Here is a 56,224-nt window from a genome sequence, read left to right as displayed (position 1 = left end):
CGCCTCCTTGGCCTCGGTGACGTTGTCGAAGACGACGATGAAGTCGTCGCCGCCGGCGGCGTACACCGATGCCGTCACCCAGATCCGCAGCGAGCGCAGGTACGTCTCGAAGCGCTCCGCCTGTCCGGTGGCGACGACCCGCGCGTAGGTGTCGAAGACCGCGGCGTCGAGCGTCAGGAGCTCCGGCACGACCTCGCTCGCCGTCCTGCCGACGACGTCGCTGATGCCGGTCAACCGCGTGCACGCCTCGTTGACCTCGAGGTGGAGGAAGTCGCGCGGCACGCCGTCCACCCGGACCAGGCGGCACAACGCGCAGCCATCGAGCATGTTCGCGAACAGCGCGCGGTAGCGGCTGTCGCTGATCCGCACCTGCTCCTCGGCGCGGCGCAGCTCGCTGAGGTCGAGGGCGTAGGCGACGCGGGAGGCGACGGCGCCGGCGTCGTCGCGAATCGCGGTGACGTCCATCAGCACCGGGAAGCGCGTGCCGTCCTTGCGCTGGTGGACCGTCTCGTACGTGAGGTGGCCGAGGCGGTCGATGCGCTGCAGCCGCGCCGGCAGGGCGGCGCGCTCCTCGGGGGGATGGAGCGCCGCCACCGGCAGGCCGACGAGCTCGTCCGGCCGGTAGCCGCGGCGGCGGGCGAAGGCGGTGTTGACGGCGACCACCGTGTTGGTGGCGGCGTCGGCCCAGGCGGCGTCGATCTGGGCGGCGTCGAAGACGGTCCGCCAGCGGGCGGCCTGCTCTTCCAGGTGCCGGCGCTCGGTGACGTCGATCGCGATGCCGTGCCACAGCACGCTGCCGTCGTCCTCGCGCGCCGGCATGGTGTGCGCCTCGACCCAGCGCTCGCCGCGGCGCGGGTTGAGCACCCGGAAGACCTCCTGCCAGGGCGTCATGCCACGCGCCGAGTCGGCGATGCTGGCGTGGACCCTGGCGACGTCGTCGGGGTGGATGCGCGCGAAGACCGGCGCCGCGTCGTCGCGCACCACGGCGGGGTCGAGATCCCAGATGTCGCGCATCGCGGCGCTGGCGTAGGGCAGGCTGCTGCTGCCGTCGGGATGCAGGCGGAAGGAGCAGATCATGCCCGGCGAGGTCGCCGCCACCTTCTCGAGCTGCGTCTGCAGCGCTACGCGCTGCCGCAGCAGCTCCTCGCGTTCGCGGTGCTGGGTGACGTCGCGCCCGATGCCGAGGACGCCGAGCACGGCTCCGCCGGCATCGCGCACCGGCGTCTTGATGGTCTCCAGCAGCACGCGCCGGCCGTCGGCCGCGAGGGTGACCCATTCGTCGTTGGTGTTGGCGCTCCCCTTGGCGAGCGCCTCCCGATCCTTCTCGCGGAAGAAGCGCGCCAGCTCGGGGTCGGCCAACAGCTCGAGATCGGTGTGGCCGACGATCGCCGCCTGCGGCCGGCCGACCATGCGTTCGAAGGCGGCGTTGCAGGCGAGGAAGACGCCCTCGGGGTCCTTCATCCACACCATGTCCGGCAGGCTGCGGATCAGCGTCGCCAGGAGCTCGCGCTCGTGCTCGAGATCGGCCTGGGCGCGGCGGCGTTCGGTGATGTCGAGGGCGATGCCGACGGTGCGGATCGCCCGCCCGGCGGCGTCGCGCACGACGCGGCTGTGCGCCAACACCCAGCGCACCGAGCCGTCGGACCACACGATGCGCAGCTCGGTCGGAGCCGGCACGTCGTCGTCGAGGGCGGTGTCGATGCGGCGCAGAACCATGGCCCGGTCGTCGCGATGGACCACCGACAGGAAGGCGTCGAGGCTCGGGCGCGTGCGCTCGCGGCTCAGGCCCAGCATCTGCCAGACGCTGTCCGACCAGTGCATCGTGCCGCTGGTCAGGTCCCACTCCCACGTGCCCATCGGCGCGGCGCCCATGGCGAGCCGCATGTGCTCCTCGCTCTGGCGCAGCGCGGCATCGACCCGCTTCTGCTCGCCGATGTCGCTCTGGATGGTGATCCACACCTCGCCGTGGTCGGGATGGTCGAAGGTGGAGATGCTCACCCGTGTCCACAGCTCGCTGCCATCGCGCCGCCGATTGCGGGCTTCGCCGCTCCATTCGCCGCGTTCGCGCAGGGCGCGGGCGATGACGTCGTCGGCGGCGTCGCTCGCCGCGTCCGCCAGCTCGAGGACGCTGGCCGGCTGGCCGAGCAACTCGCCGGGGCCGTAGCCGAACATCTCCTCCAGTTTCGGGTTGGTATGGACGATGGTGCGGTCGCTGGCGCGGACGAGGGCCACGCCCTCGGCGAGGTTGGCGATGATCGCCGCCTGCAGGCGCAGGGTGTCCTCCATCCGCCGCCGGGCGGTGACGTCGCGGCCGTTGATCAACACGCCGCGGATGAGCGGGTCGTCGAGCAGGTTCTGCACCGCCGTCTCGATCACCCGCCACGAGCCGTCCTTGTGCCGGACGCGGAACTCCGCCACGCCGTACGACTGCCGCTCGCGCAGGCCGGCCTTGAGCCGCGTGGCCAGCGCCGGCAGATCGTCCGGGTGCACGAGCTCGAAGGCGCTCGTGCCGAGGAGCTCCTCGGGGGTGAAGCCGCAGACGTCGACGTGCGACGGGCTCACGTACTGGTAGATGCCGTTGGCATCGAGCACGGCGACCTGGTCCGAGGCATTCTCGATCAGAGCGCGGTAGCGCTCCTGCGCCGCCCGCAGCGCGGCCTCGGCGCGACGGCGGGCGCGCCGCTGCTCGGCGTCGCGCAACTCGCGGTCGATCGCCGGCGCCAGGCGCGCCAGGCGCTGCTTGCTGACGAAATCGCACGCCCCGGCGCGCATCGCGGTGACGGCGAACTCCTCGCCGACCTCGCCCGAGACGATGATCACCGGCGTGTCGACGGCCGCGTCGCGGATGAGCGCCAGGGCCTCGGGAGCGCCGAAGCCCGGCATCTTCCAGTCGCAGGTGATGACGTCCCAGGATCGCTCGAGGGCTCGCGACAGCGCGGCGGCGGTGTCGACGCGTTCCCACGCCGTCTCATAGCCGCCGCGGCGCAGCTCGCGCAGCAACAGGAGCGCGTCGGCCTCGCTGTCCTCGATCAGCAGGACGCGGAGAGGAGACGCGGAAGCGCGCTCGGTCGCGCCGCCGGCCCCCGTGGTCAGCATGGCCCGGTCGCTCAATGGCCCGGGCTCCCCGGCGCGCTGCCCGCGTGCCGCTCCGCTGCCTTCATCGCTGCCTCGACGCCCTCCGCCGGCAGAGGGCTCAGCTTCATCCCACACGTCGTCTCGCCAGGCAGCAAGCAACAGACCACGGACCACCATTCCTTCCCGCCTGACCAGAGAGGGCATTTTCCCGCTGGCGAGAATGGAATTGATGGCGCCCGCCGCGATTGCGGCGTCTCTTCGCCGGTCGTCGCCGGGGGTGGCGATGGACCTGGCCCTGCATACGGTGACGTCGGCGGCGGCGGCAAACCCTTTGGCGATCGGTGCCACGGAGCCCCTGCGCCGTCGGAACCGGCACCGCCGAAGGGCCGATGGAGATCCGACCTGGCGCGACGGCGCCGCGCCGCGCGGGCGGCCACCCGATTCCTCGCACGGCGCTCGCCGCTGCCCGCAGCGGGCGCCGCGGCGTCCGCCAGGGAAGAGAAATTCAACGCCTTCTTGCGTGGTGGCGCCTCTGCTACAAACGAATCAGATCCTCATGACGACGCCGCTCAACATCCTGATCGTCGATGACAGCGACGCGGACGCCTTCCTGGCGGCGCGGGCGCTGCGCCGGGCCGGCTACGACGCCGCCTGGTGCCGGGTCGACACGCCCGAGGCGCTGGCGGCGGCGCTGCGGCGGCAGCAGTGGCACCTGATGCTGTGCGATACGGTGGCGCCGCGGCTGCCCATCAGCCGGTCGCTGGCGGTCGTCCACGATACCGTGCCCAGCCTGCCGGTGGTCGTGCTGTCGGGGCGGCGCCTCGACGATCTGGGCGACCTCCTGGCACAGGACGAGGTGCGGGGCGTGCTCGGCAAGGATCGCTTCGACGAGCTGCCGGCGCTGATCAGCGGCCTGCTCAACTGAGCGCCGGCTGGCGCGTGTCGGACTCGCTCGCCGCGGCGCTCCGCGCCGCCTCTCGCATGCGCTCGAAGGCGGCGCGCAGATCGTCGGGACGCAGCGGTTTGCTGATGTAGTCGTCCATGCCGGCGGCGAGGCAGCGGTCGCGGTCGCTGGCCATGGCGTTGGCCGTCATGGCGATGATGCGCGGCTGGCGCCCACGGCGCTCGCTCCGGATGCGGCGGGTCGCCTCGTAGCCGTCCACGCCGGGCATCTGCACGTCCATCAGCACGACGTCGTAGGGCTGCGCGGTGGCGGCGGCGACGGCGCGCTCGCCGTCGCCGGCGACGTCGGCCTGGTAGCCGAGCCGCTGCAGCATCCGCAGCACGACCTTCTGGTTCACCGGATTGTCCTCGGCGACCAGGATGCGCAGGCCCGCGGGCGCGGCGGGGCGCACGCCGGCGACGTCGGCGGGCGGCTCCGACTGCGCCGCGGCGGCGCCGACCAGCCAGTCGGCGGTGAACGTCGCCCCGTGGCCCTCCTCGCTCGCCACGGCGATGGTGCCGCCCATCAGCTCGGCGAGTCGGCGACTGATGGCCAGGCCGAGCCCGGTGCCGCCGTAGCGGCGCGCGGTCGAGGCGTCGACCTGGCTGAACGGCTGGAAGAGGTCGGGAAGGCGATGGGCGGGAATTCCGATCCCCGTATCGCGGACCACCAGACGCAGGCGCTGCGCCCCGTCGGTCGCGGGGGTCGCGTCCAGCGTCACCACGACCGTGCCCGCGGCGGTGAACTTGATCGCGTTGCCGACCAGGTTGGTGGCGATCTGCCGCACCCGGGTCGGGTCGCCGAGGCAGAGCGCGGGCACGGCGGCGGCGCTGTGGTACTCGAGGCGCAGGCCCTTGCCTGCCGCCTGCGGTCGCAGCAGTTCGACGACGTCCGCGACCGCGCGCCGCGGCGCGAACGGTATGTGCTCCACCGTCAGGCCGCCGGCGTCGAGCTTCGAGAAGTCGAGGATCTCGTTGATGATCGCCAGGAGCTGGTCGCCGCTCTGGCGGATCACGTCGACGCACTCGCGCTGCTCGGCGGAGAGGGGGGTGTCGAGCAGCAGCGCGGTCATGCCGACGACGCCGTTCATCGGCGTGCGGATCTCGTGGCTGACGGTGGCGAGGAATTCGGACTTGGCGCGCGCCAGGGCCTCGGCGGCGTCGCGGGCGCGCGTGAGTTCGGCCATCACCCGGCCGCGGTCGGTGATGTCGCGCAGGGTCAACAGCCGCCCGACGGGGCGCCCGCGACGGTCGGTCAGTTCCTGCAGCATCGGTTCGTAGAGCCGCCCGCCCGCGAGGGAGAGCGGCGCCGACGCGGCCTCGCCGCGGAGCAGCCCGAGGAGCTCGGGACAGGCGCCCACCAGGCGCGTCGCCGCGATGCCGATGCAGTCGCCCACCGACCGGCCCAGCGCCGCGGCGAAGGCCGGATTGCAGTCGACCAGGCGCTGCTGGCGGTCGAGCACGGCGACGCCGTCGCGCAGGCTCTCCATCACCCGATCGCGGGCGACCGGCACGAGATCGAGGAGCTGGGCGTGGCGCAACGCCCAGGCCGCGCCGAGACCGGTGACCGTGAAGCCGAGCGGCGTGAGGTCGACGCCCGGGCTGAAGCCCAGCATGTAGACGACGTTGACCGCCCATGGCGCCGCCGCGCCGGCGAGCAGCGCCGCCACCTGGCGGCGGTAGATGCGCGGCGAGGCGCGAAAGGCGTGGACGATGACCAGGGCGCCGGCGGCGAGACAGAGATACGCGTAGGCGACGTTGGTCCAGGCCGCCGGTCCGTAGACGACCCGCAGCACGGCGTAGCCGCCCACCTCGACCGTCTCGGCGCGCGCATAGAGCATCTGGTGGCGCGGGCCGTCGGTCAGCACCAGCGCATACAGCACGGCGGGAACGGCGCAGAGGGCGGCGAGCGCGGCGCGCCCCATGTCGCGGCCGGTGAAGCGCAGCGCGAAGACCAGCCAGGCGAGCGGCGCGGCGAGGATGCCGAGGTACTCGACCTTCACCAGCGCGAGCTGCGCGGCGCGGGTGGTGGTCAGCAGCTCGATGCCGTACACCGCCGACCACCAGGCCAGGGTCAGCATCAGCAGGGCGCAGGTGCGCGAACCGGCCGCCGAGCGGCGCCACAGCGCCCTGGCGACGCCGACGGCGAGCGCGGCGCTGGCCAGCAGCACGGCGCTGAACGGGTGCGCCTGCCACGTCATCGTGGCGTCCCGGCCGCCTCGATCGCGCGCGCTGTCACGACCGGATTCTAGCCGAGCGCCGCGCGCCGGGCAGGGGGGCGGTCACGCCGCGCCGTCGGCGCCCGTGGCGAGCGGCGCGGCCGCCACGCCGAGCATCGCCGCCGCGCGCTGCAGCGCGGTCGCCAGCGCGTCCCACTGCACCGGCTTGCTCAGGTAGTCGTCCATGCCGGCGGCGAGACAGGTCTGGCGGTCGCCCTCCATGGCGTTGGCGGTCATCGCCACCAGGCGCACCGGCCGTTCCGGCCAGCGGTCGCGGATGGCGCGCGCTGCCGTCAGGCCGTCCATCACCGGCATCTGCACATCGAGCAGGACGACATCGTAGGCCTGCCGCTCGAGCGCCTGCAGCACCTCGCGGCCGTTGATCGCCAGGTCGGCGCGATAGCCCAGCCGGCCGAGGACGCGCAGCGCCACCTTCTGGTTGATCGGATTGTCCTCGGCCAGGAGGATGCGCAGCGGCGCCCGCGCCGCGAGGTCGCGATCGAAGTGGACGTCGCGGTGGGCCGGCGGCGGCGCCGCGGCATGCTGCCCGAGGACCCCGAGAATGGCGTCGAAGAGCTGCGACGGCTTCACCGGTTTGGTCAACGTGGCGGCGAACTCGCCGCCGTCGATCCGGCTGCCCAGCGAGCTGAGCAGCACCAGCGGCAGGGGCCGGCCGCGGGCGCGGATCGCGCGCGCCAGCGCCAGGCCGTCCATGTCCGGCATCTGCAGGTCGACTAGCGCCAGCGCGAACGGCTCTCCCGCGTCGATCTCGCGCAGCGCCTCGGCGGCGGAGGCGGCGAGGCGCGGACGCATGCCCCAGGACTCGGTCTGCAGGGCGAGGATGCGGCGGTTGGTCGGGCTGTCGTCGACGATCAGGATCGGCCGCTCGGCGAGCATGGTCGGCGCGGCGCCGAGGTGGCGCTGGGGCGAGCCCGCGGTGGCGCGCCCGACGACGGTGAAGGAGAAGACCGAGCCCTGGCCGGGCGTGCTGGTCACCCAGATGCGGCCGCCCATCAGCTCGGTGAGGCGCCGGCTGATGGCGAGCCCGAGCCCGGTGCCGCCGTACTGTCGCGTCGTCGTCGGGTCGACCTGGCTGAACGACTGGAACAGGCGGTCCATGCGTTCGGCCGGAATGCCGATGCCGGTGTCGGCGATGCGGAACTCCACCTCGATCGCGCCCGCGGTGGCGGCGGGGCGGGCGCCGACGGTGATGGTCACCTCGCCGCGCTCGGTGAACTTGACGCCGTTGCCGAGCAGGTTGACCAGCACCTGGCGCAATCGGGAGCTGTCGCCGATCAATCCCGCCGGCACCGACGGGTCCACGTGATACGCGAGATCGATGCCCTTGGCCGCGGCGCGCGGCGCCACGACGTCGAGCGCTCCCTCGAGGCACTCGCGCAGGTCGAAGGCGTGGACGTCGAGGTCGAGCTGCCCCGATTCGATCTTCGAGAAGTCGAGGATGTCGTTGATGACCGTGAGGAGCGCGTCGGCGCTGGCGCGAATCGTGGTGGCGAACTCGCGCTGCTCGGGAGTGAGCGGGGTGTCGAGGAGCAGGCTGGTCATGCCGACCACGCCGTTCATCGGGGTGCGAATCTCGTGGCTCATGTTGGCCAGGAACAGCGACTTGGCGCGCGTCGCCGCCTCGGCCGCCTCCTTGGCGGCGTGCAGCTCCGCCTCGGCCTGCTTGCGCGCCGTGATGTCGCGCACGATGGCGCTGAACATCCGCCCGCGTTCGAGCGGCACGTCGTTGACCGCCAGCTCGACGGCGATCGCGGTGCCGTCGCGCCGCCGCGCCTCCAGCTCGCGGACGACGCCGATGATGTGGGCGGTGCCTTCGTCGCGGTAGCGGCGCAGGTAGGCATCGTGCCGGGCGTCGTGCGGCGCGGCCGCGAGCATCGCCACGTTGCGGCCCACGGCCTCCTCCGGCGCGTAGCCGAAGATGCGGACCGCGGCGGCGTTCCAGGACTGGATGATGCCGTGGTCGTCGGCGGTGATGATCGCGTCGGTGGCGGTGTCGACGACGCTGCGCAGCCGCGCCTCGCTGTCGCGCAGCGCGCGCTCGACCGCGAGGCGCGCCGAGATGTCGCGCAGGTAGGCGCAGAAGCCGGGCCGGCCGCCGTCGTCGAAGGCGGTGATCGCGAGCTCGACCGGCACGGTGCGGCCGTCGGCGCGCAGCGCGCTGACCGTGAGGCGCTGGTTGAGCACCCGCCCCTCACCGGTGGCGAGCACGCGCCCGAGGCCGGCGCGGTGGGCGGCGCGCTGGTCGGTCGGGATCAGCACCTCCGCCAGCTCGCGGCCGATCACCGCCTGGCGCGACCAGCCGAAGGTCCGGCAGGCGGCGGGGTTGAACTCGGTGATGTTGCCGGCGGCATCGATGGTGACGATCGCGTCCAGCGCCGACGAGAGGATCGCGGCCTTGCGGGCCTCGCTGGCGCGCACCTCGCGCAGCGCGCGCTCGCGATCGAGCGCGGCGCGGCGCAGCCGGCGGGCGATGGTGGCGCCGTAGCCCAGCACCCCGGCGAGGAAGCACAGCGTCATCGCCGCCAGGCCGTACTCGAACAGGGTGAGGCGGTGGCCGAGGCCGGCGGCGCGGGCGAAGCCGAGCACCTGGATCTCGCGCACGGTGTAGCCCATGCCGGCGACCTGATCGGCGAGCTTGGCGTGCTCGCGGTCCATGCGCGCCATGTGCGCGCCGGCGCCGTCGAGCTGGCCGGTGCGGAAGAAGGCGAGAATGCGCGAGGCCTGGTCCGCCATGGCGCCCGCCGCCATCGCGATCGCGTCGAGGTGCGAGCGCAGGCGGCGCAGACGCAGGCGGAGCGCCTGGTCGCCCGGCGGGGCGACGGCCTGCTCGGCGGCGAGCTCCGCCTGGCTGGCGGCCAGCGCGCTGCCGAAGGCGCGCAGCGCGCGGTCGAGCTCCTGCTGCTCGCGCGCCGGATCGTTGGTCTCGAACACGTCGTTGGCGGGCGAATTGAGGCGCGCCGCCAGCCGTCCGAGCTCGGCGTAGTCGGCCTGGCGGCTGGCCCAGCGTTCGTTGTCGCGCGCGGTCACGTTCTGGATCGCGGTCAGCCGGCCGTGCACCAGGAGGCCGGCGATCATGAAGAGGAGAAAGCCGCCGACCAGGGCGAAATAGCCGATCATCAACCGGCGGGTGCCGTCCGCGGTCGGCGCGGCGGCGTCTCCCGCCGCGGCGGCGACCGCGGCGGACGTGGTGGCGGCGGGCGTCGTCATCCCGCACCGCGCGGCGCGGTGGAACAGCGCCGCCGCTCAGCCGCCATTGACATGGTCGATGCGCTTCGTCAGCCGCAGCACGTTGCGGCCGGCGTCGCTGCGATAGCCGACCTCGTCCATCACCTCGCGGATGATCAGCAGGCCGCGGCCGCCATCGGCGAGCGGATCCGCGCTCAGGCGCGCCGCGGCGGCGGCACAGGCGTCGTCCCACGCCATGGCGATGCCGCAGTCGGCGATCTCGATCGTCAGGCGGCCGCTCGACACGCCGACCCGCACCTCGACGCGTTCGTCGGGCCGGCCGGCGTAGGCGTGTTCGATGGCGTTGTTGACGCCCTCGACCACCGCCAGCTCGACCTGGGCGGCGCGCCATTCGTCCAGCCCCGCCTCGACGGCGATGCCATGCAGCGCCGCGCCGACCAGGAACACGTCGTCCAGCGAGCTGGCGATGGCGAGGGTGACGGCGCCGGAGCGCATCGGCTCAGTGCAACAGCGCCGCGATGGCGTCCGCCTCGCCGCCGTACATGCGGAACACCTTGTCCATGCGGGTGAGGCGGAAGAGGTTGTGCACCGCCGGCTTGGCGCCGACGATCACCAGGTCGCCGCGATCGCCGAGGTGCTTGAGCGCCGAGACGATGGCGCCCAGGCCGCTCGAGTCGATGAAGTCGACGCTCGAGAGATCGAGCGCGATCAACCCATGCCCGGAGTCGACGGCGGCGAGCAGTTGTTGTTTGAACTCGCCCGCGATGCGGGCGTCGACGCGCGACTCGCTGGTCCGGGCGACCAGGACCTTGCCATCGGCGCATTCCACGAGATCCATGTCGGAATCCTCCTCGAGCGGCATCAGGCGGCCTGGCGGCCGCGATATTCGAGCGTCAACAGGGTGATGTCGTCATCGTGCGGCACGCCCAGCGCCGTCGGCGCGTCGCCGCCGGCAGGGGCGCCGCGCGGGTGTCCGTGGGCGCGCAGCGCCGCCAGCACGTGCTCGCAGACGCGGTCCGGCGCGGCGCCGCGGCAGGCCGCCAGGACGGCGCGGAGCCGCTCGTCGCCGAACAGCGCGCCGTCGGCGGCGGCGTGCTCGGTGATGCCGTCGCTGTAGAGCACCAGGCGATCGCCGGCGGCCAGGCGGGTCTCGCCGTCATCGAACGACAGGCCGGCGCCGAGGCCGATGATCGGCCCACCGGCGTCGAGGACCTCGATGGCGCCGGCGCGGCGCTGCAGCAGCGGGCAGGGATGCCCGGCGACGGCGTAGCGCAGGCGGCCGTCGCGCAGGTCGAGCAGCGCGTAGGCGACGGTGCAGAACTTGTCGAAGCGCTCGATCGGGTATTCGCGGTCGAGTCGGCGCAGCACTTCCCCGGGGGCGGCCGGCACGCCGGCGTCGCCATCGTAGAGTCGGCCGGCCTGCGGCGAGAGGAACTGCGACAGCGAGACGGTGACCATGGCGGACGGCACGCCGTGGCCGCTGACGTCGATGACGTAGGCGGCGAGATGATGGGGACCGAGGGGGACGAGGTTGAACAGGTCGCCGCCGATGCGCTGACAGGGGATGAAGCGCCAGGCGACGGCGATCGCCGGCAGCGGCGGCGGCGCCACCGGCACCAGCGACTGCTGGATGACGGCGGCGGCTCGCAGGTCGGCGTCGATCAGCGCCTGCTGGGCGCGCAGACCGCGATTGGCGCGGCGCAGATCATCGGTCAGGCGCTGGATCTTGAGCTGGTTGCGCACCCGCGCCAGCACCTCGCCGGCGTCGAAGGGCTTGGTGATGTAGTCCACGGCGCCCATTTCGAGGCCGCGGATCTTGTCCGCGGTCTCGGCGAGGGCGGAGAGGAAGATCACCGGCACGTGCTCGGTGCGCGGGTCGGTCTTGAGGTCGGCGCACACCTCGTAGCCGTCCTTCCCGGGCATCATGATGTCGAGCAGGATGAGGTCGGGGGGCTCGGCCCGGGCCAGCGCCACCGCCTCCGCGCCGTCCCGCGCGGTGCGCAGCGTGCACGCCTCCTTGCGCAGGATGCCGGCGAGGATGCGCCGGTTGATCTCGTTGTCGTCGACGATCAACAGGCGAGCGCTGGCCTCGCCGTCGGCCCGCGCGTCGCCCCCGGCCACGATCGCTTCCCCTGCTGCGGCGTCGTTCATCGCTTCGCACGCCCCGCTGGTCGTTTGCGGCATCGCCTCCGTCAGCATTCGGGCAGGCAACTGAGCAGCTTACATGCCAGCCCCCGTGCGCCCCGTGTCCATCTGCCGGGGGTGGCGGCCGTCGTCGAAAACCGGGCGGTCCGCCGTCAACCCTCCCGATCGTGACGGCCTGGCCGAAGAGGCGCGCGGCCGGCGCCGTGACGGACGCTGCCCGCAGCGTCGCCGATGTGGCGCCGCCGGCCGGATCGGCGCGCGGTGCCGTGCGCGAGCGCATGGCGGAGCGCGCCGGCCTTCGGTTTGCTCACCCTCGAGCGCACGGAGGTCCGACCGATGACGTATCTCATGGGCCCGCTCGTTCCCGCCGCCGCGCTGCTGCTCGCTGCCGGCCTGGCGCATGCCGCCGAGGTGGCGCCGCCGCGGGCGAACCCCGTGGTGGTCCGCCCGGCGGCGGAGGGGCGCGCCGTCCAGCCGCTGACCGTGCCGCGCAGCAACCTGGATCCACTCCGCGGTCCGGTGGCGAACCAGCCCGGGGCCTATCCATCCGAGGCGCTGGAGATGCAGCCGCAGCACACGTGGAAGGGGTACTCGGCGAACTGATCCGCGGCCGGGCGCCGGAGATGCGTCGTTCGGCGGCTGATCGCTACCGAGTTGACGTCCCGTAGCGCCTGGCGGGGCGCTGCCGACCCGCACGCGTCGCGACGGCACCTGCGTTGCTGTCGTCCCTGCGACCCGGCAACGACCCGCCGGGCAGGAGGTCGGAAGATGATGAGCAGGCGTGTGCGGAGCAGCGGACTGGCCGCGCTGTTGGTGGCGTTCGTGACTTGCGGCGCGGCGACGGCAGGAGGCGATGGCGCGTTCGTGATCTGCAAGAAGCAGCGCTACGCGCTCTGCGCCACGGCGCGCTGCCTGGTCTACAACCAGGTCGCGTACTGCGCCTGCGACGTGAAGTTCGGCGACAGCATCAGCCTGCCCTTCACCCTGGCCGAGGGCGACGCCTGCGCGGTCGACAAGAAGGGCTTCGGCAACGGCTACATGCTGAGCACCTACAGCCTGCCGTCGTCGGTGAGAGCCGGGGGCACCCAGGCGCTCTACACCTGCCCGGGCGACACCGCCGACGGCGCCTACGCGCAGTGCGACGGTGGCTTCTGCTTCACCAGCACCAGCGGCCGCCGCTTCCCGGGCTTCGCGCGCAAGCTGAAGGCGAACCAGGTGATGTGCTCGTGCCCGATCTCGGTCGCGGCTCCCGGCGCCGGCCCCGGCTTCCAGATCGTCGGGCCGTATCCCTGCCAACAGGAATTCTTCGCCAACTGCTACAGCGACGTCGCCAACACCGACACCGGCAGCTCGATCTACGTCGGCGCGCCCACCGGCACGCCGCGTCTCCTGACGAGGGCGCTCTACGGCAGCGTGCCGCCGCTCAATCACTGCGAGATGGCGCCGTGAGCGGGGGGTGGGCGGGTAGAATCGGATGCGGGGCCGCGAGGCGTGTCGAAATCGCCGGCGCTGGCGCGACGAGGTGGTGACCCACGGGTCCAATCCACCTCGCGGAGAGTGCCGTCCATGTCGAATTCCGTCCGACTCCACCGGGTGCTGCGGGCGACGCCCGAGCGCGTCTACCGGGCCTTCCTCGACCCCGCCGCCATGTGCAAGTGGCTACCGCCGAACGGTTTCACCGCCACCGTGCATCACCACGAGGCGCGTGTCGGCGGCTCCTACAGGATGTCGTTCACCAACTTCAGCACCGGCTCGAGCCATTCCTTCGGCGGCGAGTACGTCGAGTTGGTGCCGCACGAACGCCTGCGCTACCGCGACCGCTTCGACGATCCGAACCTGCCGGGCGAGATGCAGATCACCGTCGCCCTGCGGGCGGTGTCCTGCGGCACCGAGCTGACGGTCGTGCAGGAGGGCATTCCGGACGTCATCCCGCCCGAATCCTGCTACCTCGGGTGGCAGGATTCGCTGCTGCTCCTGGCGCAGCTCGTCGAGCCGGAGATCCCCGACGGCGCGTGAGACGCCGGCGGCGCGCCGCCGCGCCGCGAGAGGAGGGATCAGTCGCCGCCGGCGGCGATCGCCTTCGCCCAGCGATAGTCCGGTTTGCCGCTGGCGGAGCGGACGATCTGGTCGACGGGGACGATCGCCTTCGGCAGCTTGTAGCGCGCCAGGTGCTTCGCCGCCTCGGCCAGCAGCTCGGCATCGGCGGCGCGCGCGCCGGGGCGGAACTGGACGATCGCCGTCACCTGCTCGCCCCAGCGTTCGCTGGGGGCGCCGGCGACCACCACGTCGTACACCGCCGGGTGGTGCTTGAGCGCCTTCTCCACCTCTTCGGCGAAGATCTTCTCGCCGCCGCTGTTGATGCACACCGAATCGCGGCCGAAGACCATGATCGTGCCGTCGGCGGCGACCTGGGCACGATCGCCCGGCACGGCGTAGCGGGTGCCGGCGACGGTGGGGTAGGTCTTGGTCGTCTTGGCCGCGTCGTTGAAGTAGCCGAGCGGCAGCCAGCCGGTGCGCGCCAGCCAGCCGACCGCCTGCTCGCCGGCCGCCAGGCGGCGGGTCAGGGCCTCGTCCAGCACGCAGGTGTCCGGATCCATCCGGAACGACGGCGCCACCGCGTCGCCCTTGGTGGTCAGGGTCGCGCCCTGGGCGCCGGTCTCCGACGAGCCGAAGCCGTCGAAGATCATCAGATTCTGCAGGCGGTCGAGGAAGGCCTGCTTGAACGGCGGCGAGAGGATGGCGCCGCCCGAGCCGAGGATGGTCAGCGAGGAGAGGTCGTACGAGCCCTTGTCGAGCTGGTCGAGCAGCGGCCGCGCGAAGGCGTCGCCGACGATCGACAGGGTGCCGACCTTCTCGCGCTCGATGGTGCGCCAGATGTCGTCGGCGTCGAGGGCCCGGGTGTTGCGCGGCAGGACGATCGTGCCGCCCTGGTGCAGGATCATGAACGACGACCACTGCGCCGCGCCGTGCATGAACGGCGGCGCCGGCAGCGAGCGGATGTAGGAGCCCATCGGCGCCCGCTCGACCATCTCGGCGACCGACTGCACGGTGCCCATGCCGCCGGGGAGCTGTCCGCCCATGGCGGCGAAGAAGATGTCGTGCTGGCGCCACAGCACGCCCTTCGGCATGCCGGTCGTGCCGCCGGTGTAGAGGATGTAGAGATCGTCCTCGTGCGGCGTCACCGGCGGCGGCGCGTCGCTCGCCGTGGCGAGGGCGGCCTCGTAGTCGCGCGCGCCGGGGAGCAGCGGCTCGCCGCTGCCGTCGTCGACCTGCAGCAGCAGCGCCATCGGCGGCAGGTCGGCCAGCACCGCCGCCAGGCGCGGGGCGAAGCTCGCATGATAGATGATCGCAGTCGTCCGCGCGTCCGCCAGGAGATACCGCAGCTCCTCCTCGACGTAGCGATAGTTGACGTTGAAGGGCGCGCAGCGCGCTTTGTAGCAGCCGACCATCGACTCCAGGTACTCGTGGCCGTTGTAGAGATACTGGGCGACGTGGTCCTGCCCGGATTCCCACGGCGCCAGCCCGGCGCGCTCGCGATGGCAGCCGAGCCCCGCCTGGTGCAGCAGGTTGGCGAGCCGGCGCGAGCGCTCGCGGAAGTCGCGCCAGGTCAGGCGGCGGGTCGCGGAGATGATCGCCTCGCGATCGGGGATCGCGTCGGCGATCGCTTCGTTGATCGCGGCGAGGGAGAACATCAACGATCACCACGCGGGCGCGCGGGGGCGCACGGCGACGTCATTGCCACGCGCCGACGACGTCGTCGACGCTGGTCACGGTGGCGAGGAGGCGGAGGGTATTGGCGAAGACGGCATCGACGTAGTCGTCGGGCGTGCCGGTGACGGCCTGCCTGGGGATCACCACCTGGTAGCCGGCGTTCACCGCTTCGATGGTCAGGCCGGTGATGCCGATGTTGACCGACACGCCGGTGGCGACGACGGTCGTCACCCCGAGGTTGCGCAGGAGCTGATCGAGCTCGCCGGCGTGGAACGGGGTGACGCCGTGGAAGCGGTTGACGATCCAGTCGCCGTCGCGCGGCGCCAGCGCCGCGACGACCGCCTGGCGCGGCGAACCCACGAGCAGCGGCTCGCCCTTGCGGCCCAGGGCCAACAGGAGGCAGTTGGCCGCGCCGCCGGCCGAGTCCGGCCGCCGCGCCACGGTGAGATAGAAGATCGGCACCGTCGCCGCGCGCGCGGCGGCGAGCACGCGGGCGATCTGGCCGATCGTCCCGTGCCGCCGCACCGCGTCGCCGAGCGCGCCGAGGGCCGCGTCGCCGCCGACGATGCCCTCCTGGCATTCCATGACCAGCACCGCGCTGCGCGCGGGCGTCAGGAGCTCGTTGAGGTCGATGGGCATGGGGAGCGGTTGTTCGGTTGTGACGTTGTTGGGTTGTTGGTCAGAGGGTGGGGCTCGATTCGCGCGCTCTGACCAACAACCAGCAACCTGCCTAGTTCACCAGCGGATACAACTCCCGCGCATTCTCCGACAGGATCCGCTTCTTCGTCGCGTCGCTGACGTCGGTGCGTTCGGCGATCAGCTTGACGGTATCGGGGAAGGCGCAGTCCCAGTGGTAGTAGTCGGAGGCGTAGACGATCTTGCGGTCGCCCATCAGCTCGACGACCTGCTTGAGCATGTGCTCGTCGGGCTCGCACGAGATGTAGCAGTGGCCGTCCATGAAGTACTCGCTCGGCTTGCGGTCGATGGCGGGCGCCTGCTCCGACATCAGCTCGTAGTGCTCGTCGAGGCGCTCGAGCCAGAACGGCAGCCAGCCGCAGCCCGATTCCATGAAGCCGACGTGCAGGGTGGGGAAGCGGTGGATGACGCCGCCGATGATCATCGACATCAGCGCCAGCATGTTGCCCATCGGGTGCGTCATGGCGTGCACCTCGAGGCGGGTGTGGTAGCGGTCGACGCCGATCGGGAACTGGTCGGGCGCCTGGCCGCCGCCGTGGATGCACACGGTGGCGTTGAGCTCCTGCGCCGTCTGCCAGACGACGTCGAAGCTCGGGTGGCTGAGGTTCTTGTCGCGGATGTGCTGCGGGCAGACCATGCCGACCAGCCCGAGCTCGGTGACGGCGCGGCGCAGCTCGGCGGCCGCCGCCTCGGGGTCGATCATCGGCACCTTGGCGAGCGCCTTCAGCCGCGTCGGGTCGTGCTTGGCGAACTCGTGCTTGGCGTCGTTCATCGTCCGGCAGAGGGCGATGGCGAAGTCGCGATCGAGCATCGCCCATTCCTCGCCGGCGCCGCCGGGGAAGTTGACGGTGACGTCGATGCCCTCGAGGTCCATGTCCTTCAGCCGCTCGACCGGATCGGTCATGCCGGGTCGCATGTCGAACTTGTCGCCCTTGCGCGCCGTGCCGCCGCCGGGCAGCACCAGCTTGGCGTAGTGCTTGGCGATGCGGTCGCGATACTCGGCCAACCGCGGCTGCCACTCCGCCGGCACGTTCTTGCGCCAGTCCTCGAGCTCGCCGCCGTGTCCGTCGGCGTCAATCACCTGGTAACCGAAGCGACCCATCGTCAGTACCTCCAATAGAGATCAGTCCACGGATGAACGCAGATGAACACGGATGAACACAGATGCATCCGTGTTCATCTGTGGCCATCCGTGTTCATCTGCGGGCTCAAGCCATTGAGAATACGCCGCGCGCGAGCTGGCCGGCGCGCAGGTCGTCGAGCGCGTGGTCGAAGTCGTCCAGCGCATAGTGGCGGGTGATGAGCTCGTCGATCTTCAGGCGACCGCTCAGGTAGAGGTCGGCGAGCATCGGGAAATCGCGTTGCGGGCGCGCCGCGCCGTAGCGGCAGCCGAGGATCGACTTGTTCTGGTAGAGCGCGTGGACGACGAAGTCGTACGACGTGCCGACCTTCGGCACGCCGACGATCACCATCGAGCCGCCGGGACCGATGGCCTCCAGCGCCTGCTTGATGACCGCGACGTTGCCGACGCACTCGAAGCTGTAGTCGGCGCCGCCGCCGGTGAGCTCCTTCACCGCCGCGACCGGATCGCTCTGCGAGGCGTCGACGACGTGGGTGGCGCCGAAGCGCTTCGCCCACTCGAGCTTCTGCGGCATGACGTCGACGGCGATGATCTTGGCGGCGCCGCTCAGCACCCCACCCTGGACGCAGTTGAGGCCGATGCCGCCGACGCCGAAGACCGCCATCGTCGAGCCGGTCTCGACCCGGGCGCGGTTCACCACGGCGCCGAAGCCGGTCATGACGCCGCAGCCGATCAGCGCCGCGCGGTCGAACGGCACCCGCGGGTCGATGAGGATCGCCCCCTGTTCCCGCACCACGGTGTACTCGGCGAATACCGAGGCGTTGGCGAACTGGAACGCCGGCTGGCCACCGACGGTGAACGGCTTGGCGTCCTTCGGGCTCGGGGCGTTCTTGCACTCGGTGGGGTGTCCGGCGTCGCACTTGGCGCAGCGGCCGCAATGCGAGAGCGTCGATACGATCACCGTGTCGCCCTCCTTCACCGAGCGCACGCCGACGCCCACGGCCTCGATCACGCCGGCGCCTTCGTGCCCGAGCACCACCGGCACCGGGTAGGGAATGGTGCCGTCGATGACGCTGAGGTCCGAGTGGCAGAGCCCGGCCGCCATGATCTTGATGCGCACCTCGCCCGGGCCGGGATCGCGCACGTCGACCTGCTCGATCGCGATCGGCTTGCTGCTCGAATAGAAAACCGCCGCCTTCATGCCAATCCTTTCACCGCAGAGACGCTGAGACGCGGAGAAAACCATCAATCGAGGGTGCACTCAATCGCCGAGCTCTCCGCGTCTCAGCGCCTCTGCGGTGAGGATTCCTCATGCTTTCGGATTGCCGACGCGCAGCACGCGTCCCGGTCTCGAATCGGTGAGCTCGCCGCGCTCCACGATGACGTGGCCGTTGACCAGAACGCGCTCGATGCCCTCGGGCTTCACCTGCCAGCGCGCCTCGCCGCCGGGGAGGTCGGCGACCAGGCGCTTGGTGCCGAGACGCAGGCGGGCGGGGTCGAAGAGCACCAGGTCGGCGGCGTAGCCGCGCGCGATCAGGCCGCGGTTCTTGATGCCGCAGATCATCGCCGGCAGATGGGTGATGCGACGCACGCCCTCTTCGAGGGTGGTGATGCCGCGCCCCAGCAGCCACGACTGGATGTAGTAGGTCGACCACTCGGCGCCGTCGTCGCGGTCGGCATGGGCGCCGCCGTCGCCGGTGCCGATGATCATGTGCGGGTTGCGCTGCGCCTCGGCATTCGCCGCCGCCCAGGCGTCGTTCTCGCTGTTCCAGAGGAACTGCGTCTCGAGGTCATCGGCGATCGCGAGGTCGGCCATGACGTCGGCGGGGTGCGTGCCGCGCTCCGCCGCCAGTTGCGGCAGGCTCTTGCCGACGGCGGCGGGGTCGGCGCGGCTGACATCGACGTACACGTTGGCCAGCGGCGGCGGCGGCAGGGTGGAGCCCTTGCTGCCGTCGGTGTTGGGGTGGTCGAACGCGTCGCGCAGGGCGGGACGTCGCTGCGGATCGCGCAGGCGGGCCAGGCGCTCGGCCGGCGGCAGCGCCGAGAGATCGCGCCACTCGAACACGCCGTCGTACAGGCTGGTGCCGCGCTGCCAGTTGAAGGGCCGCATGAACGGCTGCGTGCGCAGCACCGAGAAGATCGCCGCGCCCTGGCGGCGCGCCTGGTCGAGGAAGGCGACGGAGTCGGCCCACTGCGCGGGATTGCCGACCCGCTTGGTGATGCCCTGGACGACGATCGGCAGGCCGCTGCGCCGCGCCAGCTCGATCAGGCGGGCGCGGTCGGTCTCGTCGAGGCCGCGCGCCGCGCTGCCGGGCAGGAAGCAGATGCTGCCGGCGCCGCCCTCGCCGGTGGCTTCGACCAGCGCCCGCACCTCCTCGTAGGCGGCGCGGCGCGACGGCACCGGTTGGTCGAACTGGTCGACGTGGGTGGGCGAGAGGGAGGTCGAGAAGCCGGCGGCGCCGGCGTGCATCGCCTCGCGCACCAGCGCCTGCATGCGCGCCAGCTCGTCGGCGCTGGCGGCGCGCTCGCAGGCGGCCTCGCCCATGACGTAGCGGCGCAGCGCCGAGTGGCCGACGTAGCACGCCATGTTGATCCCGAGGCGCGTGTCGAGGGCGTCGAGGAAGGAGGGGAAGCTCTCCCAGTCCCAGGGCAGCCCCTGCTCGAGCACGCTCGGCGTCATGCCCTCGACCTTGGCGAAGAGCGCCGTCAGGTAGGGATGGTCCGCCGGACGGCAGGGCGCGATCGAATAGCCGCAGTTGCCGGCGACCACCGAGGTGACGCCGTGGAAACACGACGACGTGGCGAACGGCTCGAACGAGAGCTGCGGGTCGTAGTGCGTGTGCGCGTCGACGATGCCGGGGATCACCGTCAGTCCATCGGCGTCGATCACCTGCCTGGCGCCGTCGAGGTGCCCGACGTCGGTGATGATCCCGTCCCTGATGCCGACGTCGGCGATGCGCATCGGCAACCCCGAGCCGTCGACCACCTGTCCGCCCTTGATGATGGTGTCGAAACTCATGGAAATCCCTTCACCGCCGCGACGCAGAGACGCGGACGCTTCGCCTCAACAGGCCGCCTCCGCGTCGCTGCGTCTCGGCGGCGAGATGCTTCTTCACGATACCCATCCGATGTACTTCAGCTCGCTGTACGCGTGCAGCGCGTAGGTGCCGCCATCGCGGCCGATGCCGCTGAGCTTGTAGCCGCCGAAGGGGGCGTCGCCGTTCACCGGGGCGCCGTTGATCTGCACCGTGCCGGTGCGCAGGGCCCGGGCGACGCGCAGGCCGCGGGCGAGGTCGCCGCTCCACACGTAGCCGTAGAGGCCGAAGTCGGAGTCGTTGGCGATGGCGATCGCCTCCGCCTCGTCGCGGAAGGGAATGGCGGCGAGCACCGGGCCGAAGATCTCCTCGCGGGCGATGGTCATGTGGTTGGTGACGCCGGTGAACAGGGTCGGCTCGTAGTAGTAGCCGGTGGCGAGGTGCGGCGGCCGGCGGCCGCCGCAGGCGAGGGTGGCCCCCTCCTCGAGGCCCTTGGCGACGTACTGCTCGACGCGCTCCCGCTGGCCGGCGGAGACCAGGGGGCCGACGACGACGCCGGCTGCGGTCGGCGGGCCGATCGTCAGCCGCGGCGCGGCGGCGGCGAGTTGGGCGGTGAGCTCGTCGTAGATCGATTCCTCGATCAGCAGTCGGGTGCCGGCGATGCAGATCTGGCCGGTGTGGAAGGTCCACACGCTCATGGCGCTGGCGAGCGCCTTCTGCCGGTCGGCGTCGGCGAAGATGATGTTCGGCGACTTGCCGCCGAGCTCGAGCAGGGTGCGCTGCATCCGCTTCGCGGCCGCCGCTTGGATCTGGCAGCCGACGGCGGTGCTGCCGGTGAAGGAGATCATGTCGACGTCGGGCGATTCGCAGAGGGTGGCGCCGATCTCGGGCGCCGAACCGCAGACGAAGTTGACGACGCCCGGGGGCAGCACCGAGTCGATCATGCGGCAGAGCTCGGCGACGGCGAGCGGGTCGACCGGCGCCGGCTTGACGACGACGGTGTTGCCGCAGGCGAGCGCCGGCCCGACCTTGCCGGCGCAGTTGGTCATCGGGAAGTTGTAGGGGGTGATGCAGGCGACGACGCCGATCGGCTCGCGCACCGCCATGCCGTTGCCGACGCCCGGCCCCTGGCGGGTCGGGATCGGCAGCAGCGGCTCCTCCGGCGGCAGGCTGGCCAGCGCCGCGTACTTCGCCAGGCGCGCGCCGACGGCGCCGACCTGCTGCGCCTCGGCGACCGGGCGCAGGGCGCCGGTCTCCGCCATCGTCAGGTCGACGAGCGACGCCTTCTCGCGCTCGAACAGCTCCGCCGCCCGGCGCAACAGGGCGCCGCGCTCGGCGCCGCTCAGGCGCGGCCACGGCCCGCGCTCGAACGCCTCGCGCGCCGCCCGCGCCGCCCGCCGCACCTGCTCGATCGACGCCTGCGGCGCGGCGCCGGCGATCTCCTCGGTCGCGGGATTGACGATGGGGTACGTTCCCGCTTCGGCGGGTTCCCAGGTGCCGCCGATCAGAACCTTGTCGATGGTGTGCATCAGTTCGGAGCCAGGCTGTTGGGCCGTCGGGCAGCCACGCGGCTAGGTCATCACGGAGTTGGGCTGTTGCCTGTCGGGGGTCGGGACTCGGGCTCGCACCGGAGCGCCGGCTGCCAACGGCCAACGGCTCGACAGCGTGACCGCCTCTCCGCTCAGGCCGCCTGGCGCGCCGCCGCCTCCCGCATCCGCGTCGTGCTGTGCACCGGATCCTTGTCGAAGTGCGGCAGCACCTGCGTGCCGAAGGCCTCGATCGAGCGCAGGACGTGCTTCTGGTCGAGCGTCATGGTGAGCGGCGAGTAGATGAGCTGGTCGACGCCGATGGCCTCGTACATCTTGATCACCGGGATGATCTCCTCCGGCGAGCCGATCTGGCGGCCGCCGACGGCGAGGCCGGCCTTCAGCTCCGGCACCGTGGGTGCCGGCAGCGGCGGCACCGGGCCTTCCTTCGGGAACTGCGGCGGGCGCGGGATCGAGTCGAGCCAACTGAAGAAGAGCTGCGAGAAGTACTCGGTGCGGGCGCCGCAGTAGAGGCGGCGCGCCTCGTCGCCGTCGGGCAGGCAGAACATGTTGGTGGTGACGGCGATGTTGTCGTTGATGAAGCCGCCGATCGGCTTGGTGCAACGCTTGATGCCGTCCTTGTAGGCCTTGACCAGGGGCGCGATCTGTTCCGGCGTGCCGAAGGTGAAGCAGAGGGCGCCGAGGCCGAGCTCGCCGGCTTCGGCGAAGGTCGGCGGGCTCGAGCAGGCGAGCCAGAACGGGGGGTTCGGCTTCGAGTAGGGCTTCGGCAGCACGTCGCGCTTCGGCATGCGGAAGTACCGGCCCTCGAACTCGTAGGGCTCGTCGCGCCACATGCGCGGGATCTCCTCCAGCGACTCGCGCCACATCGGCTTGGTCTCGGCGGCGCTGGGGATGTCGAAGCCGGCCCACTCGGCCGACGACGAGCCGCGCCCGGTGCCGAACTCGACCCGGCCCTCGGAGAGATGGTCGAGCGTCGCGATGCGCTCGGCGACGCGCGCCGGGTGGTTCACCTTGGCGGTGATGTTGGTGATCGCGGTGCCGACGTGGATCTGCCTGGTGCGCGCCGCCACCCAGGTGAGGAACACCTCGGGCGCCGGCTGGTGCGAGTAGTTCTTGAGGAAGTGGTGCTCGGGCGACCAGTCGTACTTGAAGCCGACCGCATCGACGGCCTCGGCGACCTCGACCTCGCGCCGGAAGCGCGACTGCTCGGTGTCGTCGTGCGGGGTGTGCATCTGCGAGAAAATGCCGAACTCCATGGCGGTGCCCTCCCGAATGGTGGCGACCGCGGTGGAACGGCCGCGCAGTGCTGATTGCGAGAGATCGAACTAGCATTCGAACTTTTGAATTGTCAATTGAATTCTCTGTTGCTAGGGTTCGCGCGTGGCGGGCGGGAGACTGCAGGACAAGGCGCGGCAGGCGCGCAACGACGTCTACCGCCAGCACATCCTCGAGGCGGCCGAGCGGGTGTTCGCCGAGCACGGCTTCGAGAACGCGAAGTTGCAGGACATCTCGAAGCTGGCCGAGGTGTCGATGGGAACCATCTACGCCATCTTCGCCAGCAAGGACGATCTCTTCCGCGCCATCCTCGACACCCGCGGCGCCGACCTGCTCGAGGTGGCGCGCGCCAGCACGCAGGCGGACGGCGATCCGGGCGGCGCGCTGGCGCGCCTGAGCGAGGCGTACATCGACTACTTCCTCGCCCATCCGCACTTCCTGCGCATGCACCTGCGGCTCGGCACCTCGTGGGTGCTCGGCCCCTCGATGAGCGGCGAGGCGCAGGTCCAGTTGTGGCGCGAGATCCACGCCCTGCAGGCCGAGTTGATGCGCCGCGGCGTCGCGGCGGGCGTCTTCGTCGACGAGGACCCGGCCTTCCTCGCCAAGGTGTTCAGCGCCCTCGATCAGGTGCTGCTGGCCGACTGGGTGGCGGGCGGGATGAAGTCGTCGCGCGATCAGGTGGTCGCGCGCATGCGGGCGTTGGTGGAGCGCTCCATCCTGAGACACGGATGAACACAGATGGCCACGGGTGAACACGGATCCCCGCCCCGGCCCCGCTGAGGGGCGATGGGGGAAGATCCGTGTTCACCCGTGGCCATCTGTGACCATCCGTGGCCTCACTTCACCGCCAGCGGATTGAGCGGCGAGCCGATGCCGCCGCTGATGCGCAGCGGCGGGGCGGTGAAGAGGAACTCCCAGACGCCGTCGGCGGCGCAATCCTCCGCCAGGCCGTCGAGGGCGAACATCTCGCCCAGCGTCAGGCCCATGTCGCGCAGGGCGAGCAGGTGCAGGGGCAGGGGGGTCTTGGGATCCTCGAAGGGGATGACCTCGACCGAGTTGGTGTCGGACGCCACCGCCGCGACCTCGCGGGCGTGCAGCCAGGCGGCGCAGGCCATGCCGAGGCCGGGCATCATGCGCATGTAGCCGACGCGGTCGCCGTCGGCGGTGAAGACGCTCAGGTGTCCGGTGCGCACCAGCAGGACGTCGCCGCGCTCGACGCGCACCTGCTGCGCCTGCTCGGCCGCCTCGAGGTCGGCGGGCGTGATCGCCGTGCCCGGCGCGAGCCGCGGCACGCCCTTCAGGCGGGCGATGTCGAGCAGCACGCCGCGCGACACCACGCCGGGACCGACCTTGTCGATGCCGCACCGCGCGGCGCCGGCCGACGAGGTCGTCGCCACCGCGTGGCCGTTGTAGAGCTGGCCGTCGTAGTGCACGTGCGCCAGACTGTCCCACTGCGTCGCGCACTGCAGCGGCAGGACCATCACGTCGTCGGCGTAGCGGAAGCCGTCGGGGTAGTCGCCGGGCAGCTTCTGGTCGACCGCCGTCATCAGGTGCAGCGGATTCACCCGCCCGCCCTGGCCGATCTGCGGTCCCTCGGCGCCGAAGCTGAGCCCGAGGCTGAACACCTGGCCGCGCCGCACCAGGCCGGCGGCGCGCTTCACGACCTCGGGCGTGATGAAGTTGAGCGTGCCGCGCTCGTCGTCGGCACCCCAACGCCCCCAGTTGGACAGTTGCTTGGCGAGCGCGCGCACGGCGTCCATGGATTCCTCGCTGCGAGCGGCGTCACTTGCCGTAGCGCGCCAGGGCCTGCGAGTCGAAGATGTTGGGGTCGATCGGCATGCGGCGATAGAACGGCGCCTTGGGGTTGGCGCGCATGCCGCCGAGGGTGGCGCGGTTCATCTTGAAATTCTCGGCGCAGGCCCACACCTGGGTGGCGGCGGGCATCATCTCGCCGTCGGCGGCCTCCTGATTGACGCGCGCCATCGTCTGGTAGGAGTGCACCACGTCGCCCTGCCAGTTGTACTTGATGTTCCACGAGCCGTCCCAGGTCTCGGCGTCGATCCACAGCTCGATCTTGCCGTAGAGGTAGTAGCGGTCCTTCGGCGTCCCCTCGACCACCCACACCGGCCGCTTGGCGAGCCCGGCGGCGATCGGCGCCCAGGAGACGCCGCTCCAGCTCGGATCCTCGAAGCCCGCCATCGGCTTGTTGTCCGAGGTGAGGACCTCGAAGCCGCCGCCGGGGGCCGGCGGAATCTTGAGGTCGCCCTTGACGTTGTTGGGGTCGACGATGCGCAGGGCGTCGCGCTTGCCGATCAGCTTCCAGTCGAAGTCCTCCGGCTTGCCGTCGAAGAAGAAGCCGTCGTCGCCGCTGATGTCGGAGCCGAGGTAGCCGTCGGAGCGGTTCGCCGGGCTGACCGCGCGCACCCGCCGCAGCGCCGGCACGAAGGCCCACACCGAGTCGCGCTTGTTCGCGTCGCGGTAGCGCCAGGACAGCGAGGCCGTGCCCTGCAGGTCGGTCGGATAGGTGGTGACGCCGAGGAACTGGCTCTGCAGGTTGTTGGGATTGGGCTTGCGGTACTTCTCGTCCTGGCCGTCCCAGAAGTTGAAGTAGCCGTCGGCGTGGATGTCGCGGTCGATGCCCTTCGGCTGCAGCATGGTCACGCGCGTGACGTTGAAGGAGCTGCCGCCCGCCCAGTAGGCGAGGAACTGGTTCCAGACGATCTTCACCGCCGCCTTGGGGTCGTTGGGATCGATGGTGGGGAAGGGGATGCCGTACAGGTAGTCGGGCTGCTGGCCGCTGCCCTTGAGGATGACGGTGCCGACGTCGTCGACGTCGAGCTGACCGGCGTTCTTCTCGGTCGCCGCCTTCCACGGCGCCTCCCAGCGCGCCGAGCCGACCGGATAGTCGACGATGACGTTCTTGTACTCGCCGCTCTCGTAGTGCTTCAGGATCGGCGGCGGCAAGAGGTCCTTCGCCGCCTGCCAATTGTCCGGCCCGAGCACGACGCCGGGTTTCAGATCGGCCGCCTCGGCGGCGGCGGCCCGGCCACTGGTCGCCGGGGCCAGCAGCCCCGCCAGCAGCAGCGCGAATGCGGTCAAGCGCACGTTACCCATACCCACGGTCCCCCTCGTCGAAGCGTCAGACCTTCGGCTCGTAGCCTGCGCCTCCGCGCGAAGTCAAACAACCGTTTGTCTGGCGTTCGGGCGGGGATCGGCGGTAGGAAGCGGCGCCATGCGCACGCTGCTGATCGCGGGAGCGTTGCTGATCGCCGGCGCCGCGCCGGACCCGCCACCGAGCGCGGCACAGGCCTGCGGTGGCGATTGCGATGGGGACGGGCGCGTCACCGTCAACGAGGTCATTACCGCGGTCACCATCGCCCTCGGCGGCGCGCCGCTCGCCGCCTGTCCGGCGATCCTCCCCGGCGGCGCTGGCAGGCCGGGCGTCTCGGATCTCGTCGCCGCGGTGGGCAACGCGCTCTGCGCCTGCCGGCCCTGTCCGCCGCCGCCGACGCGCCCGCCGACGACCACCCCGACCGCCACGGCGCGGCCGCCGACGACCACCCCGACCGTCACCGCGACGCCGACCCGGACCGCGGTGGTCAGCACCTGGATCGAGGACATGGCGCGACTCTCCGGTTCCACCTGCCCGAAGGATGTGAACGACGCGATCCGCGGCGAGCTGGGCAGCCAGGGGGGCACCTATCGGATCAGCGAGCGCGACGGGACCGCGACGATCGAGAACGGCGCCGGTGAGGTCGAGATCGCCAGCGTGGACGCCGCCGGCGTGCTGCGCGACACCTTCTCCGCCAGCGACTCCGAGGGCAGTTGCCTGGTGGTCGTCGAGGGCGATCTGGCGGTCTCGCTGCGCACGAGCCCGAGCACCGCCACCTTCCGCTATCGCGTCACCACCCTCGGCTGCGCCCGCAACCTGCGCTGCCAGCTCACGATCAAGAGCCGCTGGCGCCGCGCCGACGTCAGCCCTTGAACGTCGACGGGCCGGCGTCGCCGAACGGCTCGTCGCGCTCGCGCACCGCCTGCTTGAAGCCCGCCTCGGCCGCGCGCTGCTGGAACGCGTAGCCCTCGGCGGTGTGGCGGGTGATGCCGTCGAAGACGGTGCCGAGGATCTGGGTGGTCGGCAGCCCGGCCGCCAGCACGCTCTGGTTCACCAGCAGCTTCATCATCACCAGTTGGTTGATCGGCATGCGGGCGATGCGCCCGAGCAGCGTCTCGAAGCGCGCGTCGAGCTGGTCGGGCGGCGCGCACTCGCTGGCGAGGCCCCAGGCGACGGCCTCGCGGCCGTCGAGACAGTCGCCGGTGAACAGCAGCCGCTTCGCTTTCTCGATGCCGATCCGGAAGGCCCACACCGCGGTCGTCGGCGAGCCCCAGACGCGCGCCGGCGGGTAGCCGATCTTGGCGTCCTCGGCGATCACCAGCAGGTCGCTGCACAGCGCCATGTCGGTGCCGCCGGCGACGCAGAAGCCGTGCACCTTGCAGACCACCGGCTTGTTGGCGTGGAACAGGCTCATGAAGCCGCGCACGTTGCGCGACATCATCTGGTAGTCGATCACCGGGTCCCACACCCGCGTCGGGTCGTGGTTGCGGGCGGTGACCCGCGGATCGAGCGGCGAGCCCGCGGGCGCGAACGCCCGCTCGCCGCCGCCCGCGGCGCGCGTATCGAGCATCTGCTCGGCGCTGGCCACCAGGTCGTAGCCGCCGCAGAAGCCCTTGCCGTTGCCGGACAGGGCGATGACGTGCACGGCGGGATCCAGGTCGGCGCGCTCGACGCACCGCGCCAGCTCCACCGGCAGGTCGAGGGTGATGCCGTTGCCGCGCTGCGGGCGATTGAGCGTGATGCGGGCGATGCGGCCGTCGACCGCGTAGGTCATCGTCTTGAGCGTGTCCATGCGCCGCTCTTATCCCCGGGCCGCCCGCCGAGTCACGCGCGCGGGCCGCGGCCCGGCCGGCGCGTCCCGGGTGCGCGTCCTGCATGCGTTGATGCCGCGGCGACGCGCGTGCTAGCGCTCCGCGCATGGATCAGTTCGACGGCCGTGTGGCGGTCATCACCGGCGGCGCGGGCGGCATCGGCATGGCGATGGCGCGCGCCTTCGCGCAGCGCGGCGCCGCGCTCGTCCTCGCCGATCTCGACGAGCCGGGCCTCCTGCGCGCCCAGTCGGAGCTGCAGGGGGAGGGCGCCCGCGTCCTCGCGGTGCCCACCGACGTGACCCGGTTGGAGAGCGTGCAGGCGCTCGCGGCGGCGGCGCGGCGGCACTTCGGCGCCGTGCACGTGATCTGCAACAACGCCGGCGTGGCCACCTTCGGCGAGATGCACACCGCCTCGCACCGCGACTGGGTCTACACCATGAACGTCAACTTCTGGGGCGTCGTGCACGGCGTCGAGACCTTCGTGCCGCTGCTCATCGAGCAGGGGCAGGGCGGACAGGTGATCAACACCGCGTCGATGGCGGGGCTGGTCGGCATGCGCTGGCTCGGCATCTACTGCGCCTCGAAATTCGCCGTCGTCGGCCTCAGCGAGAGCATGGCGCGGGAGCTGGCGCCGCACGGCATCGGCGTCAGCGTGCTGTGCCCGATGATCGTCGACACGGCGATCAACGAGAACACCGTCCGCATGCGGCCGCGCGAGCTGCGCAACGCGCAGGACATCGCCGCCCCGCCGGCGAGCGCCATGGCCGGCGGCGTCATCGCCGCCGACGAGGTGGCGCGCCGCGTCGTCCGCGCCGTCGACCGCGGCGACCTCTACATCCTCACCCATCCGGAGCAGCGCGAGATCCTGCGCCGTCGCGCCGCCAAGCTCGACGGCATGTTCGAGGAGGGCATCTGGTGAAGAATCTGTTTTCCGTCGCCGGCAAGGTCGCCCTGGTCACCGGCGGCTCGCGCGGCATCGGCCTGATGATCGCCCGCGGCTTCGTCGAGAACGGGGCGACGGTCTACATCTCCTCGCGCAAGCGCGAGGTCTGCGACGAGGTCGCGGCCGAGCTGTCGACGCTCGGCGCCTGCCACTCGCTGCCCGCCGATCTCTCCAGCGAAGCCGAGTGCAACCGGCTGGCGGCCGAGCTGGCGCGGCGCGAATCGAGGCTGCACGTCCTGGTCAACAACGCCGGCGCCAACTGGGGCGCGCCGATGGCGGAGTACCCGGACGACGCCTGGAACAAGGTGCTGGCGCTGAACGTGAAGTCCATCTTCCACCTCACCCGCGCCTGCCTGCCGCAGCTCGAGGCGGCGGCGGCGCCGGGCGACCCGGCGCGGGTGATCAACATCGGCTCGATCGACGGCCTGCGGGTGCCGGTGCTGCACACCTACGCCTACTCGTCGAGCAAGGCCGCGGTGCACCACCTGACGCGCGTCCTCGCCGTCGAGCTGGCGGCGAAGCAGATCACCGTCAACGCGGTCGCCCCCGGGCCGTTCGAGAGCAAGATGATGGCGGAGACGCTGCGCACCTTCGGCGATGCCATCCGCGCCAGCGTCCCCCTGGGACGCATCGGCGAGCCGGAGGACATGGCCGGCATCGCCCTCTTCCTGGCGTCGCGGGCCGGCGCCTACCTGACCGGCACGGTGATCCCGGTCGACGGCGGCATCACCGTCCGGCCGAGCTGAGACACGAAGCGCACGAAGGGCCAGGACGCGCCCCGAGGCCCTGGCCGTCCGTGTTCAGTCCTCCTGAATCGAGATCGCCTGGCGCGGGCAGCGGCGGACCGCTTCCTCGACCTTGGCGCGCAGCGACTCGCTCGGGTGCTCCTCTTTGATCAGCAGCGTATCGTCCGGCTGCAGCTCGAACACTTCCGGACAGACCTTCATGCAGACGGCGTTGGCTTCGCACAGATCCCAATCGACGACGACCTTCATTCGACCCCCTGGACGGTGACGACGTAGGGCGCGAATAGATCATTGTCCGCCGCCCCTCAAGTCGGCGGCGGCCCCGAATCCATGAGAGGTGCGGGCATGGCGGCGAAAAAAGTGGCGTTCATCACCGGCGCCAGCCGCGGCATCGGCCGCGGCTGCGCGCTCGAGCTGGCGCGGCGCGGGTTCGACCTCGTGCTCACCGCCCGCACCGTCACCGGCGACGAGCGCTACGAGCACTCGTCGACGGTGCGAAAATCGGCGACCGATCCGCTACCGGGAACGCTCGAGCGGACCGCGGCCGAGGCGCGAGCGCTCGGCGCCGACGCGGCGGTGATCAAGCTCGATCTCTCCGTGCGCGCCGACTGGCCGGCGGCGGTCGACGGCGCGCTGGCGCGCTTCGGCCGCATCGACGTGCTGGTCAACAACGGCCGCTACATCGGCCCCGGGCACATGGATCCCTTCGTCGACACGCCGGTCGAGCTGATCGAGCAGATGCTGCTCTGCAACGTCATCGCGCCGCTGCAGCTCATCAAGCTCTGCCTGCCGAGCATGCGCCGCCAGGGCGGCGGCATCGTCATCAACATCACCTCCAGCGCCGGCGATCGCGAGATCGAGGCGCCGATCGGCCAGGGCGGCTGGGGCCTCGGCTACTCGCTCAGCAAGGCCGCGTTCAATCGCATGGTGCCCGGCCTGGCGAAGGAACTGCGCGCCGACCACGTCGCCGTCATCGGCTTGATGCCGGGCTTCGTCGCCACCGAGCGCATGGCGCTCGAGCTCGCCGAGTTCGGCTTCGATGCCAGCAAGGGCCTGCCGGTCGAGAACCCCGGCCGCGTCTGCGCCATGCTGGCGACGGCGACCGACCCGCTGCTGTTCAGCGGCCGGGACATCTACGGGCCGCGCTTCTACGCGGAGCACGCGGCGGTGCGGTTCGACTGAGCGGCGGGCGCCTTTGCCGCCGCGGGCAAATGTGATTCGTTCGCGTCCCATGTCGACCGTCCGCGCCACCGATCACGAGGGCGGTGTCCGCCTGCTGACCCTGGACCGCCCGCCGGCGAACGCCATCGACGAGTCCCTGTTGCGCGACCTGCGCGCCGCGCTGGCGACGGCGCGCGGCGACGACGCCGTGCGCGCCGTCGTCCTCACCGGCGCCGGCGGGTTCTTCAGCGGCGGCTTCGACCTCGCCGCGCCGCGCCGCGACGAGGCGGCGACGGCGCGGATGAACGCGCTCTATCGCGACGCCCACGTCGACCTGCTCGGCTTCCCGAAGCCGACGCTGGCGATGCTGAACGGCCACGCGACGGCCGGCGGCCTGGTGCTCGTCCTGGCCTGCGACTACCGGCTGGGCGTCGAGGGCGAGTACAAGGTGGGGCTCAACGAGGTGGCGATCGGCGCCTCGTTCCCGCTGGTGGCGTACGAGATCGTCGCCCTGCGGCTGGCCCACGCCCGGGTCTGCGAGCTGCTGCTCGGCGCGTCGCTCTATCCCGCCAGCCAGGCCCCGCGCCTCGGCCTGGTCGACGAGCTCGTCGCCGCCGACCGCTTCGCCGAGACGGTGCTGCGGCGCGCCGCCCGCCTGGGGGGATTCCCGCGCGATGCCTACGCGCACGCCAAGGCGCGCCTGGTCGCGCCGGCGCTGGCGCGCGTCGGCGCTGAGACCCCCGCCGAGGCGGCGCGCGCCACGGCGGTGTGGTCGGCGCCGGAGAGCCGCGCCGCCCGCCGGCGCCAGCGAGAGAAGTTGGGCATCCGCTAGCGCGGACTAGCCGCGGCCGCGACGGCCGCACCTGGAGGCATGATGGGACGACTCGACGGCAAGGTGGCCGTGATCACCGGCGGCGCCAGCGGCATCGGCGCCGCGACGGTCAAGCGCTTCTGCGCCGAGGGCGCGGCGGTGGTGGTCGCCGATCTCAACGAAGCGGGCGGCCACGAGCTGGTGGCGGCGATCGCCGCCGGCGGCGGGCGGGCGACCTTCCAGCGGGTCGACGTCAGCCGCGAGGCCGACGTGCAGGCGGCGATGGAACGCGCCGTCGCGACCTACGGCCGGCTCGATGCGGTGTTCAACAACGCCGGCCTCGGCGGCGCCATCGGGCCGCTCGAGGAGACCAGCGTCGAGGACTGGGACCGCACCCAGGCGGTGCTGCTGCGCGGCGTCTTCCTCGGCATCAAGCACGCCATTCCCCACCTGCGCGCCGCCGGCGGCGGCTCGATCATCTCGACCGCGTCGGTCGCCGGCCTGCGCGGCGGCGCCGGTCCGCACGCCTACAGCGCCGCCAAGGCCGGGGTGGTGAACCTGACGCGCAGCGCGGCGCTCGAGCTCGGCAAGGACCTGATCCGCGTCAACTGCATCTGCCCCGGCGGCATCCACACGCCGCTGCTCACCTCGCGCTTCCCCGGCGGCGCCGAGGCGCTGACGCCGCTGCTGGCGGTGCTGCAGCCGATCCCGCGCGCCGGCTATCCCGAGGACATCGCCGCCATGGCCCTGTTCCTCGCCAGCGACGAATCGAGCTTCGTCACCGGCGCCGCCATGGTCGTCGACGGCGGCTTCACCGCCGGCGGCAGCATGATCCCGATGCTGCCGCAGCCGGTGGAGTACGTCGGGCCGTCGTTCGAGACGTAGCCCCGTCGCCGCGCGCCACGGCCTGCGCTCGCCACGCGAGCCGCTCGGCGCGCCGCCGGACGGTCAGGCGCCGGCGGTTCGCCATGGCGATCCGGACAGCCAGCGCGCCGCCGGAGTCAGTGCACCGCCATCCGCTGGCCGCGCGCCTGGGTCCACTCGCCGACCATCCGCGCCGCCTGCTCGGCGTCGGCGTCGGTCAGGGCGCGCGCCTGGTAGGTGAGCTCGAGCAGGACGTCGTTGGGGTCGGGGAAGTAGATCGAGTACCAGACGCCGTCGTGGTCGACCACCGGCGTCACCGGCACGTCGTGGTCGAGCAGGCGCTGGCGCCAGGCGAGCAGCTCCTCGTGCGAGTCGACGCTCATCGCCAGGTGGCGCGACCAGGTCGGGGCGTGGTCCTTCTTCGGCCGCTCGACGCCCTCGATGTCGAAGAAGGCGATCACCTCGCCGCTGCGCATGGCGAAGAAGGTGTGCAGGTGCGGCCGGTGGGCGCTCGACTCGGGATCGTAGTCGCCGCGCACCGCGGCGACGAGCTTGAAGCCCATGACCTCGGTGTAGAAGCGATAGGTCGCGCCGGTGTCGTTGGTGAGATAGGCGACGTGGTTGAGGCGATCGGCGATCTTCGGTTCGCTCATGGCATCCTCCCTCCGGGCAGCGGCGGCGATCTTAGTGTCTCGCCGCCGGGGCGACAACTCGTGCCACGCGTTCAGTCCGGCAGGCGCGCCGCGACCTCGCCGGCGGTGGCGATGGTCAGCCCAGCAGCCTGGGCTGCGTCGATCACCGCCTCCAGCGCCCGCACGCGCTCCGGATCGGTGCCGGTGATGAACGCATGGCACACCGTCAGGAACAGCCCGTCGCGCGCCGCCGCCTTGCGCAGGGCGCCGATCCAGGCGTCGCGCACCGCCGCCGGCGCGGCCGGCGCGTCGCCCAGGTAGTGGAAGCCGTCGACGCCGGGCCAGACGAAGGGAATCTGCGCCAGGCCGCCGGGTAGGCGGGAGGGCGTCATGCCGTCGCCCAGACTCGCATCGTAGGCGTAGCCGAGGCGCTGCAGGATCGCCTCCGTGTGCGCGGTCCGCCGCCCGCCGGGGGCGCGGAAGCCGCGCGGTCGCACGCCGGCGGCGTGCTCGAGGGCGTCGGTGGCGCGGCGCGCCAGGGTCGCCTCCCGGTCGCTGTCCAGCTCGCTCCACGCCTCGTGCGTCCAGCCGTGCATGCCGAGCTCGTGGCCGTGCGCGACGATGGCGCGCACCGCCGCCGGGTGATGGATGCCGTTCCAGCCCTCGACGAAGAAGGTCGCGCGCACGCCGCGGCGGGCCAGCAGCGCCAGCAGCGCCGGGTAGCCCACGGCGAGCGACGGCTCTTCGCCGTCCGGCATCGGTCCGGCGCGACGCCCGGCGCCGACCTCCGCCGCCTCGCCCATGTTGTCGAAGGTGAAACAGGCGATCGCCATGACGGCGTCATGACGCACTCGGCAGCCGAAGAGAAGCCTGCACCCGCGGGCGCGGGGCAACGGCGACCGCGCGAATCCTCCGCTCCTCCGCGTCTGCCCGGTGAAATCGTCGCCTTCGGGAGCTATGCCTCGACGATGCGGCTCGTCGCCTACGTCTCCGGCCACGGCTTCGGACACGCCAGCCGGGTGTGCGAAGTCCTGCGCGCGCTGCGCCGGCGGGTGTCCGACGTCGCGATCATGGTGCGCTCCACGGTGCCGCCGTGGTTCTTCGAGCAGTCGCTCGGCGGCGAGCTGAGGTATGCCGACTGCCGCCTCGACGTCGGCGCCGTGCAGTCGGACAGCCTGACGATCGACATCGACGCCACCGCCGCGGCGTACGCCGCGATCGAATCGCGGCGCGCGGCGCTGATCGCCGGCGAGGTCGCGGCGCTGTCGGACTGGCGTCCGGACCTCATCCTGGCGGACATCCCGGCGCTGGCCTTCGATGTCGCCGCCGCGCTCGCCGTGCCGGGCGTGGCGATGACCAATTTCTCCTGGGACTGGATCTACGCCGACTACGCCGCGGACCGGCCGGCATTCGCGCCGTTGGTCGCGGCGCTGCGCCGCTCCTACGCGCGGGCGACGCTGCTCTGCCGCCTGCCGCTGCACGGCGACCTCGCCGCCTTCCCGCGCATCCGCGACGTGCCCCTGGTGGCGCGCCGCGCGACCCTGGCGCGCGACGACGCGCGAGCGCGCCTCGGCCTGCCGCGCGACCGCCGCCTGGTGCTGGTGTCGTTCGGCGGCATCGGCCTGGCGCTCGATCGGCTGCCGGCGCTCGACGGCGTGACCGTGGTCGGCACGGCGGGCGCGGCGGTCGAGAGCGCGGGCTGCCGCGTGCTCGGCGCCGACGAGCTGCGCGCCGCCGGCGTGCGCTATGAGGATCTGGTCGGCGCCGCCGACGCCGTGCTGACCAAGCCGGGGTACGGCATCGTCGCCGAGTGCATCGCCAACCGCACGCCGATCGTCTACACGGCGCGCGGCCGCTTCGCCGAATACGACGTGCTGGTGGCCGGCATCGAAGCGCACCTCGCCCATGCCTTCATCGACCCGGCCGATCTGCGCGCCGGGCGCTGGCGGGCGGCGCTCGAAGGAGCCTGGTCGATGCCGGCGCCGGCGGCGCCGCCGCCGCCGGTCGACGGCGCCGAGGCCGTTGCCGCCGCGCTGGCGTCCTTCCGCTGAGCGGCTACCCGATCACGCCCTCGTCGCGCAGGCGCGCGATCGCCGCCGCGTCGAGCCCCAGCTCGCGCAGCACCTCGTCGGTGTGCTGCCCGAAGGTCGGCGGCGGCGTGCGCAGTGCCGGCGGCGTCTCCGACAGCTTGACCGGGTTGCCGAGCGTCGGCGGGCCGTCCGGCTGATCGACGATCATGCCGCGGTGCCGGAGCTGCGGGTCGGCGAGCATCTGCTCGACGTCGTTGACCGGGCCGAAACAGATGTCGCGCTCGCCGAGCTCGGCGAGCCATTCGGCCTGGGTCCGGGTGCGGAAGATGGCGCGGAAGGTCGCCAGCATGCGTTCGCGCTCCTCGCCCTCGGCCCACTGGCGGTCGATGAACTCGGGATGGCCGAGGCACTGGCAGAGCGTCGCCCAGAAGGGCCGCTCGTAGGCGCCGACGGTCACGTAGCGGCCGTCGCTGGTCTCGTAGACGGCGTAGCAGGCGTGGTGGCCGGTGAGCTGTGTCTGGCCGCGTTGCGGCGCCTGGCCGAGGAGGTGCAACAGCACCGGATACACGTTCCACAGCGCGGCGCCGTCGAGCATGGCGATGTCGACCATCTGGCCGCGGCCGGTGTGCTGGCGGGCGATGACGGCGCAGAGGATGCCGATCACCGCCATCAGGGCGCCGGCGCCGATGTCGGCGATCTGCACGCCGGGGATCACCGGCGGCCCGTCGCCGCGGCCGATGAAGTTCAGCACCCCGGCGAAGCCGAGGTAGTTGACGTCGTGGCCGACGCGCTCGCGGTACGGCCCGTCCTGGCCGTAGCCGGAGATGGCGCAGTAGATGAGGCGCGGGTTGCGGGCCGACAGCGTCGCGTAGTCGAGACCCAGGCGCTGCATGACACCGGGGCGGAAGCCCTCGAGCAGCACGTCGGCGCGGTCGGCGAGGCGGAGGAAGAGCTCGCGCCCGGCCGCGGACTTCAGATTCAGCGTCATGCTGCGCTTGTTGCGCGCCATGAACGGGATGCCGGTGCCGAAGGGATCGGTGGGGTTCGCGACCACCAGCGTGTCCATCCCGAGGTCGGCCAGCATGGTGGAGCAGAAGGGGCCGGGGAGCTGGCGCGAGAGATCGAGGAGCGTGAGATGCTGCAGCGGCGTCATCGGCCGTCAGCAATCACGGCGGCGGCGGTCTTTCAATGCGCGGTCATGGCCGCCCGGCGCCGGCGGACCACACAAACAGGTGTTTGTCTTTGCCCGGGCCAGCGTCTATGCACGACCGCATGAGCGGGCGATTCGAGGGCCGCGCGGTGTACGTCACGGGCGCGGCATCCGGGTTGGGCAAGGCGACGGCGGAGCGCTTCGGGCGCGAGGGCGCGCGGGTGCTGGCGGTCGACGTCAACGGCGACGGCGTCGTCGAGACGGTGAACGCCCTGCGTGCCGCGGGCAGCGACGCCCTCGGCGCGGTGGTGGACGTGAGCGACGCCGATTCGGTGGCGGCGTCGGTCGCGCACATGGTCGAGGCCTTCGGCGGCGTCGATGTCCTGGTCAACGTCGCCGGCATCGGCCGCGCCGCGCGCTTCGAGGAGATCGACGAATCGGAGTGGAACCGCACCCTGGCGGTCAATCTCACCGGCGCCTTCCACACCACCCAGGCGGCGCTGCCGCACCTGCTGCGGCGGTCCGGCGCCAACATCGTCAACGTCGCCTCGATCGCCGGCCTGCGCGGCCACGCCTACTGCTCGGCCTACAGCGCCTCGAAGGCGGCCCTCATCAGCCTGACCCGTTCGCTGGCCCTGGAATTCACCAGCCGCGGCCTGCGCGCCAATTGCGTCGCGCCGGGCGGCATCATGACGCCGCTGATCGCCGGCTTCATTCCGCGCGAGGACTTCGAGCGCGAGCTGCTGGCGTACTACTCGCCGCCGCCGCCGGGGAACCTGTCGACGGTCGAGGACGTTACCGCCTCGATCGCCTTCCTCGCCTCGCCCGAGGCGCGCACCATCAACGGCGCCGTCCTGGTCTGCGACGGCGGCACGATGGCCTGAGCCGGCGATGCTGATCACCGAGCTGATCGCCGCGCGCGCGGCGACGCGCGGCGCCCACCCGTTCATCCGCCACGAGGGCCGCGCCGTCGGCTACGGCGAGCTCGAGCGCCTCACCAACCAGGCGGCGCGCGCCTTCGCGGCGCTCGGCGTCGTCAAGGGCGACCGGGTGACACTCGGCATGGGCAATTCGATCGAATACCTGGTGGCGGCGTTCGGCGCGCTCAAAGCGGGCGCCATCCTGCACCCGATCAATCCGGCGCTCGGCGCCGGCGAGCTGAGCTACATCCTCGGCCACGCCGAGCCGCGGATCATCCTCACCGACGCCACGGGCATCGCGGCGCTGACCGCGCCGAAGCTGGCGCGGCCGGCGGGCGCGCGCCTGGCGGCGATCGGCGCCGCGGCCGACATCGACTTCGCGGCGCGGCTGGCCGCCGCCTCGCCCGAGCCGCTCGAGGTCGGGCTGACGGTCGACGACGGGTCGACCCTCCTCTACACCTCGGGCACCACCGGACGTCCGAAGGGCGTGCTCTTCCGCCACGGCAGCACCGGCGGCGCGGCGCAGCACTTCATCGACCTGCTCGGCGTCGGCCCCGACGACACGCTGTTGGCGGTGACGCCGCTGTTCCACGGCAACGCCTGGGGCGCCGTAACCACCGCGCTCACCGCCGGCGCCACCGTCGCCTTTCCGAAGGCGTTCCGCGCCTCGGAGTTCTGGCCGCTGGTGCACGAGGTGCACGCGACGGTGCTGTACACGCTCGGCACCATTCTGGCGATCCTGCTGCGCCAGGCGCCGAGCCCGCTCGAGCGCGACAACCCGTTGCGGGTCATCCTCGGTCTCGGCAGCGCGCCGATCCGCGACGAGGTGATCCGCCGCTTCGGCGTCGCCGGCGTCGCCGAGTGCTTCGGCTCCACCGACGCCGGCGTGGTGACCATGACCCCGCTCGACGCCGCGCCGCGCCAGGGTTCGGCCGGGCCGGCGGTGCCGGGGGTGACGATCGCGATCCTCGACGACGAGGGACGCGAGCAGCCGCCGGGCGCGCCGGGCGAGATCGTCATCCGCTCGCCGCACCGCATGGCGGAGTACTTCCGCGATCCGGAGCAGACCGCCGAGGCGCTGCGCGACGGCTGGTTCCACACCGGCGACCTCGGCACGCTCGACGCCGACGGCTGGCTCTACTTCGTCGATCGCAAGCGCGACGTCATCCGCCGCGGCGGCGAAAACATGTCGTCGGCGCTGATCGAGAAGGCGCTGTGCGAGCACCCGGCGGTCGCCGAGGCGGCGGTGATCGGCGTGCCCGACCCGGTCCTCGGCCAGGAGGTGAAGGCGTTCATCGTCGCCCGCGCGCCGGTGACGCCAGAGGAGTTGCGCGCCTTCGCCGCCGAGCGGCTGGCGAAGTTCCAGGTGCCGCGGCTGTGGGAGTTCCGCGACTCGCTGCCCAAGACGCCGACCCAGCGGGTCGAGAAGTACAAGTTGCGGCAGGAGAGCGGCGGCGGCGACAAGCCGCCGCTCGGCTGATCGCGCCGACCGCGGCCCGCGGCGACGCGCTCAGCGGCCGAGGTACGCCTCGCGGAAGATCTCGTCGCCGATCGGCGCGTCGTACTCGGTGCGGGTGGCGACCAGGCGCGACGAGGTGCGGTCGTGGAGGTTGTCCATGACCTGCTCGGTCGGCGTCCAGTGGCCGTCGATCTTCTCCAGCCGCGCCACCGTGTGCACCTTGTACAGGCTGCCGTCGTGGGCGTAGAGCTGGCCGCGCAGCACCACCAGATCGGTCGGATCGATGGCGGCGACGATGCGGCCGTAGGGTTCCCGCTCGGGGTGGAGCGGCGTCACCTCGACCAGCCGGCACGCCCGCTGGCCGATCGTCTCCTCGCCGACGAAGCGGTACCGGAAGTCGTCGATCGGACGCTCGACGAGGTCGTCGACGAAGAAGGTCGAGCCGAGGAAGGGCTCGCGCCGCGTCTGGTCGGAGAGGCGGACGATGCGGCGCATGAACGGCAGCCACATGAACTGGTCGTCGCGCCGCTCGCTGCGATCGTAGAACAGATAGCGCGTGTCCTTGAGGTTCATCGGCCCGGTGATCTCGAGGTAGCGGGCGTCGATGCCGTTGGCGAGCCGCTTGCGGCTGACCGTGAGCTCGCGCACCAGGCCGCCCGGCGTGGAGAGCTCCATGTGCGACACCGACGGCACGCTGGGCGCCGCGTCGATCACCTGCTGGACCAGCGCTCTGGCATCGTCCGATGCCGGCATCGCCAGGGCGACCACGAGAGCCACGACGCTGAGCATGGGGGATCCTTAGGCAAACAATCTCACCCGGAGCAACCGGGGAACGGAGCACCTCACGCCTGGCGCCGCTCCGCCGTTCTCCCGGGGATGGCGCGTTCGACCACCGCGTCGCCGATGCGCAGGGTGACGAGCAGGGCCGGCAGCAGGAAGAGGTCGGTGAAGACGCCGATCAGCATGGTCGCGCTGGCCAGGATGCCGAAGTGCCGCACCGGCTGGAAGGACGACAGGCAGGCGATGAGGAAGCCGGCGGTGAGGGCGACCGAGGCGATGAGGATGGGCCGGCCGACGGCGCGCAGGGTGGCGAGGATCGCGTCCTCGCGGCTGGCGCCGGCGCGCAGCGCCTCGTGGAAGCCGAGCATGTAGTGGATGGTGTCGTCGACGGCGATGCCGATGCTGATCGAGGCGATGGTGCTGGTGCAGATGTTCAGGTCGATGCCGGCCCAGCCCATGATCCCCAGCAGCATGACGATCGGGAATACGTTCGGCACCATCGACAGCAGCCCGAGGCGCAGCGAGCGCAGCAGCAGCGCCATCACCAGCAGCAGGATCGCCATCACCTGCGCGTCGCCCCAGACCTGGCTCCAGGCGAGCGCGTCGGCGGAGCGGGTGAGCAGCACCACCGTGCCGGTGGCGCGGGCCTTGGCGTCGACGGGGAGCCGGCTCGCCGCGTGGGCTTCGAGCCGTTCGACCAGGGCGCCGATCGCCTGCGAACCGGAGAGGGTGGTGTGGACGGTGATCGCGGCGCGCGACTGGTCGGCCGTGAGCTCATGCCGCAGGTCGGGCGGGGCGAGCAGCAGCAGCAGTTGATCGACCTCCTCCTGGGCGGAGAACGGCAGGTCGGCGCGCTCGGGGGCGACGGCGCGGCGGGCGTTCTCCAGATGGTCGACGATCGAGCGCGTGGCGTCGACGCCCGGCTGTCGCTCGGCGAAGCGCTGGAGATCGCGGATCGCGTCGAGGACGTCGGTGCGCGTCACCGGTCCGTCCACCACCAGCGTCACCACCTGGGTGCCGGCGAGCGCGGCGCCGATGCGCTGGTTGTCGCGCAGCGCCGGGTGGTCGGCGCGGAAGAAGCGCAGATAGTCGGTCTCCACCCGGATGCGGGTCATGCCCCAGCCGCCGAGCACCAGGAGGACGGCGAACAGCGCCAGGAACGGCCCGCGGTGGCGCAGCGACAACGCGCCGCAGGCGGCGACGAAGCGCGAGAAGCGGCCGCCGTCCTCGAGCCGCGCCGGCAGCCGGCGCGGCGGCGGGAGCACGCTGAGCGCCGCCGGGATCACGGCGACGCAGGCGAGGAAGATCACCGCGATGCCGAGGCCGGCGTAGACGCCGAAGTCGCGGATCGAGGGGATCGGGCTGGTGACGAAGGTGCCGAAGCCGATGAACGTGGTGAGCGAGGCCATCGCCACCGGCAGGCGGACGTGGCCGAGGGCGATCGCCAGCGAGCGCTCGTCGCCGTGGTGGCGCAGCTCGATGTAGTAGCGGCTGACGATGTGGATGGCGTAGGCGACGCCCGCCGCCATGAGCAGCGGCGGCAGCACGAGGGTGCCGAGGGTGAAGGCGTCGCCGGCCGCGACCATGATGCCGGTGGTGCAGACGACGCCGATCACCGTCGTCGCCAGCGGCAGCAGCACGCCGCGCCAGGTGCGGAAGGCCCAGACCACCGATGCCGTCACCAGCAGCAGCGCCAGGGGCACGAAGACGGCGAGGTCGCGCAGCATGTCGGCCGCCGCCTGCACCTTGATGGTCGGCAGACCGGTCAGCGCCAGCGGCTCCGGCCCGGGGACGGCGGCCAGGGTCGCGCGCAGGCGGCCGTCGACGTCGGCGGCGAGGAAATCGTCGTCGGACATCGGCTGGAAGCGCACCCAGATGCCGGCGGCGCGGCCGTCGCGGCCGACCAGGGTGCCGGGCGCCAGGCGGTCGGCGAGCACCCGGGCGCGCAGCGCCGACGCCTCGGCCGCGTCGCGTGGCAGCGCCGGCACCAAGGGGGCGCGCCGCAGGCCGTCGTCGTCGAGCTCGATGCGCTGCGCGGTGGTGAGGCTGCGCACCTCCTCGACGCCGGGCAGGCGGGCGAGGGCGCGCGACAGGCGATCGACGCGGGCGAGGGCCGCGGGCGCGAAGACGTCGTCGGCGAACAGGCCGACCACCACGACGTCCTCGCTGCCGAAGGCGCGGCGCACGCCGTCGTAATGGACGGCGTCGGCATCGCCCGCGGGGAGCAGGCGGTCGACGGCGCCGTCGACCCGAAAGCGCGCCGCGAAGCCGCCGAGGATCAGGCTCAGGACCGCCGCGATCAGCAGCGTGGCGCGCGGAGCGCGCAGCGGCAGGTCGGCGAGCATCCGTGATCCGCTACCAAGAATCGACCACGGAGGCACGGCGGACACCCCGGCTCGCTGCGGGCAGCGGTGTCTCCCCGGCGACGCGGCGCCCCGGTGACGAGGCGCCATGCAGGCCCCGGCTCGTTTCGCCCACGAGGTTCATGCGAGAATGGCCGGATGCCATTCCGCGCACTCCATCTACACCCCGATCTGCTCAAGGGCCTCAAGGAGCTGGGCTTCGCCCGGCCGACGCCGATCCAGGCGGAGGCCATTCCGCCCGCCCTGGAGGGCCGCGACCTGTTGGCCTGCGCCATGACCGGCAGCGGCAAGACCGCGGCCTTCCTGCTGCCGATCCTGCACCAGCTCATCGACCGACCGCGCGGCACGACGCGGGCCCTGGTGCTGACCCCGACCCGCGAGCTGGCGGCGCAGATCGCCGCCGACCTCGACGCCCTCGCCGTGCACACGCCGATCACCGCCGCGCCGGTGTTCGGCGGCGTCGGCATGGGACCGCAGGAGCACGCGTTCCGCAGCGGCGTCGACGTCATCGTCGCCACTCCCGGGCGCCTGCTCGACCACTTCAAGTCGCCCTATGCCAAGCTCGCCGGCCTCGAATTCCTGGTGCTCGACGAGGCCGACCGCATGCTCGACATGGGCTTCCTGCCCGACATCCGCCGCGTGCTCCGCCATCTGCCGGCGAAGCGGCAGACGCTGTTCTTCAGCGCCACCATGCCGCCGCCGATCGCCGAGCTGACGCGCGAGATGCTGCGCGATCCGGTGACCATCAACCGCGAGCGCCGCGCCGCGCCGGCGGTCGGCATCACCCAGGCGGTCTACCCGGTGCCGCAGGAGCTCAAGGCGCCGCTGCTCGTCGCCCTGCTCGAGCGCGGCGAGATGCGCGAGGCGCTCGCCTTCACCCGCACCAAGCACCGCGCCAACCGCCTGCAGGCCTACCTGGTCCAGCACGGCGTCAAGGCCGAGCGCATCCACGGCAACCGCTCGCAGGCGCAGCGCACCGAGGCGCTGGCCGGCTTCAAGAGCGGCCGGTACCGGGTGCTGGTGGCGACCGACATCGCCGCCCGCGGCATCGACATCGACGCGCTCGGCCACGTGGTGAACTTCGACGTGCCGGCGGTGCCGGAGGACTACATCCACCGCGTCGGCCGCACGGCGCGCGCCGAGATGACCGGCGACGCCTTCACCTTCGTCTCGCCCGACGAGGAGGACGACCTGCGGCGGATCGAGAAGGCGGTCGGCAAGCGCCTGCCGCGGGTGACGGTGCCGGACTTCGATTACAAGGCGCGACCGGCCGCCAAGCTGGAGGTGCCGATCGGGCAGCGCATCGCCGAGATCCGCGCCCGCAAGGCGGAGGAGCGGGCGCGCGCCAGAGCCAACGCCGAGCGCCGCGCCGGCGCGGCGGCGGGCCGGGCGTCGCGCCCGGCGGCGTCCCAAGCGCCACGCCCGGCGCCGCCGGCCGGCGGCGCGCCGAGCGCCGCGCCAACCGGGGGACGCCGACGCCGTCGCCGCCGGCCCCCGCGCTGAGGCGCGAGCGCGAAGGAGCGCGCCGACGAGCACGACGGGCGTCGCGCATCGCAGCCGCTGGCCATCGGCCCCGGCGGGTGCGCGACCGTCAGCGCGGCAGGCCGAGGATGCGCTGGGCGATGACGTTGCGCTGGATCTCGCTCGTGCCGCCCATGATGGTTTCCGAGCGGGCGTAGAGGTAGTCGCGCAGGCCGGGCATGTCGGCGCGCCCCGCGTAGGGGCCGAAGAAGCTCATCGCCGCCTCCTGCAGGCGCTGGTCGGTCTCGCTGCCCAGCACCTTCTCGAGCGAGCTCTCCGGCCCGGGGTGGCCGGTGCGCAGGATGTGGGTGAGGCTGCGGTAGCCCATCAGTTTCAGCAACTCGACGTCGATGAACGACTGCGCCAGCTTCTGCCGCACCAGCGGATCGCCGACGCCCCGGCTCGCCGGGTGCTCGCGGACGCGGCGGATCAGCTCGTTCAGGCTGCGTCGGATCTTGCGCTGGAAGGTGAAGGTCCACACCGGACCGCGCTCGTGCTGCAGGATGCCCATGGCGATCTGCCAGCCGGCGCCCGGCGGGCCGATCATCAGATCGGCGGGCACGCGCACGTCCTCGAAGAAGACCTCGCAGAACTCGGTCTCGCCGGTCATCTGGGTCAGCGGCCGCACCGTGATGCCGGGGCTCTTCATGTCGACCAGCAGCAGGCTGATGCCCTTGTGCTTCGGCTGGTCCAGCTCGGTGCGGCAGAGCAGGAAGCACCAGTCGGCGACCTCGGCGTGACTCGTCCACACCTTCTGGCCGTTGACGATGAATGCGTCGCCGCGTCGCTCGCCGCGGCAGCGCAGACTGCCGAGGTCGGAGCCGGCCCCGGGCTCGGAGAAGCCCTGGCACCACCAGTCCTCGCCGGAGAGCAGGCGGGTGAGGAAGCGCCGGCGCTGCGCCTCGGTGCCGTGGCGCAGCACCGCCTGGCCGATCATGTCGACGTTGGCGCTGCCGGGCGGATAGGGCGCGCCGGCGCGGTCGAGCTCCTCCTCGAACAGCCAGCGCTCGATCACCGTCGCGCCGCGGCCGCCGTGTTCGCGCGGCCAGGAGATGGCGATCCAGCCGCCGTCGAACAGCTTGCGTTGCCACTCACGGGCGATCTCGCGCCACAGCGGGTCGTCGCTGCGCGTCCAGCAGCGATCGCGCCGCCAGGCGGCGGGGACGTTGGCGGCCAGCCACGCCCGCGCCTCGGCGGCGAAGGCGAGCTCGGAGTCGGAGAAGGCGAAATCCATCGCCGTCGGGTCTAGCAAACGCGTGTTTGGCAATGGAAGGGCGCCGGTGGCGGCGGGGACAACGAGGGGGCGGGGGCGGGCGTAACGAATGTTGCGGCTGCTCCAGGCTCGCCCTTCGACCCGAGGCAGGCGGCGGCGCGCGCGCCGGCTGCTGCCGTTCCCCGAGCGCTGCCGCGCCGGGCGCGCCGTTCAGCCAGGAACCCCGATCACCAGAACGGGCCCCAGAGGCCCCAGTCCATGGCGGCGTTCTCGTTCATCTCCGCCGCCTCGACGCGCTCCTGGGTGAGCTGCCTCTCGATCGCCAGCCGCTGGTAGCGGTCGTACTGCTCCTGGCGGCCGACGTAGAGGCACTTGCAGAACTCGGCGTCGGCGTAGAGGTACGCCGTCTCGCCGTCGCGCGGCTCGGTGAAGATCTTGCGGACCGGCATCGCCTGCAGCTTGGCGAGGCGTTCGGGCGTGTCGGCCGGCTTCATCTTGAAGCCGGCGGCGGCCAGGGTGGCTTCGACCTGATGGGCGTCCTGCCGCTTGATGTAGGTGCAGGCGGGGAGGAGCGAGAGGCCGACGACCACGAGAGCCAGGCGAGCGAGTGTGCGCATGGGCGGGCTTATACAACTTGCAAACGCGGCGCGCACGCGATTCCCTGCGCGACCATGAGCCGCAGGGCGGGACCGCCGGAGCCGAGCGATCGCGACGCCGGGGTGTGGGCCGGGCGCAGCGTCGCCCGCCGCTTCGTCTCGCCGGACGGCTTCGTCGTGCTGGTCGGCCGCACGGCGGCGGACAACGACGTCCTGACGTTCAAGATCGGCGCGCCGCGCGATTTCTGGCTGCACGTCGCCGCCGATTCGGGGTCGCACGTCGTGGTCCGCAATCCCGACGGCGTCGCCAGTCTGCCGCGCGACACGGTGCAGTTCGCCGCCGGGCTGGCGGCCGGCCACTCGAAGCTGCGCGCCGGCGGCCGGGTGGCGGTCCATCTCTGCACCTGCGCCGACGTCGGCAAGCCGCGCGGCTTCCCGCCGGGGAAGGTCACCATCGAACGATACCGAACCGTACACGCGCGGCCGATCACCGCGTCGGGCGCGGCGGCGCCGGGAGAGAAGCCTTAGTCCTCGTCGGCGCGCCTCCGTGCTCTCGGCGGTGCGCTCGACCTGTTCCAGCTCGCATTGCGGCGGAGTCCGGCCACGCCCGGGCGCGTGAAGCACGTATCGCCGTAGCGCGCGTCGAACGTCGCCTGGTCGAAGTCGAGATCGGGGGACATCAGCTCCGGGCGCGGCTGCAGGCGCGGATCGGTGGGCGGACCGGCGAACTTGTTCCAGGGACAGGCCTCCTGACAGAGGTCGCAGCCGAAGAGCCAGTCGCCGATCGCCGCCCCCTCGGCGGCGCTGAACGGCCCGCGGCGCTCGATGGTGAGGTAGGAGATGCAGCGGCGGGCGTCGAGCGTGCGCGCCGCCGGCAGGGCGCCGGTCGGGCAGGCGTCGAGGCAGGCGCGGCAGCGGCCGCAGTGGTCGGCGGTGAAGGGCGCGTCCACCGCCAGCTCGAGGTCGGTGAGCACGCTGGCGATGAAGGTGTACGAACCCTGTCGGGGATCGATCAGCATGGTGTTCTTGGCGATCCAGCCGAGGCCGGCGCGTTGGGCGAGCTCGCGTTCCGGCACCGGGCCGGCGTCGACGTAGGGGCGGGTCGCCCCGGGGGTCGCTCCGAGCGCGACCAGCGCCTGGGCCAGGCGCGCCAGGCGATCGCCGAGGACGCGGTGATAGTCCTCGCTCCAGGCGTAGCGGGCGACGCGCGCCGCCGCGTCCGCCGGCGGCGGGCCGGGCGAGTAGCGTTCCAACACCACCACGGCGCGCCGCGCCCCGGCGACGATGCGCGCCGGCTCGCGCCGCCGCGCCGCCTGCCGGTGCATGTAGGTCATGGTCGCGGCATGGCCCGCGTCGAGCCAGCGCCGCAGGGCGTCGCGCTCGATCGGCGCCAGGTCGCAGACGCCGGCGGCGTGGAAGCCGAGCCGGCGCGCCGCGTCCTTGGCGGCGCGGGCCAGCTCGTCGGCGGTCGCCGCCGCTCTCGGCTTTCTTGTTCGCACCGCGGCGGTATGTTCTCATCCGGCCTTCGCGGAAGGAAGCGGGATGCCGAGCGTGCGCGTCGGGGACGTGGACCTGTACTACGAGTTGATCGACTGCACCGAGCCGTGGCGCGCCGGGGCGCCGCCGGCGGTGCTCCTCCACGGTCTCGGCACCGACCGCCGCCTGTGGCTGTACCAGGTGCCGGCGTTCTGCGGCCGCGTGCCGACGCTGCTCGTCGATCTGCGCGGCCACGGCCGCTCGCGCGGGCCGTCGGGCGAGTGGACGGTGGCCGAGATGGCGCGCGACGTCGTCCGCCTGCTGCGCAGCCTCGGGGTCGAGAAGGCGCACCTGGTCGGCCTCTCGCTCGGCGGCATGGTGGCGCAGCAGCTCGCGCTCGACTACCCGTACGCCACGGCGTCGCTGGCGCTCGCCGATACCATCGCCGGCCCGCGCCCCGGCGAGCGGCAGCGGCTGGCCGAGGCGCTGGCCTTCATCGACGGCCACGACATGCGCCAGATCGCGGAGGCGCGCCTCACCACCGCCTTCAGCGAGTCCGTCGACCCGCTGCTGCGCCGCCACTTCATCGAGCAGGTGGCGCTGAACGACAAGGCCACATACGGGCGCGCGGCGCGAGCCGCCTTCTCGTTCGACGTCCGCGACCGGCTGGCGGAGATCGCGGCGCCGACGCTGGTCCTGATCGGCGACGCCGACCGCACCTTCCCGATGCCGTGGATGGAGGACGTCGCCGACGGCATCCGCGGCGCCCGCACCGTCCGGCTCGCCGGCGCCGGCCACCTCAGCAACCTGGAACGCCCGCAGGATTTCAACCGCGCCGTCCTCGACTTCCTCGGCGTGTGAGGCGGCCATGGACGCGAGCACGATGCTGACCAGCCTCGGCCCCGAGCTCGGCTTCGGGGGGGTGGCGGGGGCGGTCGTCGGCTACGCGAGCAAGAAGGTGACGAAGCTCATCGCCCTGGCGCTCGGCCTGGTGTTCATCGCCATCCAGGGACTGGTCTACCTGCACGTCGTCACCGTCGACTGGCACCTGGTGCAGAGCAGCGCCGAGCACGTCTGGAAGGACCCGCAGGGCGTCACCCTGGCGACCCGGGCGTGGCACGTCCTGAGCGCCAACCTGCCGTTCGGCGCCGCCTTCGCCGCCGGATTCGGCGTCGGCTTCAAGCTCGGATAGCGGAGCGCCCCGCCACGGGGGCAGCAATGGGCAGGTGTCTCCGTGGCGCCGGACCGTGGTAACGAGTGTTCAATGGATACGAATACCGACCTACAGGTCGATGGCGTGCGGTGGGACCTCGCGGCCCTCTACGACGGGGTCGCGGATCCGCGGCTGGAGCAGGACCTGGCGACGGCGCTGCGCCGAGCCACGGCGTTCGCCGAGCGCTATCGCGGCACGGTCAACGTCGCCGGCGGGCCGGCGCCGGCGTGGATCGCGGAGGCGATGGCGGAGCTCGAGTCGATCCTCGAACAGGCGGACAAGCCGGCCATCTTCGCCGGGCTGCTGCACGCCGCCGACGCGCGGCCGCCGGCGCACGGGGCGTTGGTGGCGCGCACCCAGGAGCAGGGGAGCGCCATCCGCAATCAGGTGCTGTTCTTCGATCTCGAATGGTTGGCGCTCGACGACGCGCACGCCGCCGCGGTGATCGCCGATCCGGCGTGCGGCCGCTGGCGGCACCACCTGACGGCGATGCGCCGCTACCGGCCGCACACCCTGAGCGAGCCGGAGGAGAAGCTGCTCGAGGACACCGCCAACACCGGTCGCCGCGCCTTCGGCCGGCTGTTCGACGAGGTGCTGTCGGCGATGACCTTCGCGGTCGAGATCGACGGCGCGCCGCAGACCCTGACCGAGAGCGGCGTGCTGGCCTTGCTGCACGACGGCCGGCGCGACCTGCGCCGGCGCGCCGCCGCGGCGCTGACCGGCGGGCTGCGGCAGCAGTCGCTGCTCCTCACCTTCGTCTTCAACACCATCGCCCAGGACCACGCGCTCGGCGACCGGCTGCGCGGCTATGCCTCGCCGATGGCCGCCCGCCACCTCGCCAACGAGATCGACGCCGCCACCGTGGAGGCGTTGCTGCGCGCCTGCGAGGCGGGCAGCGACGTGGTCGCGGACTACTACCGGCTGAAGCGGCGCCTGCTCGGGCTCGACGTCCTCTACGACTGGGACCGCTACGCGCCGCTCGAGGCGGAGGCCGCGACGGTGTCGTGGCCGGCGGCGCGCGCCACCGTGCTCGAGGCCTACGGCGATTTCTCGCCGCGCATGCGCGAGATCGCGGAGGCCTTCTTCGCCGGACGCTGGATCGACGCGGAGAGCCGCGAGGGCAAGCGCGGCGGCGCCTTCAGCGCCAGCACCGTCCCCAGCGTCCATCCGTACGTGCTGCTCAGCTACCTCGGTCATCCGCGTGACGTCATGACGCTGGCGCACGAGCTCGGGCACGGCGTGCACCAGTACCTGGCGCGGCCGCAGGGCTACCTGCAGGCCGACACGGCGCTGACCATGGCGGAGACCGCCAGCGTCTTCGGCGAGATGCTGGTGTTCGACCGCCTGCGCCGCCAGGAGCAGGCGCCGCGCGCCCGCCTCGCCCTGCTCTGCGGCTTCATCGAGGAGGCCTTCGGCACCGTCTTCCGCCAGATCGCCCTCACCCGCTTCGAGCAGGGCCTGCACGCCGCCCGTCGCGCCGAGGGCGAGCTGTCGAGCGAGCGCATCGGCGACATCTGGATGGACGTCAACGCGGCGCTCTACCGCGACTCGATCACGCTCACCGACGACTACCGCTGGTGGTGGGCGTACATTCCGCACTTCATCCACTCGCCGTTCTACTGCTACGCCTACGGTTTCGGCGAGCTGCTCGTCCTCGCCCTCTACGAGCTCTACCTCGAGCAGGGCGCGGCCTTCGTGCCCCGCTACCTCGACCTGCTCGCCGCCGGCGGCAGCGAGTCGCCGGCGATCCTCCTGCGCCGCCTCGACATCGACGTCACCCAGCCCGAGCTCTGGCAGCGCGGCCTGAGCGTGATCCGGCGCCTGGTGGCGGAGGCAAAGGACGTGGCCGCCGCGCTGTGAGCGCGCCGGGGGCCGCGGGCGCGGCGCCGTCCACGCGCCTTACCTCGCGACACGATCGGTGATAACCGGGGGTGTCATGCCGACGGCGATTCTCGGTCTCGCCCATCATCTTCCGCCCGAGCAGCCGGTCGGTTCGCTGCGGCGTCCGACCGTGAGCGAAACGATCGGGCCGTCGGATCTGGCGCTGCCGCCGGGTCATGCGGCGCTGGCGCAGGCGGGGCTGGGCGTCGGGGACATCGACCTCATCGCCTTCGCCACCATGACGCCGGACGTCACCTTTCCGGGCGCCGCGTGTTACTTCCAGCACAAGCTGAACGCCGGGACGACCGCGGCCATCGACCTGCGCGGCCAGTGCACCGGCTTCCTCACCGGCCTGATGGTGGCCGATGCCTACCTCTCGGCCGGGATCTATCAGCACGTGCTGCTGGCCGCCGGTGAGGTGCACTCCTCCGGCCTGGACTATTCGCCGGCCGGCATCGGCATCGCCGAGCTCTTCGGCGACGGCGCCGCGGTGGCGGTGCTGGGCGGCGGCGCGAGCGGCTGCGAGTCGATCGTCTGCCACAGCGACGGACGCCAGTTCGACCGCTTCTGGATCGAATATCCCTCGAGCCGCCAGCATCCGCTGCGCATCACCGTCGAGAACCTCCGCGCCGGCAAGCATTATCCGCGCATCGACCGCGAGGCGGTCGCGGCGCTGGCGCTGGCGCAGTTGCCGGCGGTGGTGCGCGAGGCCTGCGAGCGGGCGGGCGCGACCCTGGCGCAGGTGGACGCCTTCCTCCTCAGCAACGTGCTGCCGGGGGTGGTCGAACGCTGCGCCGGCTCTCTCGGGCTCGCCGCCGACGCCTGGATCGACGCCGGCGCGGCGCACGGCCATCTCACGGCGGCGACGCTGCCGGTGGCGTTGAGTGAAGCGCTGGCCAGCGGGCGGATCGGCCGCGGGGCGCGGGTCTGTCTGGCGGCGTGCGGCGCCGGCGCCACCTGGGGCGCCGCCGTGCTGCGGGTGTGAGGCAGGGAGGGCGCATGCGCAACGCGCGCATCACCGGCATCGGGGGCTTCGTGCCGCCGAAGGTGGTCACCAACGACGACCTGTCGCGGCTGATCGACACCACCGACGACTGGATCCAGCAACGCACCGGCATTCGCGAGCGGCACTACAGCGAGGGCTGGGTCGGGGCCGCCGACATGGGCGCCGCGGCGGCGCGCGAGGCGCTGGCCAAGGCGGGCCGGCGGGCGGAGGAGATGGACTGCGTCATCTTCGCCACCCTGAGCCCCGACTACGAGATGCCGTCCAGCGCCTGCGTGCTCCAGGAGCGCCTCGGGATCGGCGGCATGCCGGCGTTCGACGTCCGCAACCAGTGCTCCGGCTTCCTCTACTCGCTCGCCACCGCCAACGCCTTCATCAAGGCGGGGCGCTTCGAACGCGTGCTGGTGGTGGGCGGCGAGGTGCACTCGACCGGCATCGACCTCACCACCCGCGGCCGCGACGTGGCGGTGATCTTCGGCGACGGCGCCGCCGCGGCGGTGGTCGAGCCGTGCGACGATCCGCGGCGCGGCATCCTGGCGACCGCGCTGCACGCCGAGGGCCGGTTCGCCGAGAAGCTGTGGCTGGAGTGCGCCGCGGCGCGCTCGCGGCCGCGCCTGACCGAGGAGATGGTGGCGAGCGAGACGCCGCGCGTCTTCCCGCGCATGGAGGGGCGCTACGTCTTCAAGCACGCGGTCGAGCGCTGCACCGAGGTCATCCGGGAAGTGCTCGAGAAAACGGGCTACACGCCCGACGACGTCAGCCTGCTGGTGCCGCACCAGGCCAACCTGCGCATCAACCAGATGGTGGCGCTCGGCTTCTCCTGGCCGGAGGAGAAGGTGGTCAACAACATCCAGCGCTACGGCAACACCACCGCCGCCTCGATCCCGTTGGCGCTCCACGAGGCGATCGCGGACGGGCGCGTGCGCGAGGGCGACCTCGTCTGCCTGGCGGGGTTCGGCGCCGGCTTCACGTGGGGCGCGATCCTCATCCGCTGGTGAGGGCGGCAATGCCGCCGGCGTTCGAGTTCGCCCCCATGGTGGCGGCCGACCTGCCGCAGGTGATGGAGATCGAGCGGCTGTCGTTCGCGTCCGATCCCTGGACCCCGGGCCTGTTCCTGCACGAGCTCAAGCTCGACTTCTCGCGCCTGCACCTGGCGCGGACCGCGGACGCGCCGCGCCGCGTGGTCGGCTACGCCTGCTGGTGGCTGGTCGGCGACGAGGTGCACATCCTCAACCTGGCGGTCCGCCCCGAGGCGCGCGGCAGCGGCGCCGGGCGGGCGCTGGTGCAACGCATTCTCGACGATGCCGTCGCCCACGGCGCGGTGAGCGTCAGTCTCGAGGTGCGGCCGGAGAACGCCGCCGCGCTCGGCCTCTACCGCGCCATGGGGTTCACCCAGATCGGCCGGCGCAAGAACTACTACGGCCGCGGCGAGGACGCGGTGATCATGGAGCGGCGGTTCGACGGCTGATCGCCCCCGCGGGGCGGGTCGCGGCGCGGCGGCCGACGCCTCACGGCGGGGTCTGCCACACCACGATGCGCCTCTCGCCGGCGTTGACCACGAGCACATCGCCGTTGTCGGCGACCGCGACGCCGATCGAATTGATGAATCGTCCCGGCGAGGTGTGGCCAAAGCTGGCGACGAAGGCGCCGTCGGGGGTGAACTTCTGCACCCGGTCGTTGCCCGCGTCGACGACGTAGACGTAGCCCTCGCGGTCGACCGCGAGGCCGCGCGGGGTCGTGAACTGCGAGGGCGCATCGCCGCTGGCGCCCCACTGCGTTCGGAAGCCGCCCGAGCGGTCGAAGGCCTGCACGCGATCGTTCCCGGAATCGGCGACGTAGACGCGGTCGCCGGACACGGCGATCCCCTGCGGGGAATTGAGCTGACCAGCGGCGCTTCCGAAGCCGCCCCACATGCCGAGAAGGACGCCATTGGAATCGAACTTCTGCACCCGATCGTTGCCACCGTCGACGACGAAGACGTTGCCGCCGTCGTCGACCGCCACCCCGCGTGGGTCCGTGAACTGTCCCGGCCCGGTGCCGGGCGCGCCGAAGAACGCGATCAGCGCCCGGTCGGCGGCGAATTTCGCGACGCTCTGGTTGGCCGCATCGGCCAGGTAGAAGTCGCCGTTGGGCGCGATGGCGATGGCGGATGCGGCATGCGGCAGGCCGGGATTGCCGCCCATCGCGATGCGCACATCGCCCTCGGGCTTCCCGTTGGGAGTGAAGAATGCGATGCGCGCCTGATCGCCGACGGTATCGCCGACGAGCACGCCCTGCAGCGGGGAGTACGCGATCGCGACTGGCGCGGCGAGTCGCCCCAGGAGCGCGTCGATCAGCGTCCACTCCGGTCGTAGATCCGGGTCGAGCTTCTGCAGCCGATCATTGTCGGTGTCGGCGACGTACAGGTTGCCGTCGGCATCGAGCGCCAGGTCGCGCGGAGAGTTGAACTGCCCGGCGCCGCCCCCTGGCTCGCCGAAGGAGCGCAGGAAGCGGCCATCCGGGTCGTAGACCTTGATCGTGTCGCCGAGGTCGCTGACGTACAGGCGGTGATCGGCGCCGATCGCGATGGCCGTCGGCGCATCGAGCCGGGTCTCGGTCGCCCCGGTCGTGCCGATGTCGAGCACGTGCTCGAACGAGGCGTCGAACTTCTGCACGCGGCTGTTGCCGAGATCGACGACATACGCATAGCCGTCGGCGTCGAAGGCGATGTCGAACGGCTGGTCGAGCTCCCCGGGGCCGCCGCCCTGTGCGCCCCACTGTCCCTGGTAGACCCCGCTGGGGCTGAATCGTTTCACATTGTTGTGCTCCGTGTCGCAGACGAACACGACGCCGGCATGCACCGTCACGCAGGACGGCTCGCCCAGATCCTCGGAGGCCACCCTGGCGGAGCCGAACTGCAGGAGGTATTGCCCGGTCGGCGAGAATTTCTGGACCCGATGGTTGCCCGCGTCGGCGACGTAGAGATTGCCGCCCGCATCGAAGCCGATCCCCCGCGGGGCGTCGAGGCGCCCGGGATCGCTGCCGGATGCGCCGACGGTGCGCACGTACTTGCCGGTCGCGTCGAGCTCGAGCACCCGATCGCGCGCGTCGGCGATCCAGATGTGCTCGTCCGCGCCGATCGCGACCCCGCTCGGCTTGCTGAGCGGCGGGATCGCGAAGCCGGGCTCGCCGAAGGCGCGGGCGAACGCGTAGTCGGCCGCGGGTGTGCGCGTCGGCGTGCGGGTGATGGTGGCCGTCGTGGCGCCGGTCGGCGTGAAGGCGGCGGTCGGCGTGCGGGTATCGGTTCCCGGGGCGTGGGTAGGGGTTGGCGTGCCGGTGAGGCTCCGGGTCGGCGTCGGCGTCGACAGGATCTGCGGCAAGGCCCGGAGGAACGCCGTGACGTCGGCGATCGAGACGCGCGAGTCGCCATTGACGTCCTTCCCCAGGCAGCTCCGGCACGGGTCGCAGAACTGCGCCTGCACCAACAGGGCGAGGTCCGTCAGTCCGATCGAGCGGTCGCAATCGACGTCGCCCGGCGCGGTGAACACGTTGCCGGCGACACAGGTGATGATCTGCGGGCACCCGGGCGTCCCCGCGCCGTGCAGCGCCGCCGGCGCGACGCCGATGGCGAGTCCCGCGATCAGCGCGCCACGCCACATCGAGCGGAAGGGGCGAGTCATCGCCCGGCCTCGCCGGTGCAACCGGCGAGCGCCTTGCTCACCGCTTGCAGGATCTCGTTGATCGTCACGACATCGTCGTGATTCGGGTCGCCGGCCGCGCAGGTCTCGACCGAGGCGTCGCCGAGGGCGATGTTCACCAGGCGCAGCAGCTCGGCGATGGTCACCTCGCGGTCGAGGCTGCAGTCGCCGACGCACACCGCCGCCGGCGTGGCCTGCGGGCTGTCGGTTGGCGACGGCGTCGGCGTCGCGGTCGGCGTGGTGCTGGGAGCGGTGGTGAGCGTGGGCGATGGCGTCGGCGATGCGACGGGCGAGGGGTTCGTCGTGCGGCTCGGCGTTCCCGTCGGCACGGCGGTCTCGCGCGGAGCGGGCGACGGGCTCGATGTGATGGACGCGGTCGCCGTCGCGGTGGAGCTGCGCGTCGACGTCGGGGTGGGCGTCCGCGGGTGGATCGCGCTCCAGAAGCCGCCGGTGAGCGTGTAGCCGGCGCTGCTCGATCGGCCGGCATCCGGTTGTCCGATCGTGCCGCTCAGCGTGAAGGCGCCGCCGAAGCTGTCCGTCACGCCGCCGCCGTCGATGGTGTCGTGGCGCAGGTCGTAGACGCCACCGCTCTGCGCACCCGCCGTGCCGCCGGCGAGCGACAGCGCCACGCAGAGGGCGACGGCGATTGCGCGGGAGGGCATCGCGATCTCGGCAGTCCCGGAGGCCGCGGCGGCGCTCACGGCTGCGAGGCGGAATCCTTCACCGCCGGCATGCCCATCGCGTCGGGCATGCCGAGCTCGAGCGGATGCAGGTAGTGGCCGACCTCGTCCGCCGGCTTGTTCTCCTCGACGACGATGCGGTGGGCGTTGGCGTAGGCGTCCTGGCGGATGCCGGTCACCTGCCAGGAGATCTTCTGACCGGGCGCGCCGCCGGCGATCCGGAACCGGTTGTCGTGCACCTCCTCGGCGACGTAGACGGGCGCGAAGGCGCCGACGCAGGTGAGCTGGTAGCGGACATCGCGGTTCAACGCCTGGAACCAGTCCGGCAGCTCGACGACGGCCTGGCCGTCCGCGTCGAGCACGGCGATCCCATCGTAGATGTTCTTCATGTCCGGACTCTCCACGAAGGAGTGCGACAGGTACTTGTTGGCCGGATCGAGCGGGTGGTCGATGAGGAACGAGCCGCCCGCTTTGGTGAGGATCCCGCTGACGTTCACCTTGCCGCTGAAGTAGCCGGCGTAGCCGGAGGTGCTTTCGCCGTAGACGCCATACGCGCCCGAGCCGTTGTTGGCGATGCCGTGCACCCCGTTGCCGTTCACCCCGTTGGCGACGCCGCGCACGCCGTCGCCGAAGGAGCCGCCGCCGGTGCTCGTGCCGAGGACGCCGAAGCTCTTGCCGCTCGAGCCGCTCACCCCCACCTGATTCGTGCTCAAGCCCCTCACGCCGGTGCCATCGCCGCTCGAACCCAACACGCCGATGCCGTCACCGACGTTGGCGAGGCCCTGCACGCCATAGCTGCCCGACGCGACGCTGGCGCCCTGGATGCCGGCGGCGCCGGGAGTGGCGCTGGTGGTGGTGCCGCTGATCACGCCACCGTCGGGCACGTTGCCGGTCAGTTGGAGCGGGACCGCGACGCTCACCGTCACCGCGCCGCTCGCGCCGCCGCCCGTCAGCCCGCTGCCGGCGGTGACCGCGGTGATGTCGCCAACCGCGGCGCAGGTGACCGTGCCGTCGCTGTTGACCTGACTCAGGGCGGTGCCGGCGGCGCAGGTTCCGTTGACGCGCTTCTGTACCGTGGCGGTGTCGATGTTGGAGTCGGTGATCGTGTTGTTGGCGATCTTGGCGCTGGTGACCGCCCCATTGGCGAGGTGGGTGACGGTGATCGCCCCGTCGGCGATCTTGGCTCCGGTGACGGACGCGTCGGGCACGCTGCCGGCGCCATTGGCGTACAGCGCGTAGGGGGCGGCGG

The 56,224-nt window shown here is 72.1% G+C and carries 50 protein-coding genes (2 of these 50 only partly in view); 22 read left to right on the top strand and 28 right to left on the bottom strand.

Features of this window, described 5'->3' with window-relative positions; genetic code table 11:
• Nucleotides 1-3,096, bottom strand: partial view of a PAS domain S-box protein gene (locus tag KF840_14550; GenBank protein ID MBX3026125.1) — the 5' portion only. Its footprint begins 1,152 nt before the window's first position; only the first 3,096 of its 4,248 coding nucleotides appear in the window; it begins with the start codon at nt 3,094-3,096; its stop codon lies off the left edge, out of view.
• A 535-nt stretch (nt 3,097-3,631) separates the two neighbouring features.
• On the opposite strand from KF840_14550, the gene KF840_14545 reads away from it, so the two are divergent.
• Entirely contained in the window at nt 3,632-4,000 is a 369-nt protein-coding gene (locus KF840_14545) for a response regulator (protein MBX3026124.1), read from the top strand.
• On the opposite strand, the gene KF840_14540 is transcribed toward KF840_14545, so the two are convergent.
• The 5 genes from KF840_14540 to KF840_14520 form a co-directional block, all read right to left on the bottom strand.
• On the bottom strand, nt 3,993-6,218 hold the full coding sequence (locus KF840_14540; GenBank protein ID MBX3026123.1) for a response regulator: 2,226 nt from the start codon (nt 6,216-6,218) through the stop codon (nt 3,993-3,995). The two genes, KF840_14545 and KF840_14540, sit on opposite strands and share 8 nt — an antisense overlap.
• A gap of 81 nt (nt 6,219-6,299) precedes the next feature.
• Nucleotides 6,300-9,464 (bottom strand): PAS domain S-box protein, encoded by a 3,165-nt coding sequence (locus KF840_14535; GenBank protein MBX3026122.1) that lies wholly within the window; start codon nt 9,462-9,464, stop codon nt 6,300-6,302.
• 36 nt (nt 9,465-9,500) lie between these two features.
• Nucleotides 9,501-9,938, bottom strand: coding sequence for an ATP-binding protein (locus tag KF840_14530; protein ID MBX3026121.1), 438 nt, complete (start codon nt 9,936-9,938; stop codon nt 9,501-9,503).
• Between the two features lie 4 nt (nt 9,939-9,942).
• A complete protein-coding gene (locus tag KF840_14525; protein ID MBX3026120.1) occupies nt 9,943-10,281 on the bottom strand; it encodes an STAS domain-containing protein in 339 nt (112 codons plus the stop codon).
• A gap of 23 nt (nt 10,282-10,304) precedes the next feature.
• A complete protein-coding gene (locus KF840_14520; GenBank protein ID MBX3026119.1) occupies nt 10,305-11,627 on the bottom strand; it encodes a SpoIIE family protein phosphatase in 1,323 nt (440 codons plus the stop codon).
• A gap of 297 nt (nt 11,628-11,924) precedes the next feature.
• Here KF840_14520 and KF840_14515 point away from each other — a divergent pair, with 297 nt between their 5' ends.
• The 3 genes from KF840_14515 (at nt 11,925) to KF840_14505 (ending at nt 13,604) form a co-directional block, all read left to right on the top strand.
• Nucleotides 11,925-12,191, top strand: a complete 267-nt coding sequence (locus KF840_14515; GenBank protein ID MBX3026118.1) for a hypothetical protein — start codon at nt 11,925-11,927, stop codon at nt 12,189-12,191.
• A gap of 168 nt (nt 12,192-12,359) precedes the next feature.
• The gene (locus KF840_14510) at nt 12,360-13,037 is read left to right on the top strand and encodes a hypothetical protein (protein MBX3026117.1); all 678 of its coding nucleotides are present in this window, start codon (nt 12,360-12,362) and stop codon (nt 13,035-13,037) included.
• 117 nt (nt 13,038-13,154) lie between these two features.
• A complete protein-coding gene (locus tag KF840_14505; GenBank protein ID MBX3026116.1) occupies nt 13,155-13,604 on the top strand; it encodes an SRPBCC family protein in 450 nt (149 codons plus the stop codon).
• A 38-nt stretch (nt 13,605-13,642) separates the two neighbouring features.
• Here KF840_14505 and KF840_14500 read toward each other — a convergent pair whose 3' ends face one another.
• From KF840_14500 to KF840_14470, 7 genes are all read right to left on the bottom strand, one after another.
• Nucleotides 13,643-15,280, bottom strand: coding sequence for an acyl-CoA synthetase (locus KF840_14500; protein MBX3026115.1), 1,638 nt, complete (start codon nt 15,278-15,280; stop codon nt 13,643-13,645).
• 40 nt (nt 15,281-15,320) lie between these two features.
• Complete coding sequence (locus tag KF840_14495) at nt 15,321-15,938, bottom strand: isochorismatase family protein (GenBank protein MBX3026114.1); 618 nt, start codon at nt 15,936-15,938, stop codon at nt 15,321-15,323.
• Between the two features lie 91 nt (nt 15,939-16,029).
• Nucleotides 16,030-17,097 (bottom strand): amidohydrolase, encoded by a 1,068-nt coding sequence (locus KF840_14490; protein ID MBX3026113.1) that lies wholly within the window; start codon nt 17,095-17,097, stop codon nt 16,030-16,032.
• A 106-nt stretch (nt 17,098-17,203) separates the two neighbouring features.
• Complete coding sequence (locus KF840_14485; GenBank protein MBX3026112.1) at nt 17,204-18,277, bottom strand: Zn-dependent alcohol dehydrogenase; 1,074 nt, start codon at nt 18,275-18,277, stop codon at nt 17,204-17,206.
• 108 nt (nt 18,278-18,385) lie between these two features.
• Nucleotides 18,386-20,095 (bottom strand): amidohydrolase family protein, encoded by a 1,710-nt coding sequence (locus KF840_14480; protein ID MBX3026111.1) that lies wholly within the window; start codon nt 20,093-20,095, stop codon nt 18,386-18,388.
• A 93-nt stretch (nt 20,096-20,188) separates the two neighbouring features.
• The gene (locus tag KF840_14475) at nt 20,189-21,640 is read right to left on the bottom strand and encodes an aldehyde dehydrogenase family protein (protein MBX3026110.1); all 1,452 of its coding nucleotides are present in this window, start codon (nt 21,638-21,640) and stop codon (nt 20,189-20,191) included.
• A gap of 152 nt (nt 21,641-21,792) precedes the next feature.
• Complete coding sequence (locus KF840_14470) at nt 21,793-22,914, bottom strand: LLM class flavin-dependent oxidoreductase (GenBank protein ID MBX3026109.1); 1,122 nt, start codon at nt 22,912-22,914, stop codon at nt 21,793-21,795.
• Between the two features lie 124 nt (nt 22,915-23,038).
• On the opposite strand from KF840_14470, the gene KF840_14465 reads away from it, so the two are divergent.
• Nucleotides 23,039-23,665: a TetR/AcrR family transcriptional regulator gene (locus KF840_14465; GenBank protein ID MBX3026108.1), complete on the top strand. Its 627-nt coding sequence runs from the start codon at nt 23,039-23,041 to the stop codon at nt 23,663-23,665.
• 104 nt (nt 23,666-23,769) lie between these two features.
• Here the strand turns inward: KF840_14465 and KF840_14460 are convergent, their stop codons facing one another.
• The gene (locus KF840_14460) at nt 23,770-24,693 is read right to left on the bottom strand and encodes a cyclase family protein (protein MBX3026107.1); all 924 of its coding nucleotides are present in this window, start codon (nt 24,691-24,693) and stop codon (nt 23,770-23,772) included.
• Between the two features lie 22 nt (nt 24,694-24,715).
• On the bottom strand, nt 24,716-26,032 hold the full coding sequence (locus KF840_14455; protein ID MBX3026106.1) for a DUF1329 domain-containing protein: 1,317 nt from the start codon (nt 26,030-26,032) through the stop codon (nt 24,716-24,718).
• A gap of 133 nt (nt 26,033-26,165) precedes the next feature.
• Between KF840_14455 and KF840_14450 the strand changes: the two genes are divergently transcribed.
• Entirely contained in the window at nt 26,166-26,918 is a 753-nt protein-coding gene (locus tag KF840_14450; GenBank protein MBX3026105.1) for a hypothetical protein, read from the top strand.
• On the opposite strand, the gene KF840_14445 is transcribed toward KF840_14450, so the two are convergent.
• Nucleotides 26,908-27,837, bottom strand: coding sequence for a crotonase/enoyl-CoA hydratase family protein (locus KF840_14445; GenBank protein ID MBX3026104.1), 930 nt, complete (start codon nt 27,835-27,837; stop codon nt 26,908-26,910). The two genes, KF840_14450 and KF840_14445, sit on opposite strands and share 11 nt — an antisense overlap.
• Nucleotides 27,838-27,962: 125 nt before the next feature.
• Between KF840_14445 and KF840_14440 the strand changes: the two genes are divergently transcribed.
• Nucleotides 27,963-28,775 carry an SDR family NAD(P)-dependent oxidoreductase gene (locus KF840_14440; GenBank protein ID MBX3026103.1) on the top strand — a complete coding sequence of 271 codons (813 nt, stop codon included), beginning with the start codon at nt 27,963-27,965 and terminating at the stop codon, nt 28,773-28,775.
• Nucleotides 28,772-29,545 carry an SDR family oxidoreductase gene (locus KF840_14435; protein MBX3026102.1) on the top strand — a complete coding sequence of 258 codons (774 nt, stop codon included), beginning with the start codon at nt 28,772-28,774 and terminating at the stop codon, nt 29,543-29,545. Before KF840_14440 ends, KF840_14435 begins: the two co-directional genes overlap by 4 nt.
• A gap of 54 nt (nt 29,546-29,599) precedes the next feature.
• On the opposite strand, the gene KF840_14430 is transcribed toward KF840_14435, so the two are convergent.
• Nucleotides 29,600-29,794: a ferredoxin gene (locus tag KF840_14430; GenBank protein ID MBX3026101.1), complete on the bottom strand. Its 195-nt coding sequence runs from the start codon at nt 29,792-29,794 to the stop codon at nt 29,600-29,602.
• 96 nt (nt 29,795-29,890) lie between these two features.
• Here KF840_14430 and KF840_14425 point away from each other — a divergent pair, with 96 nt between their 5' ends.
• From KF840_14425 to KF840_14415, 3 genes are read left to right on the top strand one after another with little or no spacing between them, the layout of a single operon-like run.
• Entirely contained in the window at nt 29,891-30,727 is an 837-nt protein-coding gene (locus tag KF840_14425) for an SDR family oxidoreductase (protein MBX3026100.1), read from the top strand.
• A gap of 49 nt (nt 30,728-30,776) precedes the next feature.
• Nucleotides 30,777-31,538: an enoyl-CoA hydratase/isomerase family protein gene (locus tag KF840_14420; GenBank protein MBX3026099.1), complete on the top strand. Its 762-nt coding sequence runs from the start codon at nt 30,777-30,779 to the stop codon at nt 31,536-31,538.
• A gap of 39 nt (nt 31,539-31,577) precedes the next feature.
• The gene (locus KF840_14415) at nt 31,578-32,402 is read left to right on the top strand and encodes a glucose 1-dehydrogenase (protein ID MBX3026098.1); all 825 of its coding nucleotides are present in this window, start codon (nt 31,578-31,580) and stop codon (nt 32,400-32,402) included.
• A gap of 116 nt (nt 32,403-32,518) precedes the next feature.
• Here the strand turns inward: KF840_14415 and KF840_14410 are convergent, their stop codons facing one another.
• Both KF840_14410 and KF840_14405 read right to left on the bottom strand, forming a co-directional pair.
• On the bottom strand, nt 32,519-33,034 hold the full coding sequence (locus KF840_14410; GenBank protein ID MBX3026097.1) for a VOC family protein: 516 nt from the start codon (nt 33,032-33,034) through the stop codon (nt 32,519-32,521).
• A 71-nt stretch (nt 33,035-33,105) separates the two neighbouring features.
• Nucleotides 33,106-33,846 (bottom strand): polysaccharide deacetylase family protein, encoded by a 741-nt coding sequence (locus KF840_14405; GenBank protein ID MBX3026096.1) that lies wholly within the window; start codon nt 33,844-33,846, stop codon nt 33,106-33,108.
• Between the two features lie 135 nt (nt 33,847-33,981).
• Between KF840_14405 and KF840_14400 the strand changes: the two genes are divergently transcribed.
• Complete coding sequence (locus tag KF840_14400; GenBank protein MBX3026095.1) at nt 33,982-35,064, top strand: hypothetical protein; 1,083 nt, start codon at nt 33,982-33,984, stop codon at nt 35,062-35,064.
• 4 nt (nt 35,065-35,068) lie between these two features.
• Here KF840_14400 and KF840_14395 read toward each other — a convergent pair whose 3' ends face one another.
• A complete protein-coding gene (locus KF840_14395; protein ID MBX3026094.1) occupies nt 35,069-36,196 on the bottom strand; it encodes a CoA transferase in 1,128 nt (375 codons plus the stop codon).
• Nucleotides 36,197-36,315: 119 nt separating this feature from the next.
• Here KF840_14395 and KF840_14390 point away from each other — a divergent pair, with 119 nt between their 5' ends.
• Nucleotides 36,316-37,077 (top strand): SDR family oxidoreductase, encoded by a 762-nt coding sequence (locus KF840_14390; protein MBX3026093.1) that lies wholly within the window; start codon nt 36,316-36,318, stop codon nt 37,075-37,077.
• Nucleotides 37,078-37,084: 7 nt separating this feature from the next.
• Nucleotides 37,085-38,593, top strand: coding sequence for an AMP-binding protein (locus tag KF840_14385; protein MBX3026092.1), 1,509 nt, complete (start codon nt 37,085-37,087; stop codon nt 38,591-38,593).
• A 30-nt stretch (nt 38,594-38,623) separates the two neighbouring features.
• Here the strand turns inward: KF840_14385 and KF840_14380 are convergent, their stop codons facing one another.
• Both KF840_14380 and KF840_14375 read right to left on the bottom strand, forming a co-directional pair.
• Nucleotides 38,624-39,361, bottom strand: a complete 738-nt coding sequence (locus tag KF840_14380; GenBank protein ID MBX3026091.1) for an outer membrane lipoprotein-sorting protein — start codon at nt 39,359-39,361, stop codon at nt 38,624-38,626.
• A 53-nt stretch (nt 39,362-39,414) separates the two neighbouring features.
• A complete protein-coding gene (locus tag KF840_14375; GenBank protein ID MBX3026090.1) occupies nt 39,415-41,697 on the bottom strand; it encodes an MMPL family transporter in 2,283 nt (760 codons plus the stop codon).
• Nucleotides 41,698-41,853: 156 nt separating this feature from the next.
• Here KF840_14375 and KF840_14370 point away from each other — a divergent pair, with 156 nt between their 5' ends.
• On the top strand, nt 41,854-43,218 hold the full coding sequence (locus tag KF840_14370) for a DEAD/DEAH box helicase (protein ID MBX3026089.1): 1,365 nt from the start codon (nt 41,854-41,856) through the stop codon (nt 43,216-43,218).
• Between the two features lie 88 nt (nt 43,219-43,306).
• Here KF840_14370 and KF840_14365 read toward each other — a convergent pair whose 3' ends face one another.
• Together KF840_14365 and KF840_14360 are read right to left on the bottom strand one after the other, a co-directional pair.
• The gene (locus tag KF840_14365) at nt 43,307-44,470 is read right to left on the bottom strand and encodes an acyl-CoA dehydrogenase family protein (protein ID MBX3026088.1); all 1,164 of its coding nucleotides are present in this window, start codon (nt 44,468-44,470) and stop codon (nt 43,307-43,309) included.
• A 206-nt stretch (nt 44,471-44,676) separates the two neighbouring features.
• Nucleotides 44,677-45,066: a hypothetical protein gene (locus KF840_14360; GenBank protein ID MBX3026087.1), complete on the bottom strand. Its 390-nt coding sequence runs from the start codon at nt 45,064-45,066 to the stop codon at nt 44,677-44,679.
• 54 nt (nt 45,067-45,120) lie between these two features.
• Between KF840_14360 and KF840_14355 the strand changes: the two genes are divergently transcribed.
• Nucleotides 45,121-45,573, top strand: a complete 453-nt coding sequence (locus KF840_14355; protein MBX3026086.1) for a DUF814 domain-containing protein — start codon at nt 45,121-45,123, stop codon at nt 45,571-45,573.
• On the opposite strand, the gene queG is transcribed toward KF840_14355, so the two are convergent.
• Nucleotides 45,570-46,544, bottom strand: a complete 975-nt coding sequence (queG, locus tag KF840_14350) for a tRNA epoxyqueuosine(34) reductase QueG (protein ID MBX3026085.1) — start codon at nt 46,542-46,544, stop codon at nt 45,570-45,572. The genes KF840_14355 and queG overlap by 4 nt on opposite strands.
• A gap of 43 nt (nt 46,545-46,587) precedes the next feature.
• Between queG and KF840_14345 the strand changes: the two genes are divergently transcribed.
• The 6 genes from KF840_14345 to rimI all read left to right on the top strand — a co-directional run bounded on the left by KF840_14345 (nt 46,588) and on the right by rimI (nt 52,086).
• The gene (locus tag KF840_14345; GenBank protein ID MBX3026084.1) at nt 46,588-47,382 is read left to right on the top strand and encodes an alpha/beta fold hydrolase; all 795 of its coding nucleotides are present in this window, start codon (nt 46,588-46,590) and stop codon (nt 47,380-47,382) included.
• A 7-nt stretch (nt 47,383-47,389) separates the two neighbouring features.
• Complete coding sequence (locus KF840_14340) at nt 47,390-47,713, top strand: FUN14 domain-containing protein (protein ID MBX3026083.1); 324 nt, start codon at nt 47,390-47,392, stop codon at nt 47,711-47,713.
• Between the two features lie 72 nt (nt 47,714-47,785).
• Nucleotides 47,786-49,594, top strand: coding sequence for a M3 family oligoendopeptidase (locus KF840_14335; protein ID MBX3026082.1), 1,809 nt, complete (start codon nt 47,786-47,788; stop codon nt 49,592-49,594).
• A 76-nt stretch (nt 49,595-49,670) separates the two neighbouring features.
• On the top strand, nt 49,671-50,600 hold the full coding sequence (locus KF840_14330) for a 3-oxoacyl-ACP synthase III family protein (protein MBX3026081.1): 930 nt from the start codon (nt 49,671-49,673) through the stop codon (nt 50,598-50,600).
• Nucleotides 50,601-50,614: 14 nt separating this feature from the next.
• Nucleotides 50,615-51,616, top strand: a complete 1,002-nt coding sequence (locus KF840_14325) for a ketoacyl-ACP synthase III (GenBank protein ID MBX3026080.1) — start codon at nt 50,615-50,617, stop codon at nt 51,614-51,616.
• An 8-nt stretch (nt 51,617-51,624) separates the two neighbouring features.
• Nucleotides 51,625-52,086, top strand: coding sequence for a ribosomal protein S18-alanine N-acetyltransferase (gene rimI, locus KF840_14320; protein MBX3026079.1), 462 nt, complete (start codon nt 51,625-51,627; stop codon nt 52,084-52,086).
• Between the two features lie 40 nt (nt 52,087-52,126).
• On the opposite strand, the gene KF840_14315 is transcribed toward rimI, so the two are convergent.
• The 3 genes in view from KF840_14315 to KF840_14305 are tightly spaced (at most 35 nt apart) and all read right to left on the bottom strand, a layout consistent with a single transcriptional unit that may run on beyond the window.
• Nucleotides 52,127-54,277: an SMP-30/gluconolactonase/LRE family protein gene (locus tag KF840_14315; GenBank protein MBX3026078.1), complete on the bottom strand. Its 2,151-nt coding sequence runs from the start codon at nt 54,275-54,277 to the stop codon at nt 52,127-52,129.
• Nucleotides 54,274-54,957 (bottom strand): hypothetical protein, encoded by a 684-nt coding sequence (locus KF840_14310; protein ID MBX3026077.1) that lies wholly within the window; start codon nt 54,955-54,957, stop codon nt 54,274-54,276. Before KF840_14310 ends, KF840_14315 begins: the two co-directional genes overlap by 4 nt.
• A 35-nt stretch (nt 54,958-54,992) precedes the next feature.
• Nucleotides 54,993-56,224 carry the 3' portion of a hypothetical protein gene (locus tag KF840_14305; protein MBX3026076.1) on the bottom strand. Its footprint extends 361 nt past the window's final position, so only the last 1,232 of its 1,593 coding nucleotides appear in the window; the start codon falls outside the window, past its right edge; it ends in the stop codon at nt 54,993-54,995.

This window comes from bacterium (assembly GCA_019637795.1).
Taxonomy (GTDB): Bacteria; Desulfobacterota; Binatia; order HRBIN30; family CADEER01; genus JAHBUY01.
This window is presented reverse-complemented; position numbering and strand designations above follow the sequence as displayed.

Bases quoted from the DNA above. Each gene is read 5' to 3' on its own strand.
- KF840_14545 (MBX3026124.1), top strand. From the start codon at position 3,632: ATGACGACGCCGCTCAACATCCTGATCGTCGATGACAGCGACGCGGAC.
- KF840_14540 (MBX3026123.1), bottom strand. From the start codon at position 6,218: ATGACGTGGCAGGCGCACCCGTTCAGCGCCGTGCTGCTGGCCAGCGCC.
- KF840_14535 (MBX3026122.1), bottom strand. From the start codon at position 9,464: ATGACGACGCCCGCCGCCACCACGTCCGCCGCGGTCGCCGCCGCGGCG.
- KF840_14530 (MBX3026121.1), bottom strand. From the start codon at position 9,938: ATGCGCTCCGGCGCCGTCACCCTCGCCATCGCCAGCTCGCTGGACGAC.
- KF840_14525 (MBX3026120.1), bottom strand. From the start codon at position 10,281: ATGGATCTCGTGGAATGCGCCGATGGCAAGGTCCTGGTCGCCCGGACC.
- KF840_14520 (MBX3026119.1), bottom strand. From the start codon at position 11,627: ATGCCGCAAACGACCAGCGGGGCGTGCGAAGCGATGAACGACGCCGCA.
- KF840_14515 (MBX3026118.1), top strand. From the start codon at position 11,925: ATGACGTATCTCATGGGCCCGCTCGTTCCCGCCGCCGCGCTGCTGCTC.
- KF840_14510 (MBX3026117.1), top strand. From the start codon at position 12,360: ATGAGCAGGCGTGTGCGGAGCAGCGGACTGGCCGCGCTGTTGGTGGCG.
- KF840_14505 (MBX3026116.1), top strand. From the start codon at position 13,155: ATGTCGAATTCCGTCCGACTCCACCGGGTGCTGCGGGCGACGCCCGAG.
- KF840_14500 (MBX3026115.1), bottom strand. From the start codon at position 15,280: ATGTTCTCCCTCGCCGCGATCAACGAAGCGATCGCCGACGCGATCCCC.
- KF840_14495 (MBX3026114.1), bottom strand. From the start codon at position 15,938: ATGCCCATCGACCTCAACGAGCTCCTGACGCCCGCGCGCAGCGCGGTG.
- KF840_14490 (MBX3026113.1), bottom strand. From the start codon at position 17,097: ATGGGTCGCTTCGGTTACCAGGTGATTGACGCCGACGGACACGGCGGC.
- KF840_14485 (MBX3026112.1), bottom strand. From the start codon at position 18,277: ATGAAGGCGGCGGTTTTCTATTCGAGCAGCAAGCCGATCGCGATCGAG.
- KF840_14480 (MBX3026111.1), bottom strand. From the start codon at position 20,095: ATGAGTTTCGACACCATCATCAAGGGCGGACAGGTGGTCGACGGCTCG.
- KF840_14475 (MBX3026110.1), bottom strand. From the start codon at position 21,640: ATGCACACCATCGACAAGGTTCTGATCGGCGGCACCTGGGAACCCGCC.
- KF840_14470 (MBX3026109.1), bottom strand. From the start codon at position 22,914: ATGGAGTTCGGCATTTTCTCGCAGATGCACACCCCGCACGACGACACC.
- KF840_14460 (MBX3026107.1), bottom strand. From the start codon at position 24,693: ATGGACGCCGTGCGCGCGCTCGCCAAGCAACTGTCCAACTGGGGGCGT.
- KF840_14450 (MBX3026105.1), top strand. From the start codon at position 26,166: ATGCGCACGCTGCTGATCGCGGGAGCGTTGCTGATCGCCGGCGCCGCG.
- KF840_14445 (MBX3026104.1), bottom strand. From the start codon at position 27,837: ATGGACACGCTCAAGACGATGACCTACGCGGTCGACGGCCGCATCGCC.
- KF840_14440 (MBX3026103.1), top strand. From the start codon at position 27,963: ATGGATCAGTTCGACGGCCGTGTGGCGGTCATCACCGGCGGCGCGGGC.
- KF840_14430 (MBX3026101.1), bottom strand. From the start codon at position 29,794: ATGAAGGTCGTCGTCGATTGGGATCTGTGCGAAGCCAACGCCGTCTGC.
- KF840_14425 (MBX3026100.1), top strand. From the start codon at position 29,891: ATGGCGGCGAAAAAAGTGGCGTTCATCACCGGCGCCAGCCGCGGCATC.
- KF840_14420 (MBX3026099.1), top strand. From the start codon at position 30,777: ATGTCGACCGTCCGCGCCACCGATCACGAGGGCGGTGTCCGCCTGCTG.
- KF840_14415 (MBX3026098.1), top strand. From the start codon at position 31,578: ATGATGGGACGACTCGACGGCAAGGTGGCCGTGATCACCGGCGGCGCC.
- KF840_14410 (MBX3026097.1), bottom strand. From the start codon at position 33,034: ATGAGCGAACCGAAGATCGCCGATCGCCTCAACCACGTCGCCTATCTC.
- KF840_14405 (MBX3026096.1), bottom strand. From the start codon at position 33,846: ATGGCGATCGCCTGTTTCACCTTCGACAACATGGGCGAGGCGGCGGAG.
- KF840_14400 (MBX3026095.1), top strand. From the start codon at position 33,982: ATGCGGCTCGTCGCCTACGTCTCCGGCCACGGCTTCGGACACGCCAGC.
- KF840_14395 (MBX3026094.1), bottom strand. From the start codon at position 36,196: ATGACGCCGCTGCAGCATCTCACGCTCCTCGATCTCTCGCGCCAGCTC.
- KF840_14390 (MBX3026093.1), top strand. From the start codon at position 36,316: ATGAGCGGGCGATTCGAGGGCCGCGCGGTGTACGTCACGGGCGCGGCA.
- KF840_14385 (MBX3026092.1), top strand. From the start codon at position 37,085: ATGCTGATCACCGAGCTGATCGCCGCGCGCGCGGCGACGCGCGGCGCC.
- KF840_14380 (MBX3026091.1), bottom strand. From the start codon at position 39,361: ATGCTCAGCGTCGTGGCTCTCGTGGTCGCCCTGGCGATGCCGGCATCG.
- KF840_14375 (MBX3026090.1), bottom strand. From the start codon at position 41,697: ATGCTCGCCGACCTGCCGCTGCGCGCTCCGCGCGCCACGCTGCTGATC.
- KF840_14370 (MBX3026089.1), top strand. From the start codon at position 41,854: ATGCCATTCCGCGCACTCCATCTACACCCCGATCTGCTCAAGGGCCTC.
- KF840_14365 (MBX3026088.1), bottom strand. From the start codon at position 44,470: ATGGATTTCGCCTTCTCCGACTCCGAGCTCGCCTTCGCCGCCGAGGCG.
- KF840_14360 (MBX3026087.1), bottom strand. From the start codon at position 45,066: ATGCGCACACTCGCTCGCCTGGCTCTCGTGGTCGTCGGCCTCTCGCTC.
- KF840_14355 (MBX3026086.1), top strand. From the start codon at position 45,121: ATGAGCCGCAGGGCGGGACCGCCGGAGCCGAGCGATCGCGACGCCGGG.
- KF840_14345 (MBX3026084.1), top strand. From the start codon at position 46,588: ATGCCGAGCGTGCGCGTCGGGGACGTGGACCTGTACTACGAGTTGATC.
- KF840_14340 (MBX3026083.1), top strand. From the start codon at position 47,390: ATGGACGCGAGCACGATGCTGACCAGCCTCGGCCCCGAGCTCGGCTTC.
- KF840_14335 (MBX3026082.1), top strand. From the start codon at position 47,786: ATGGATACGAATACCGACCTACAGGTCGATGGCGTGCGGTGGGACCTC.
- KF840_14330 (MBX3026081.1), top strand. From the start codon at position 49,671: ATGCCGACGGCGATTCTCGGTCTCGCCCATCATCTTCCGCCCGAGCAG.
- KF840_14325 (MBX3026080.1), top strand. From the start codon at position 50,615: ATGCGCAACGCGCGCATCACCGGCATCGGGGGCTTCGTGCCGCCGAAG.
- rimI (MBX3026079.1), top strand. From the start codon at position 51,625: ATGCCGCCGGCGTTCGAGTTCGCCCCCATGGTGGCGGCCGACCTGCCG.
- KF840_14315 (MBX3026078.1), bottom strand. From the start codon at position 54,277: ATGACTCGCCCCTTCCGCTCGATGTGGCGTGGCGCGCTGATCGCGGGA.
- KF840_14310 (MBX3026077.1), bottom strand. From the start codon at position 54,957: ATGCCCTCCCGCGCAATCGCCGTCGCCCTCTGCGTGGCGCTGTCGCTC.